42 protein-coding genes and 1 tRNA gene are annotated in these 57,318 nt (G+C 54.8%); 27 read left to right on the forward strand and 16 right to left on the reverse strand.

Translation table 11 applies throughout. The annotated features are described in order from the left end of the window. Nucleotides 1-139: 139 nt before the first annotated feature. Nucleotides 140-1,078, reverse strand: coding sequence for a LysR family transcriptional regulator (locus tag VPK24_RS01690; protein ID WP_393010144.1), 939 nt, complete (start codon nucleotides 1,076-1,078; stop codon nucleotides 140-142). A gap of 372 nt (nucleotides 1,079-1,450) precedes the next feature. On the opposite strand from VPK24_RS01690, the gene VPK24_RS01695 reads away from it, so the two are divergent. Then, nucleotides 1,451-1,732, forward strand: coding sequence for a hypothetical protein (locus tag VPK24_RS01695; RefSeq protein ID WP_393010146.1), 282 nt, complete (start codon nucleotides 1,451-1,453; stop codon nucleotides 1,730-1,732). A 189-nt stretch (nucleotides 1,733-1,921) separates the two neighbouring features. Further along, complete coding sequence (locus tag VPK24_RS01700; RefSeq protein WP_393010148.1) at nucleotides 1,922-4,570, forward strand: CHAT domain-containing protein; 2,649 nt, start codon at nucleotides 1,922-1,924, stop codon at nucleotides 4,568-4,570. A 294-nt stretch (nucleotides 4,571-4,864) separates the two neighbouring features. Here VPK24_RS01700 and VPK24_RS01705 read toward each other — a convergent pair whose 3' ends face one another. Together VPK24_RS01705 and gap are read right to left on the reverse strand one after the other, a co-directional pair. After that, nucleotides 4,865-5,485 (reverse strand): hypothetical protein, encoded by a 621-nt coding sequence (locus tag VPK24_RS01705; protein ID WP_393010150.1) that lies wholly within the window; start codon nucleotides 5,483-5,485, stop codon nucleotides 4,865-4,867. Between the two features lie 200 nt (nucleotides 5,486-5,685). Next, the gene (gene gap / locus VPK24_RS01710; protein WP_393010152.1) at nucleotides 5,686-6,705 is read right to left on the reverse strand and encodes a type I glyceraldehyde-3-phosphate dehydrogenase; all 1,020 of its coding nucleotides are present in this window, start codon (nucleotides 6,703-6,705) and stop codon (nucleotides 5,686-5,688) included. Nucleotides 6,706-8,036: 1,331 nt separating this feature from the next. On the opposite strand from gap, the gene VPK24_RS01715 reads away from it, so the two are divergent. The 3 genes from VPK24_RS01715 (at nucleotide 8,037) to VPK24_RS01725 (ending at nucleotide 13,196) form a co-directional block, all read left to right on the forward strand. Beyond that, the gene (locus VPK24_RS01715; RefSeq protein ID WP_393010154.1) at nucleotides 8,037-9,326 is read left to right on the forward strand and encodes a polysaccharide biosynthesis/export family protein; all 1,290 of its coding nucleotides are present in this window, start codon (nucleotides 8,037-8,039) and stop codon (nucleotides 9,324-9,326) included. A 49-nt stretch (nucleotides 9,327-9,375) separates the two neighbouring features. Then, nucleotides 9,376-10,785, forward strand: coding sequence for a GumC family protein (locus VPK24_RS01720; RefSeq protein ID WP_393010156.1), 1,410 nt, complete (start codon nucleotides 9,376-9,378; stop codon nucleotides 10,783-10,785). Between the two features lie 635 nt (nucleotides 10,786-11,420). Then, the gene (locus VPK24_RS01725; RefSeq protein WP_393010158.1) at nucleotides 11,421-13,196 is read left to right on the forward strand and encodes an ABC transporter ATP-binding protein; all 1,776 of its coding nucleotides are present in this window, start codon (nucleotides 11,421-11,423) and stop codon (nucleotides 13,194-13,196) included. A 205-nt stretch (nucleotides 13,197-13,401) separates the two neighbouring features. On the opposite strand, the gene VPK24_RS01730 is transcribed toward VPK24_RS01725, so the two are convergent. After that, on the reverse strand, nucleotides 13,402-14,508 hold the full coding sequence (locus tag VPK24_RS01730) for a tetratricopeptide repeat protein (RefSeq protein WP_393010160.1): 1,107 nt from the start codon (nucleotides 14,506-14,508) through the stop codon (nucleotides 13,402-13,404). Between the two features lie 1,035 nt (nucleotides 14,509-15,543). Here VPK24_RS01730 and prfB point away from each other — a divergent pair. Further along, a protein-coding gene (gene prfB / locus VPK24_RS01735; protein ID WP_393010162.1) for a peptide chain release factor 2 occupies nucleotides 15,544-16,669 on the forward strand; the annotation gives its coding sequence in 2 pieces (ribosomal slippage) (nucleotides 15,544-15,618 and nucleotides 15,620-16,669; 1,125 coding nt in all). Nucleotides 16,670-16,742: 73 nt separating this feature from the next. On the opposite strand, the gene VPK24_RS01740 is transcribed toward prfB, so the two are convergent. From VPK24_RS01740 to VPK24_RS01750, 3 genes are all read right to left on the reverse strand, one after another. Continuing rightward, nucleotides 16,743-17,657 (reverse strand): branched-chain amino acid transaminase, encoded by a 915-nt coding sequence (locus VPK24_RS01740; protein ID WP_393010217.1) that lies wholly within the window; start codon nucleotides 17,655-17,657, stop codon nucleotides 16,743-16,745. A 205-nt stretch (nucleotides 17,658-17,862) separates the two neighbouring features. After that, nucleotides 17,863-18,954 carry a redox-regulated ATPase YchF gene (gene ychF, locus VPK24_RS01745; protein WP_393010164.1) on the reverse strand — a complete coding sequence of 364 codons (1,092 nt, stop codon included), beginning with the start codon at nucleotides 18,952-18,954 and terminating at the stop codon, nucleotides 17,863-17,865. A gap of 81 nt (nucleotides 18,955-19,035) precedes the next feature. After that, nucleotides 19,036-20,451 (reverse strand): hypothetical protein, encoded by a 1,416-nt coding sequence (locus VPK24_RS01750; protein WP_393010166.1) that lies wholly within the window; start codon nucleotides 20,449-20,451, stop codon nucleotides 19,036-19,038. Nucleotides 20,452-20,654: 203 nt separating this feature from the next. Here VPK24_RS01750 and cobA point away from each other — a divergent pair, with 203 nt between their 5' ends. Next, a complete protein-coding gene (gene cobA, locus VPK24_RS01755; protein ID WP_393010168.1) occupies nucleotides 20,655-22,337 on the forward strand; it encodes a uroporphyrinogen-III C-methyltransferase in 1,683 nt (560 codons plus the stop codon). 143 nt (nucleotides 22,338-22,480) lie between these two features. On the opposite strand, the gene VPK24_RS01760 is transcribed toward cobA, so the two are convergent. Next, nucleotides 22,481-23,635, reverse strand: coding sequence for a hypothetical protein (locus VPK24_RS01760; RefSeq protein WP_393010170.1), 1,155 nt, complete (start codon nucleotides 23,633-23,635; stop codon nucleotides 22,481-22,483). Between the two features lie 459 nt (nucleotides 23,636-24,094). On the opposite strand from VPK24_RS01760, the gene VPK24_RS01765 reads away from it, so the two are divergent. Then, nucleotides 24,095-24,478: a histidine kinase gene (locus VPK24_RS01765; protein WP_393010172.1), complete on the forward strand. Its 384-nt coding sequence runs from the start codon at nucleotides 24,095-24,097 to the stop codon at nucleotides 24,476-24,478. 234 nt (nucleotides 24,479-24,712) lie between these two features. Beyond that, nucleotides 24,713-25,072, forward strand: a complete 360-nt coding sequence (folB, locus tag VPK24_RS01770; RefSeq protein WP_099534150.1) for a dihydroneopterin aldolase — start codon at nucleotides 24,713-24,715, stop codon at nucleotides 25,070-25,072. A gap of 101 nt (nucleotides 25,073-25,173) precedes the next feature. On the opposite strand, the gene VPK24_RS01775 is transcribed toward folB, so the two are convergent. Then, entirely contained in the window at nucleotides 25,174-25,896 is a 723-nt protein-coding gene (locus tag VPK24_RS01775; protein ID WP_393010174.1) for a DUF4079 domain-containing protein, read from the reverse strand. A 667-nt stretch (nucleotides 25,897-26,563) separates the two neighbouring features. On the opposite strand from VPK24_RS01775, the gene VPK24_RS01780 reads away from it, so the two are divergent. The 12 genes from VPK24_RS01780 (at nucleotide 26,564) to VPK24_RS01835 (ending at nucleotide 42,759) form a co-directional block, all read left to right on the forward strand. After that, nucleotides 26,564-28,963, forward strand: coding sequence for a glycosyltransferase family 2 protein (locus VPK24_RS01780; RefSeq protein WP_393010176.1), 2,400 nt, complete (start codon nucleotides 26,564-26,566; stop codon nucleotides 28,961-28,963). Between the two features lie 187 nt (nucleotides 28,964-29,150). Then, nucleotides 29,151-29,762 (forward strand): pentapeptide repeat-containing protein, encoded by a 612-nt coding sequence (locus tag VPK24_RS01785; protein WP_393010178.1) that lies wholly within the window; start codon nucleotides 29,151-29,153, stop codon nucleotides 29,760-29,762. Between the two features lie 393 nt (nucleotides 29,763-30,155). Beyond that, nucleotides 30,156-31,544: a hypothetical protein gene (locus VPK24_RS01790; RefSeq protein WP_393010180.1), complete on the forward strand. Its 1,389-nt coding sequence runs from the start codon at nucleotides 30,156-30,158 to the stop codon at nucleotides 31,542-31,544. A 150-nt stretch (nucleotides 31,545-31,694) separates the two neighbouring features. Beyond that, nucleotides 31,695-34,403 carry a DEAD/DEAH box helicase gene (locus tag VPK24_RS01795; protein WP_393010182.1) on the forward strand — a complete coding sequence of 903 codons (2,709 nt, stop codon included), beginning with the start codon at nucleotides 31,695-31,697 and terminating at the stop codon, nucleotides 34,401-34,403. A 24-nt stretch (nucleotides 34,404-34,427) separates the two neighbouring features. Beyond that, complete coding sequence (locus VPK24_RS01800) at nucleotides 34,428-35,789, forward strand: MDR family MFS transporter (RefSeq protein ID WP_393010184.1); 1,362 nt, start codon at nucleotides 34,428-34,430, stop codon at nucleotides 35,787-35,789. Between the two features lie 384 nt (nucleotides 35,790-36,173). Next, nucleotides 36,174-36,515 carry a DUF760 domain-containing protein gene (locus VPK24_RS01805; RefSeq protein WP_099534128.1) on the forward strand — a complete coding sequence of 114 codons (342 nt, stop codon included), beginning with the start codon at nucleotides 36,174-36,176 and terminating at the stop codon, nucleotides 36,513-36,515. Between the two features lie 104 nt (nucleotides 36,516-36,619). Next, nucleotides 36,620-37,291 carry an RNA polymerase subunit sigma-70 gene (locus VPK24_RS01810; RefSeq protein ID WP_099534129.1) on the forward strand — a complete coding sequence of 224 codons (672 nt, stop codon included), beginning with the start codon at nucleotides 36,620-36,622 and terminating at the stop codon, nucleotides 37,289-37,291. Between the two features lie 374 nt (nucleotides 37,292-37,665). Beyond that, complete coding sequence (locus VPK24_RS01815; RefSeq protein WP_393010187.1) at nucleotides 37,666-39,426, forward strand: ABC transporter ATP-binding protein; 1,761 nt, start codon at nucleotides 37,666-37,668, stop codon at nucleotides 39,424-39,426. A gap of 56 nt (nucleotides 39,427-39,482) precedes the next feature. After that, the gene (locus tag VPK24_RS01820) at nucleotides 39,483-40,409 is read left to right on the forward strand and encodes a glycerate kinase (protein ID WP_393010189.1); all 927 of its coding nucleotides are present in this window, start codon (nucleotides 39,483-39,485) and stop codon (nucleotides 40,407-40,409) included. A 59-nt stretch (nucleotides 40,410-40,468) separates the two neighbouring features. After that, nucleotides 40,469-41,308 carry a 3'(2'),5'-bisphosphate nucleotidase CysQ family protein gene (locus tag VPK24_RS01825; protein WP_393010191.1) on the forward strand — a complete coding sequence of 280 codons (840 nt, stop codon included), beginning with the start codon at nucleotides 40,469-40,471 and terminating at the stop codon, nucleotides 41,306-41,308. A gap of 483 nt (nucleotides 41,309-41,791) precedes the next feature. Beyond that, nucleotides 41,792-42,451, forward strand: coding sequence for a Crp/Fnr family transcriptional regulator (locus tag VPK24_RS01830; protein ID WP_393010193.1), 660 nt, complete (start codon nucleotides 41,792-41,794; stop codon nucleotides 42,449-42,451). Between the two features lie 137 nt (nucleotides 42,452-42,588). After that, entirely contained in the window at nucleotides 42,589-42,759 is a 171-nt protein-coding gene (locus VPK24_RS01835) for a DUF2256 domain-containing protein (RefSeq protein WP_393010195.1), read from the forward strand. Between the two features lie 131 nt (nucleotides 42,760-42,890). On the opposite strand, the gene VPK24_RS01840 is transcribed toward VPK24_RS01835, so the two are convergent. After that, nucleotides 42,891-43,856 (reverse strand): glutaminase, encoded by a 966-nt coding sequence (locus VPK24_RS01840; protein ID WP_393010197.1) that lies wholly within the window; start codon nucleotides 43,854-43,856, stop codon nucleotides 42,891-42,893. A 220-nt stretch (nucleotides 43,857-44,076) separates the two neighbouring features. Between VPK24_RS01840 and VPK24_RS01845 the strand changes: the two genes are divergently transcribed. Continuing rightward, on the forward strand, nucleotides 44,077-45,261 hold the full coding sequence (locus VPK24_RS01845) for a transaldolase (RefSeq protein WP_393010199.1): 1,185 nt from the start codon (nucleotides 44,077-44,079) through the stop codon (nucleotides 45,259-45,261). A gap of 84 nt (nucleotides 45,262-45,345) precedes the next feature. On the opposite strand, the gene VPK24_RS01850 is transcribed toward VPK24_RS01845, so the two are convergent. Both VPK24_RS01850 and VPK24_RS01855 read right to left on the reverse strand, forming a co-directional pair. After that, nucleotides 45,346-46,656, reverse strand: a complete 1,311-nt coding sequence (locus VPK24_RS01850; protein WP_393010201.1) for a hemolysin family protein — start codon at nucleotides 46,654-46,656, stop codon at nucleotides 45,346-45,348. Nucleotides 46,657-46,879: 223 nt separating this feature from the next. Continuing rightward, a complete protein-coding gene (locus tag VPK24_RS01855) occupies nucleotides 46,880-47,551 on the reverse strand; it encodes a hypothetical protein (protein ID WP_099534138.1) in 672 nt (223 codons plus the stop codon). Nucleotides 47,552-47,761: 210 nt separating this feature from the next. Here VPK24_RS01855 and VPK24_RS01860 point away from each other — a divergent pair. After that, nucleotides 47,762-47,834, forward strand: a tRNA-Ile gene (locus VPK24_RS01860). A 359-nt stretch (nucleotides 47,835-48,193) separates the two neighbouring features. Continuing rightward, nucleotides 48,194-50,008 carry a M3 family oligoendopeptidase gene (locus tag VPK24_RS01865; RefSeq protein ID WP_393010203.1) on the forward strand — a complete coding sequence of 605 codons (1,815 nt, stop codon included), beginning with the start codon at nucleotides 48,194-48,196 and terminating at the stop codon, nucleotides 50,006-50,008. A 47-nt stretch (nucleotides 50,009-50,055) separates the two neighbouring features. Here VPK24_RS01865 and VPK24_RS01870 read toward each other — a convergent pair whose 3' ends face one another. From VPK24_RS01870 to acs, 4 genes are all read right to left on the reverse strand, one after another. Further along, nucleotides 50,056-51,330, reverse strand: coding sequence for an AmpG family muropeptide MFS transporter (locus tag VPK24_RS01870; protein WP_393010205.1), 1,275 nt, complete (start codon nucleotides 51,328-51,330; stop codon nucleotides 50,056-50,058). A 252-nt stretch (nucleotides 51,331-51,582) separates the two neighbouring features. Beyond that, a complete protein-coding gene (locus VPK24_RS01875) occupies nucleotides 51,583-52,077 on the reverse strand; it encodes a type II toxin-antitoxin system VapC family toxin (protein WP_393010219.1) in 495 nt (164 codons plus the stop codon). Nucleotides 52,078-52,159: 82 nt separating this feature from the next. Further along, nucleotides 52,160-52,759 (reverse strand): hypothetical protein, encoded by a 600-nt coding sequence (locus VPK24_RS01880; RefSeq protein ID WP_393010207.1) that lies wholly within the window; start codon nucleotides 52,757-52,759, stop codon nucleotides 52,160-52,162. An 84-nt stretch (nucleotides 52,760-52,843) separates the two neighbouring features. Continuing rightward, entirely contained in the window at nucleotides 52,844-54,814 is a 1,971-nt protein-coding gene (gene acs / locus VPK24_RS01885; protein WP_393010209.1) for an acetate--CoA ligase, read from the reverse strand. A gap of 18 nt (nucleotides 54,815-54,832) precedes the next feature. Here acs and VPK24_RS01890 point away from each other — a divergent pair, with 18 nt between their 5' ends. Genes VPK24_RS01890 through VPK24_RS01900 form a run of 3 tightly spaced genes read left to right on the forward strand, consistent with a single transcriptional unit; the run spans nucleotide 54,833 to nucleotide 57,115 of the window. Beyond that, on the forward strand, nucleotides 54,833-56,227 hold the full coding sequence (locus VPK24_RS01890; RefSeq protein ID WP_393010211.1) for a hypothetical protein: 1,395 nt from the start codon (nucleotides 54,833-54,835) through the stop codon (nucleotides 56,225-56,227). 7 nt (nucleotides 56,228-56,234) lie between these two features. Continuing rightward, nucleotides 56,235-56,675, forward strand: coding sequence for a DUF29 family protein (locus tag VPK24_RS01895; protein ID WP_393010213.1), 441 nt, complete (start codon nucleotides 56,235-56,237; stop codon nucleotides 56,673-56,675). Between the two features lie 5 nt (nucleotides 56,676-56,680). Further along, nucleotides 56,681-57,115, forward strand: coding sequence for a DUF29 family protein (locus VPK24_RS01900; RefSeq protein ID WP_393010215.1), 435 nt, complete (start codon nucleotides 56,681-56,683; stop codon nucleotides 57,113-57,115). Nucleotides 57,116-57,318: the final 203 nt, after the last annotated feature.

Below are 57,318 nucleotides of genomic sequence, written 5' to 3' on the forward strand. Positions count from 1 at the left end.
GAACGACTAAAGCCACAGGCACGGCGGAACTGTGATGGGGGTAGCGAGGCGAGGCTTTCGTAGAGCATCTCCCGAGGGTGGTGACAGCGACTTTCTACACCGCTATTCTATTCGTGCAAGAGGTCTAATGGAACACCGATTAGGCAGACCGTCCCGATCGCTTGAGATTGGGCCAGGGCTGTTCTGGTCGGGGTTGGCCCGGCAGCGTTAAATGGGCGATCGTTTCCTTCAGCGCATCACGCACCGCAAACACGGGCGGCAAGTGCAGCGCATTGGCCAAGATGGCCAGGCCGATGTGTCGGTGAAAGGGCACGGGCAGCCGATAGGCCCGCACCTGGGCTGGGATCGGCTCGGCGGCTAGCCGGGCCATGACCGTTGCGCCCAATCCTTGGGCCACCATGCTCAGGATGGTGGAATCTTCCCGAACTTCGTAGCTGGGTTCTACGTTCAGGCCCAGCTTGGCGAAGCGATCGAGCACAATTTGCGCACACAAAAATCGCCGGGGCGGCAAAATCAGCGGGCGAGAAAATAAATCTTCCCAGGCAATCACTTCCGTGGCGTATTGATCGCTACTGGGGACGATCGCCCAATATTCATCCATCATCACGTTCCAGGTTTCAAACTCACTGCCCGCGGGCAACAGGACAAAACCGATATCTGCCCGGCCGGCGCGGAGTTCATCCTCAATGTCCTGACTGGTGTTGTATTCATCAATGGCGATCGCGATGCCGGGGTAGCGGTGGCGCAAATGCTCGATCGCCTTAGGTAACAGGTGGGTGGCCACGCTGCGAAAACAGGCCACGCGCACATGGCCCGAATCGAGGCCGCGGGCACTTTTGGCCTGGCGCTCAATGTCGTTGAGCAGTTCCAAAATTTTGCGGGCACTGTCGGCAATTTCGCGCCCAGTGTCGGTGAGGGTTGCACCGTGGCGGCCGCGATTCAGCAAAATGGCCCCCAGTTCGTCTTCGAGGGTGGCGATCGCGTGGCTAACGGCGGATTGGGAAATGTCGAGATCCAGGGCGGCTTGGCTGAAATTTCCCCGATCGGCGATCGCCACCAGGGTTCGTAGTTGAGACAACTTGAGTCTTGCAGCAATTTCGCCCATAGCTGAGTCGATGTTGAATCGACTGGAAAGCGATCTAAAGATTCAGCAGATTCAGCAAATTATTCAGCAAATTCAGCAGATTAAATTCGACAGGCCAAATCTGGCCAATTGAGAAAAGCGCCGTCAGCAACCGGAGCCGAATTGCTCTCGCCGAATTGTTCTCCATGCTATACCGGCACTTTGGAGGATCAACCAAGACATCCATCGATTTTATTCATACCTCCCATGCAAGCCATCGGTCGATCGAACCGCTGACCCTTGATAGGGTGAAGGCACAGCAAATCTCCTGGCTACCGCCTTCCACAACGATGGCCAGGAGATTTGTCTCTTCAGGAGAACCGAGTCATGCACTTTACCTCTGCAACCCGATCGCCCCTGCGGTGTTTGGCGGGCTGCTGTGCTGAAAACACTATCCTAGGCAATTTTGGGCAACGGCTGGCCCATTGGGCCCATCGAGCAGTGGTGTGGCTCAACACTCCCGATCAGATTCGAGTTTGGTCGCGGATATTGCCAACCGGCGAAGAAATTTTTTACGGTTGGGATCCACGCACGGGCGATCGATTCTCTAGCCCTGCTGAGCGGGAACTCCGGAGCTGGCTAGAAGAGCACCATCACTATCGATTTTGAATGACTGTCTATCAAACCAGTCAAGAACTAGTCAAGAGCTAGTCAAAAACCAATTAAAAACCAATCAAACCAATCAAAATCACGCTCAAAGCACCGTTAAAAGACCCGGGAAGAGACCGGGAATTCTGGATTGGTCGGTGATAGTGGAGAAAGGAAATTGATCCACAACAGCGAGCGTGATTGATGGGCATGGGGCAAGGTAACGAGCGGGCGTGGGGGCAATGGGGCCGATCGCCCCGATGGTTGGGTTGGGTGGGTTGTGGGTTGGTGTTGGGAACAGTTTCCTTCGCAGCGTTCCCTGCGATCGCCCAAGGGCCAGCCCCAACCCCCCTGGCCGCCCCGGCCGGCGCTCCGGAGTTTGAACAAGCACGCCAGGCCTACGAAGCGGGCCGGTTTACGGAGGCGATCGACCATTGGCAGCGGGCGGCCCAACAGGCGGCCCAACGGGACGATCGCGCGGCCCAAGGAGCCGCCTGGCATGGCATCAGCCTGGCTTGGGGGCAATTGGGCGATCGAGCAGCAGCCCTGAAAGCAGTGCAACAGAGTTTGGGCCTGTTGGCAGCGTTGCGCGGCGAGGGAGCCGTGCGGTTGCGGGCGGCGGCCTTGAATCAGCAAGCCCGGTTGGAGCTGACGGCAGGGCAGGCGGCCCGGGCAATTCAACTTTTGGAGCAAGCGGAATCCCTGTATCGCTCAGTGGGCGATCGGGATGGGCAATTGGGAGCCAGCCTGAATCGGGCCCAGGCCCTGCAAGCTCTGGGACTCTACGGGCGTGCTCTGATGGTGATTGAAGGGCAAATTGGCACTGCCCCGGAGGCCCCCCGCGAACCCACACGCTTGCAAGGGTTGGGCCTGCTGTCGGCTGGGGAGGCCTTGCGATCGCTGGGGCAATTGGCCCGAGCGGAAACTTGGTTGAGTCAAGCGGCAACGGTGTTGGAACAGTCGGGAACCCTGGCTGATCGCAGCACCGCCGCCCTGGCCCTGGCCCGCACCCGGGCCCTGTTGGCTCGCCAAGGGTTAGATCGCAATGATCCCCAATGGATGACGCTTCGACAACAGGCCATGGTGGCCTTCGATCGAGCAAGGGTGGCGGCAGCGGCAGCCGGGAGCGATCGTGATCGGCTGTGGGGTCAGTTGGAGCGCTGGGAGATGGTATTTCTGGGGCTGGAAACGGGCAGCTCACCCGGAGAAACCGTCAGCAAGGCTCAACTGCAAGCGTTGGCCACCCAGGTGGCACAGCTCCCGATCGGGCGCGATCGGATTGCGGCCCAAATGCGCCTGGCTCGCTGGGGGTCAACCGTGAATGAACCGGCTTTGGCCCTGGCAGGGTTGCAACAGGCGGCCCAATCGGCCCAAGCCTTGGGCGATCACCGTTTGACGGCGGCGGTTTGGGGTCAGTTGGGCGAAACCTATCGGCAACGGGGGGAAACTGCCCTGGCGGCGCGTTGGCTGGAGCAATCCCTGGCACTGGTGGAAGGGTTGGCGGCTCCGGAGGTGACCTATCGCACGGCCCGTTCCCTCGGGCAGTTGCGGGCCCAAGGGAGCGATCGCGCCGGTTCTCTGGCGGCCTATCGCCTGGCCATCCAAGCGATCGGGCAATTGCGCAATGATCTGGCCGGGATGGATTCCGTGGTGCAGTTTTCCTTCCGCGATCGGGTGGAGCCGGTTTATCGGGAGTTTGTGGATCAGTTGTTGCGGGGCAACCCTAGCCAGGAAGACTTGCAATCGGCCCGATCTGCGATCGAGGCTTTGCAGTTGGTGGAATTGGAAAACTTCTTTCGCCAAGCTTGTTTGGATGCCAAACCGGAACCGCTCGATCGGGCCATTGACGGGCGATTGGACACGGCCGCCGTGGAGGCCATTGTTTTAAACGATCGCGTGGCCACCCTCACCAAATTACCGGGCCAACCGTTGCGCTATGCTGTGGTTCCTGTGCCCCGAGCTACCGTTCTCCAAACCCTGCAACGGGTGCAACAGGCCGTCCAAGACCCAACCATTCCCAACCGGGAGCGCTTGCGCCTGTCTAAGCAGGTTTATGACTGGCTAGTGGCTCCGATTGCCCCAGAATTAGCCCAATCGGGAGTCAAAACCCTGGTGTTTGTGCTAGATGGGCCCTTGGCGAATATCCCGATCGCCGCCCTCCATGACGGAGAGCAATATCTCTTGGAGCGCTACAACACCACCAGAGCCTTGGGCTTGCAGCTTTTTGCCCCCAAAGCCCTGAACCCGCGATCGCTCAACGTCTTGGCGGCGGGTGTTTCGGAAGTGGCCCCCAGTTTCCAGGCGGAAAAATTGGGAGCCTTGCCCTTTGTGGCCGATGAGCTAGATATTTTGGCCCAGGAGTTACCGGCGGCCGTCCTGCGCGATCAGGCCCTGACGGAGCAGGCCCTGCGCCAAGCCTTGCAACAAAACAACGCCCCGATCGTCCATGTGGCAACCCATGCCCAGTTCAGTTCCCGAGCCGATCGCACCTTTCTGCTGGCTTGGGATCGTCGCATTGAGTTAGCGGATTTTGACCAACTGTTGCGCCGACCGGTCAGCCGCCCCCCGATCGAACTCTTGGTGTTGAGTGCCTGCGAAACAGCCCGAGGGGACGATCGCGCCACCCTAGGTCTCACGGGCATTGCCATTCAAGCCGGCACTCGCAGCGTGTTAGGAACGCTGTGGCAGGTTAGCGACGAATCCACCGCTTTGCTGATGGGAGACTTTTACCAAAGCCTGCGCACCGGAGCCACCAAAGCCGAATCCCTGCGCCAGGCCCAGCTTGCCTTGCTCGAAAACCCCAACTTTCGCCATCCCTTCTTTTGGGCCCCCTATATCCTGGTGGGCAATTGGCTGTGAAACTTGAAGTCAAAGCTGAGTTTCCGAGACGGGATCAAAAAGAGCCGCTACGATCGGGAGCAGGTCACGGTTTGGCCCCAAAAACTTCCAAAGCCCCAAAGACTTTCAAGCCATTCCGGAATGGTTCGGTTTTTGAAGGGTTGTTTTGAAGGGTTGTGTTGAAGGATCGTCGCGATCGAGGACTGAAACGAGGATTAAGACTATGAATTGGCATGATCTAGGCACGTTGGTATTGCTGCTGAGTCCCGGGCTGTTGCTGTCGGCCATTGTGATGGGCATTTTTGCGGCCGGCGGCTAGGGCATGGGGCGACCCCCGGGCGGCACAGCATGAACCAACTCGCTGCCCGATTGGGGCCAGTCGCGCCGGTAGCGTGCGCCGGCCGGATCGCCCCAACCCAACTGCAACACCACCTCACAGGGCAACGCTTGGCCGCGCGGATCCAAACTGACCCACTCAGCGCGATCGATCAAGCGCTGCTCATCATTGGGGGTGAGGGTGCAAAAGTCTCGCCCCCCGGCCACGCTCAGGTGGCGATCGAACCCCACCGTGACCGATCGCCAAAATTTGATCGCGTCATCCTTAAAGCGCTGAAGGGTATGGATATCCTCCGGCAGCGCAACTAACTGATCATGTAATTCGGGATAGTCCAGCCGATGGGGGCCCAGGGCAATCGATCGCCACACCAAGCCCGACACCCCCTGTTCACGCTGGTAGGCATGAATTTGGGCCCGGAAGTTTTGATAAGCCGTAAATTTCTGAATTCCTTTGGGGTCAATCAGGCGATCGAGCGGCGCAATTCCTGATACTTTCGCCGTCAAATGTAAGCGTTGACCTTGCATACAGGCCCGCTGTTCTTCCGCCAAAATTTGTAATAACTCATCGGTGCTGTAGGGCTTTTCCATTTGTTCCTCCACAGTGCCTTCAGAGTGTTTTAGGATGCCATTTCATAGCAGCATAGCAAGTTCAAATGATGGATCAAATTAACCTCCCTGCCGCTGCAAAATTGCGAAGACAAGGGGCTTAAGCCCCTTGCTTGCTGCATTAATCAACTAGCCGCTCACGAGCCAAGGATTAGCCAATTTTGCATTAGCTAATTTTGATAGCTAATTCTGCATTAGCTAATTTTGGCAGCCATCGCCACGATCGAATCAACCATCCGCATCGAGTAGCCCCACTCGTTGTCATACCAAGACACAATCTTGAAGAAATTCGAGTTCAGCTCAATGCCCGCCGTTGCGTCAAAGATGCTCGAATGGGCATCGCTCGTGAAGTCCGTGGAAACCACCGGATCTTCCGTGTAGCCCAAAACTCCCTTCAGCTCTCCTTCAGCAGCGGCCTTCATGGCGGCGCAAATGGCTTGGTAGCTGGTGGCTTGCTCAGTGCGGAAGGTCAAATCCACCACCGACACATCGGCCGTGGGCACGCGGAACGCCATGCCAGTCAAGCGCCCCTTCAGGGCCGGCAGAGCCAGGGTCACGGCCTTGGCGGCTCCGGTAGAGGCGGGGATGATGTTTTGCATGGCGCTGCGGCCGCCGCGCAAATCCTTGCGGCTGGGGCCGTCCACGGTGGGCTGGGTGGCGGTGGCGGCATGGACGGTGGTCATCAACCCTTCAGCAAGACCGAAGTTGTCATGAATCACCTTGGCGATCGGGGCCAAACAGTTGGTGGTGCAACTGGCGTTGGACACGATGAAATCCTTGGCCGGGTCAAAGTTGCTGTGGTTCACGCCCACCACCAGGGTCGGCACGCGATCGGGATCTTTCGTGGGTGCGGAGATGATTACCCGCTTTGCCCCAGCAGCCAGGTGCTTGCTGGCTCCCGCATGGTCAATGAAAATTCCGGTGGCTTCCACCACAAAGTCCACATTGTGGTCACCCCAGGGCAACTCCTCCGGGTTGCGACAAGCAAAACAGGGAATCAGTTTGCCGTTCACCACCAGGCCGCCTTCGGCCGCTTCCACCGTGCCCTTGAACCGGCCGTGGGTGGAGTCATATTTCAGCAAGTATGCGAGGCTCTCGGGGGGGAACAGATCGTTAATTGCGCAAACTTCAATGTCGGGATTGGCGATCGCACCGCGAAACACCAATCGGCCAATGCGTCCGAAACCGTTAATGGCAACCTTAATCGGGGCCATGATCAAAACTCTCCTGCTTGCGAAGTCATGAATCAAACGGGCTTGAACCCACAGGGTCAGCCCCGGCAGTTATTTTGACCCAAGGGGTGAGGGAATCAATCCCAACGCGGATCAATCTCCCACGACCCTAAACCGGATTCAGGCAAGGGGTGATGGTTCTTGGCTTTTTTTCAAGACTCTTTTCCAAGCTTGGTCAATCCGAGAGGGGGAGTGAACAGCCCAGACGGATACCTAATCGGCCTGATCAATCGACGAAGACAGGAGGCGCAAGCCCCTTGCCCCCAGGATCTGTAGGTAATTTGCGATTGCCTTAAGATACCGCTCAGACATTTTCTAAAACTGTGGTGAATAGAACTGTGGTGAGGCTGTGGCGGATTTAGGCCGAACTTCATCACGATCAATGCGATCAGTTCTGCGATCAGTTCTGTGATCGGTGTTATCTGTGATCGGTGTTAATCGATTTCCTCGATCGCCTTTGGGTCAGAGGAGCACCATGGGTACATTCTCAAGAAGGGTGTCTGGAAAGAGTTGATCTGTGGTGTTCACTCGATGGTGTTTACTCGATGGTGTTTGCTGAGTAGTTGGCCAAGCATCTACCCAAGCATTGACCCAAGTGGTTGGCAAAAATTGGCCGAAGATTAACTGAAGATTGACCGAATTAAAACAGGTTTGTCAGCATCAGGAACTAACCAAAAAATGCAAAAAGGCTGAAAATTTAGCCAATTTCGAGCAGAAGATTTTATGGAAGAGTGGTTTTGGGCAGACTCTGCAAGATTACGGGGAATCTCGTGAAAATTGCTACTAAACCCTGACCATCACTGGTGCAATCTAAAGGGGTATCTTGTCCACCATCGATCGAGCCGTTGTCGAGGGATCCCGATCGCACCCCCCCTCGGTTTCCCTTGCAGCAACCCTGAAACCCTTGAATTTTTGGGGATTGATTGCGGTTGATCCCGATCGCTCCGTGAAGAATAACCGGATTCTGCGATGGGCGAGTTTCCATGCAGCCGATCCCCAGGGTGAGTAATGGATGAGTTAACCTGAGCACCATCCTCGCTATCGGTCAGATTATGATGGTCGCGATGGTAGTTGATTCCCTGGAAACGATCACTTCTTGGGCAAATCTTGGGCAAATCTTGGGAAATTCCTCAAAATGCCCCAATTCCCGATCGTGACTGGGATTGGGGCGCAGGCCGCCCACCAAGACCCCTCAACCAGTGCGATCGCTCCATTGACGCAACTCATTCAAGAATCGGGTGCATTGCAGCGCAGTTACCGTTCTATGGTCACTTAAACCCTTGCCCGCGCATTTGCTCAATCCTCTGCTGTCTATGTCAGCCCTGCTTCAAAGTCCTCGGCCGTCGAGTCGAATAACTGCACTGCTTGTTAGTCTGTTGGGTGGTTACTGTTGGGGATCGATCGCCCTGCCCGTGGCGGCCCAATCCCTTGGCCCTTTTGATGAACCGGCCCTCAGTGCGCCCGACGGCCCCTCCAGCGTTGCAGCACCCGATTCCACCCTCAATCCATCGGCTAACTCCACCTCCGGCAATTCCACGCCAGACTCTGCGCCGAATTCTGCCACCCTTCAGCCCTTGCCTCGGTTGCCTTTGGCTCCCACGTCCACTGCAACTGGTTCCGTGCTCGATCCAACGCTTCAGCCCCCGATCGATGGGTATCAACTGGATACGGGCGATCGGCTACAGGTGGAAATTTTTGATGTGCCCGAATTCAGCAACCGCATTTACCTAGTGCTGGTCGATGGCACGATTTCCGTGCCCTGGATTGGTTCTGTGCGGGCCCGAGGCTTAACTCCTCAGCAATTGGCCAATGCCCTCAGCCAGGCCTATCGCCCCTTCGTGAAGACTCCGATCATCACCGTCAATGTTTTAACGCCCCGCCCGGTTCGGATTGGTGTTTCTGGGGAGGTGAATCGGCCCGGCTCCTACGCGATCGAGGTCAGCAATCGGGACGTGGTGCCCAACCAGTTACCCCTTCAATGGCCAGACGTGACCCGGGCGATCGTGGCGGCCGGTGGCATCACCCCCCTCGCAGACATTCGCAACATCCGCCTCCGGCGCTCAGATCCCAGCGGTACCCCCCAAGACCAAACCCTCAACCTTTGGCAACTGCTGGAAAGTGGCGACCTCAGCCAAAATATCTTGCTGCGGGATGGAGACATGCTGATGATTCCAAAGGCCAGCACCTTTTCTTCCGAGGAAGTTTCGCGCGTGGCCCGGGCCAGCTTTGCCCCCGAAACGATCGGGGTGAACGTGGTTGGCGAAGTGAAAGCTCCTGGCCTGATTAAGCTGCCACCCAACGCCACCCTCAATCAGGCCGTCTTGGCGGCCGGCGGATTCCTGCGCCCCCGCGCCATCTCCAGCCAAGTTGACCTGATTCGGATTAATCCCGATGGGTCAGCCACCGCCCGCCGCATTGCCCTTGACCTGCAAGCCGGCCTGAATGAGGAAACCAATCCCCTGTTGCTGAACAACGACATCGTGGTGATTAACACCAATGGCGTGACCCGAATTACGGACTTCCTGCGGGTGTTGCTGTCGCCTGTGGATAATCTCTCGAACCTGCGTCGCCTGTTGGCCCCCAGCGTTCCCGATTTTCAGTAATTCAATAAACTGCCTAGCCCTCGGCCTTCGATTTCATTACCTGAACCCTATGCAGTCCCAGACATCCCGCGAGGCGATCGACTTCAATCCCCTAGGGCTTATCCTTAAGGCTTGTCAACGGGCCTGGCTACCGGCTGCTTGTGTTTTTATTTTGGGCATGGGTGGTTCTGTGTTGGCGGCTCGGCGCGTGAAGCCTGTGTATGAGGCCGGAGCCAAGATTCTCTTCAGAATTGACTCCACTCAAGAGCTGACGGGACTTGCACGGGACGAGTCGGATAATCCTTTGCGATCGCTGTTGGTTGACCAGAGTCCCATCAGTAATCAGATGGAAATTTTGCTCTCAGAGCCATTACTAGAACGCACCATCAAAAAGCTGGATTTGCGAGACAAAAAAGGCGAACCCTTAGGGCCAGGGGAGCTGAAAACAGCGCTGGAAGTCAAGATTATTGGCGCAACAGATGTTGTCAGCATTACTTACGTCAATGAGTCTCCAGAATTGGCGGCAGCGGTTGTGAATTCCGTAATTGAGGTCTATCGCAATAACAACGTGACGATCGCCCGAGAAGACACTGTTCAGGCTCGCATTTTTCTGTCCCGCGAGTTGCCACAGGTGGAAAAGCAACTGCGAAATTTGGAACTGAGACTTCAGCGATTTAAAGAACAAAATCAGGTGATTAATTTAGAGGAGGAAGCGCGAACTTCGGTGCTGGCTCTGCGGTTGCTCGACGAGCAAATTACCAACACGGAAGCCGCAGCAATGGAAGCGGCTGCCAAAACCACAGTCTTGCGCCGTCAACTCAATCTTTCTCCTCAAGAAGCTGTGGTGGTGGCGGCCGTGAGCCAGTCCCCCAGTGTTCAGAAAGTTCTGCTGGATTTGCAAGACACCCAAAAAGAACTCGCAGAACAGCGATCGCGCTTCACAGACAGCAGCCCCACCGTTTCTCGGTTAATGGAACGGGAGCGACAGTTACAAGACATTTTGCAAAAGCGAATTCAAGAAACTTTGGGCGATCGGCAAGTGGTTCCGCCCAGCTTCTTACAGGCTGGGGAATTGCGGGTGACTTTAATTCAGCAATACCTCAACTCCGAAACGGAGCGAGTGAGCGCAGTCAATAAACTCAAGTCCTTTGAAGACAGCCGATCGACATATCTCCGACGGAGCCGCAGCTTGCCCAAAATTGAACAAGAGCAGCGTTATTTGGAACGCAAGCTAAAGGCTGCCCAGGGAACTTATGAAACCCTACTTTCCAATTTGCAAACGCTCTTGGTCAAGGAAGAACAGCGCAACAACAGCACCAGAATTTTGGAGCCAGCGACTGTGCCTCGTAAGCCATCTTCTGGTGGCAAGGTCAAGGTTTTAGCCCTAGGGTTATTTGGCAGCACCTTAATGGCTTCTGCAATTATCATCATTGCGGAAGTTTGGAGTTCTCGATCGCGCTCTGAAAAAAAGATGAGCTAGCCGATGGGTACTGAATAGCTGTTGAGCATATCGATCGGCACCCGAATTAGTTTCTAGAAAATAACCTGATCTATCAATAACTCAGTGTATAGAATGCAATAACTCAGTGTATAGAATGGTCTGACAATAACTCAGTGTATAGAATGGTCTGAAATAAACTGGTTAACGAAATAGCTTCGTTAATAGACCTCTTGCATCAATCGTAATTCTTATCCTAAATCCCTTGCTAAGATTGCTGATTGACTGACAAAATACTCAGGTACCTGGTTCTTCAGTAGGTTGGATTTCATCAAGCTCAATTCAACTCGATCGTCATGAACCTTATTGTTGTTGAGTTTCATCCCTCAATCCAACCTGCAAGATGATTGTTGATCAGCCGATCTTGACAAAAGGGATTAAGGATGAAGACTTTTAACTAATTTGTGAAAAAGGTCTAATCAACTGATTGTATTGATGATTTTGTAAACTAACTCTCTGTGAGTGATAGTCATTAAAAAATGATCAAGATAGGATACAAAATATTTTGAACTTTACTTTGAACTTTACTTTGAACTAATTGCCATGCTGATATCCATCAAGAATGACTATACTAAACAGCGGCGACATTGATTACTGTTTTTACGTTGCCCCTTCCCATGACTCAGGCTTTGCATCCCCTTCGTCGCTTATTTCTTTACTTGCCGCAATATCGCCGCCAGCTTTGGCAAGCGACAGCCTACTCAGTTCTGAATAAAGTTTTTGACCTGGCACCACCAGCTTTGCTGGGTTTAGCTGTTGATACATTGGTGCAGCGGCAGGATTCTTGGTTGGCTTCCTGGGGACTTCGGGGAATCACAGAGCAATTTTTGGCGCTGGCAGTTTTAACTTGGCTAATTTGGATTTTGGAGTCTGTCTTTGAATATGCCTACAAGCGAGTTTGGCGCAATTTAGCCCAATCTATTCAGCATGATTTGCGGCTGGAGGTATATGACCATTTGCAATCTTTGGAGTTAGCCTATTTTGAAGAGCGCAGTACAGGAGAATTACTCTCAATTCTGAATGATGATGTCAATCAGTTGGAGCGATTTTTAGACACGGGTGCAAACGATGTTTTGCAGGTGACCACGACAGTTTTGATCATTGGGGGTAGCTTTTTTGCAGTCGCTCCTCAGGTGGCCTGGCTGTCGATGTTACCCATGCCATTTATTTTGTGGGGATCGATCGCCTTTCAGAAAAATTTGGCCCCTCGATATTCCGAAATGCGAGAAACCGTGGGCTTGCTGAGTGCCCGATTGGCTAATAATTTGGGTGGCATTTTAACCATCAAAAGTTTCACGGCGGAGCGCTATGAACACGATCGGGTGATGATCGATAGCAATGCCTACCGTCGTTCTAACCGACGGGCGATCGCCTATAGCGCTGCCTTTGTGCCTTTGATTCGGATGGTGATCCTTTGTGGGTTCACGGCCACTTTGGTGGTGGGTGGTTTGGAAGCGGCGGCGGGGCGCATGTCGATCGGGGTTTACAGCACCTCAATTTTCATTATTCAGCGACTTTTGTGGCCCCTCACCACTTTGGGCCAAACCCTGGATAACTATCAGCGAGCTATGGCTTCTATTCGGCGAATTTTTAATTTGTTGGATACGCCCATTGATGCCCATTCAGGAACCAAAACCTTTGCCCCTTCGGAGATTCGCGGCGAAATTGTGCTCGATCGCGTGACCTTTGCCTATCGAGGTCGATCGCCCGTGGTGCAAAATCTCTCCCTCACGATCCCCGCTGGTCAAACGATTGCAATTGTGGGGGCTACTGGTTCTGGCAAAAGCACCTTGGTGAAGCTGCTGTTGCGTCTTTATGAAATTAATGATGGCGCTATTTTGCTTGATGGGATTGATACCCGTGAAATCGACCTAGAAAGCTTGCGCGGAGCCATTGGTTTGGTGAGTCAAGATGTTTTTCTGTTCCATGGAACTGTGGCTGAAAACATCGCCTATGGTACATTTCACGCCACCCCGGATGAAATTCTAGCGGCGGCCAAAATTGCAGAAGCTGATGATTTCATTCAGCAACTTCCCCAGGGCTACGAAACCATTGTGGGCGAGCGGGGTCAGAAGCTGTCGGGTGGGCAGCGGCAACGGATCGCGATCGCCCGAGCGGTTCTGAAAAATCCCCCCATCCTCATTTTGGATGAAGCTACGTCGGCCGTGGACAACGAAACCGAAGCGGCGATTCAACGATCGCTCGATAAAATCACCCAAAATCGCACCACGATCGCGATCGCCCATCGCCTCTCAACCATCCGCAACGCGGACTGTATCTATGTGATGGATCAGGGGCAATTGGTGGAATCGGGCCGCCATGAAAACCTGCTCGATCGCAACGGAATCTATGCTGAACTGTGGCGATTGCAAACCGGCGATCAGGCGGCTTAGGGGCTGTCGCCATTTCCATTGCCGTAGGGGTTGGGAGACCCAACCCTAACCCGGGCGATCGCTACTCGCTACAACCCTATCCACCCCTGGGAACACCCAAGGATCACGGGAATGGGCGAGGAGACCCCGCCCCTACGGCTGATTGGTTTGAAGAACGAGGTCATCAGGGTTTTAGGCGATTGATTTCGGGAAACGACGATCGACCCTAGCTCTTCGCCTCATCACTCAGCATCCCGATCGTGGTTTCCACCGCACTGCTATCCACCTCCGAATCATCGGGCGAGTGACCCACCAGCGCTTCCCGCTGCCGAGCATACTCATTGGCTTTGGCATAATTCCCCAACGAGTAATAGGCCACTCGCAAACTCGCTAGCGCCTGTAACTCCACATCCAAGTCAGGAATCAGGCGCGAAACGGTCAACCGTTGCTGGTAATACTCGATCGCCGTGCCATAGTCAGCCTGGGCATCGTAGGCCACGCCCAGCGCTCCTAGGGTTTGCTCTTCACCTCGCAAATCCTTGAGGGCCCGCGTCACCGTTAGCCGCTGCTTGCAGTAATTAATGGCCTGCTGCATATTGCCCAGATGCCGACAGGCACTCGCCAAGCTGCGTAAAACCTGGTTCGCCGTTGCATAGTCATCATTGGCGTAGGACAGCCGCAGCAGTTGGTCATAATATTCCACCGCGCTGCTGTAGTCGCCACAGGCATAGTAACTATTGCCCAAATTCTTGAGCACTTGCCGCTCAGCTTCCCGATCGCCCACCTGTCGCACTGCATCCAGGCTTTGGCGCTGATAAACGATCGCGTTGGGATAGTCCCCGGCGGCTTTGTAGGTCAACCCTAAATTATTCAGGATGGCAATTTGGCTATCTAGCTCCCCCATATCTCGGGCGATTGCTAAGGCCTCCTGTTGATAAACAATGGCGCGATCGAACTGGCCCAAGTGACGGCAAGCATTGCCCCAATGGGCTAAGGCGTGGGTCTGGCCTTGCCAATTGCCATGGGCGCGGGTGGTGGCCAGCCAGCGACGCGCACAGTCCAGGGCTTGCTCATACTGATGGCGGGCGTAGTAGCCCAAGAACAGGCCGTTATAGGCCCGTTCCTCGCGATGGTGATCCTTCACCGAGATCGCCAAGGTTAACAACGCCTCAAATAACTGTTCTGCCTGATTGAACTGCCGTTCTCGATAGGCCTCAAAACCGTCATGGAGCAGCTTTGCCATTTTGGTTTCCGCTTCTCGCAAATCGGCATTGGTCGTGATTGTTTCATCCGAATCCATATCGTCCCCAGAGTCTCCGGCAGGATTCGACATAGGCGATGTCGAGAAATGACGGTTAGCAAACCAACCACGATCTTGGATTTGCACTTTCATATCTCTCAAGTTCCCGATCGCCTCGTTAGGAATAACCGCTCGGTCGTTACCCTTGAACCATTAATCAGCCCACCCATTAAGCCATATCAGGAGCAAGTTTGACCAATACCCACTGATGACTCCTAAACGGTTTCATTATACGTTGGGTCAGAAAAGTGCGTTTGCAAGCTCCTAGGAGCGATCGCGCACCAACCAAACTGAATTGCAACTTTGAACCCGTCACTGTCTCCTGAGAGGATGTCTGAAAAGCCAGAATTGATACGCTTCTTGCCCTGCCGATTAACGAAACCAGAGGTTTAAGCCCCTTACCCTCGTCTTAAATCGGGATTCGGCAAGCCCCCAAGGGCACTTTTCAGACATCCTCTAAGATTTGGCGATCAAATCTGCCACCTTTTTGAAGCATGGAACTCAAAAAGATCGCCATTCAGAAACAAACCCATTTGGGCAGATAGCTTATCAGAAACACCCGAACGCCCCACAGGGGATGAAACCCATCAGTGGGCGATCGCTCGGTGGTTATAGAGTCCCTGCAATCGGTCGGGGAGCAGCATCGATTTAGGGGATCATCTCCTCTGAAGCTGCCACGACCCAGTATTATTGTGCCCACAGCTCGCCCAGAACTTACAGGGCCGGCTGGATTGTCACTGCAACCCAACCCAGACCGGTCGATCGCAATTCGATTGCAATTCCACTTCCGCATCAGCAAAAGCGGGCAGGCAGAATGCCACAGGATTGCTATAGTCTTTAGGCTGTGCCTTTGCCAACTGTTTGCGAATCGTGCTGATTACAGCGGTCTACAAAGACGTGCAAAGCAGAATGCGCAAAGCAGGACATGCAAAGGCGAACAAAGGGCGAACAAAGACTGATGAAAACGCACAAACCTGTACGAAAATGTACAGAAATGATCAACGCAAATCTCAGCGCTTAGCCCGTTTCATTACCTTGTTTCATCGCCTTAATTGCTAATTTGACCCTATGCTTGATGCCTCAGACCTGAAACGCCAAATTGATTTGCTGTGCGATCGCCTGAGCAACGCTCAGGACTGTCTTTGACCAAGCTGCTTTGAACGCCAAAGTGGCCGACTTGGAAAACCTAGCCGCCCAGCCAGATTTTTGGGACGACCAAAGCCAGGCCCAGCAAGTTTTGCAAGATTTAAATGATGCCAAAGGAGATCTACAACAGATCGATCGCTGGCAAAACACCCTCAATGACAGCCGCGCCGCCCTGGAGCTACTGGAATTAGAACCCGATGATGGTCTCCTCCAGGAAGCTTTCACCTCCTTAAATCAATTGGCGGCGGAACTGGATGCCTGGGAACTTCAACGCTTATTATCTGGCCCCTACGACAGCAAAGGAGCCGTTTTAAGCATTAACGCTGGGGCCGGGGGAACCGATGCCCAGGACTGGGCCGAGCAGTTGATGCGGATGTATACTCGCTGGGCAGAAAAACAACAATATAAAGTGGCGATCAGCGAGCTTTCTGAAGGCGATGAAGCGGGAATTAAATCCGTCACCTTAGAAATTCAAGGTCGCTATGCCTATGGCTATTTGCGATCGGAAAAGGGTACCCATCGCCTCGTGCGAATTTCGCCGTTTAATGCCAACGGCAAGCGCCAAACCAGCTTTGCGGGCGTGGAAGTGATGCCGATTTTGGATCACTCCATTCAACTGGAGATCCCAGACAAAGATTTAGAAATTACCACCTCGCGGGCCGGCGGCAAAGGTGGCCAGAACGTGAACAAAGTGGAAACGGCCGTGCGGATTACCCACTTACCCACGGGGTTGGCCGTGCGCTGCACCGAGGAGCGATCGCAACTGCAAAACAAAGAAAAAGCGATGGTTCTGTTGAAGGCCAAACTGTTGGTGATTGCCCAAGAACAGCGGGCCAAGGAAATCGCGGACATTCGCGGCGACATGGTGGAAGCGGCCTGGGGAACCCAGATCCGTAACTATGTGTTTCACCCTTACCAATTGGTGAAAGACCTGCGCACGGAATTAGAAACCACCGATATTCAGTCGGTGATGAATGGTGATTTGGGGCAATTTATCGAAAGCTATTTGCGCCAAGAAAGCCAAGCCGCCGATGCCGTTGGTTTGTAGTCGAGATTTCAGGTAGGGGCGTACGGCCGTACGCCCTTACGAGATTGACCAATTCTGTCGAGATTGTAGGAAATTACAGCGCGATTTTGTGAACCCAATCAGCGTAGGCCGGCTCGCGATTTTCGACGATCGCCGTGAGGGTGTCTCGCAACAGATTCGTGACGGGGCGATCGCTCCCGAGGGTGTAGTTTTCGATCTTGCTCACCGGGGCAATTTTGGCCGCTGTGCCGCTGAGGAACACTTCATCCGCAATGAACAATTCGGTTTTATCCACCGGGCGAGTTTCGATCGGAATTCCCTGATCGCGGGCGATCGTCAAAATGCTGTCGCGGGTGATCCCTTCCAGGATGTCTTGCTCAAAACCGGGCGTGATCAATGTGCCATTGCGCACCAAAAACACGTTCATCCCCGAGGCTTCGCTCACCTTGCCCTGGGAGTTCATCATGATTGCTTCATCAAAACCCGACTCCACCGCTTCGGTTTTGGCTAGCGATGAGGTGATGTAAGCGCCCGCAATTTTGCCGCGCAATGGCAAGCTGCGATCTTCTTGGCGCACCCAGGAGCTAATCCGGCAAGCGACCCCTTCTTGGGATAGGTAATCACCCATTTCCAATCCGTAGATAAAGAAGCTCTTTTCGACGCTGTGCAAACGGGGCGCAATCCCTAGGTCAGAGGTGTAAACGAAGGGGCGGATATAAAACGACTTGGTGGGTTTGTTTTGGCGGACAAATTCTTCGATCGCCCAAAGAATTTTGTCGGCGGGCAGGTCGTAATGCAGGAATTTGGCGCTTTGGCTGAGGCGCTTGCTGTGGCGATCGAGCCGGAACAGCAAAATCGTGCTCGGATTCGTCGGGTCAGGAATCCCGCGCAACCCGCCAAAGGCCCCCGTGCCGTAGTGCAGCGCGTGGGTTGCGATCGACAGGTTGGCATTCTCGAAGGGGATAAATTCGCCTTTGTAATAGGCGATCGGCATGAAGTTTTGGTGCATGGCAGGTTGCGGCGGAATCGAAATCAACAAAAACCAGGCGATCGAACAGGCAAGCAGTGATGAACGGATTCGTCGAGGGCAAGGGGCCTAGGGGCTGTCATCAAATCCCCGAAACCCTGATTCTTGCGTTACGGGATCGTGGGGAGCAAGGGGCTTAAGCCCCTTGTCTGGATCGATGCAATTCACATCGATGCAATTCACAGGGCTAGACGTTAAATCTAAACAGCATAACATCGCCCTCTTGCACCACATATTCTTTGCCTTCACTGCGCACGAGGCCCTTTTCCTTGGCCGCAGAAAGAGACCCGGCCGCCACCAAATCCGCGTAGGCCACGGTTTCGGCCCGGATGAAGCCCCGCTCAAAGTCCGAGTGAATGACCCCGGCCGCTTGGGGGGCGGTCATGCCTGCATGGATCGTCCAGGCGCGGGTTTCCTTTTCGCCAGAGGTGAAGTAGGTGCGCAGACCCAATAGGTCGTAGGTGGCGCGGATTAGGGACTTCAGCCCCCCTTCAGTCACACCCAATGAGTCGAGAAAGTCCGTCCGTTCCTCATCGGATAGTTCAATCAATTCCGCTTCCACTTGGGCGGAAATAATCACCGTTTGGGCGTTTTCGGTCTTGGCTAGTTCCCGCACCTGCTCCACCCATGAGTTGCCGGTGGCCAGGTCATCTTCCGAAACGTTGGTAGCGTAGATCATCCGCTTGCGGGTCAGCAGGCCCAAGGTGGCGATCAGGGGTTCTTCTTCTTCAGTCAGGCTGACTTGGCGGGCGGGGCGACCATCTTCGAGAACGGCCAGGATCTTTTCGAGCACGACCAGTTCCGCTTGGGCCTCTTTGTTGGCGCGGGCTTGCTTGCGGACGCGATCGGCTCGGCGCTCCACCTGGGCCAAGTCCGAGAGGATCAACTCCAGATTGATGATTTCAATGTCGCGGATCGGGTCGATCGAGCCGGACACGTGGATGATGTCGTCATTCTCAAAACAGCGCACCACATGGACGATCGCATCCACTTCCCGAATGTTGGCCAAAAACTGGTTCCCCAGCCCTTCGCCCTTGCTGGCTCCCTTCACCAGGCCGGCAATGTCCACAAATTCCACGCGCGTGGGGACGATTTGCTTGGACTTGGCCAAATCACTCAGCACTTGCAACCGCTCATCGGGCACGGAGACCACGCCGACGTTGGGTTCAATGGTGCAGAAGGGAAAGTTGGCGGCTTCCGCTTTGGCGTTGGCAACCAGGGCATTAAACAGGGTGGACTTGCCCACGTTGGGCAGTCCGACGATTCCGGCTCGGAGCATGGGTCGATCGGGCGAGGTGGCTGGGACTGAATTGCAGTCTACTAGCTTATCGGAAATGGGGGCGGCCGGCTGGCCGTGGCCCTAACGCGGGACGGTGGCAATTTGGGCTAACCAGCGATCGATCCGTTGATCCCACTCCACGGACTGGCCCGGCTGGGTGCGATACCAGGCGATCGCCGCCGGACGACCTTGCCGCGCCGCCAGGGTGGTGGCTTTCCAAAACATCACAGAGGCTTGGTTTGGGGCAAATTGCAGCACCAAGTTAACCTGTCGCTCCAGTTTTTCCCCTTCGGCGGAACGCAACCACCGCACCACCGTTGCCTGATCCCCCAGGGAAGCTTGTGCAAAGCGATCGAGTGCCCGTTGCCAACGGCTATCGCCTAGGTCGGCCAAAATCTGGCTGGGAATATCTTTTTGGGGCGAGTCGGCTCGCACCCGGGCCAGATCCGCGTGGTAGCGTAGGGCATCGTATTGGGCCTGGACCCGATCGTCCCAAACCAGCGATCGATTCACCAGTCGATCGCGCAGGGGCTGCAATTTGGTTAAGGCCGGCGACCAAAGCTCCAGCTTGGCCAGCTTCAGGGCCTCTTGGTATTGGGCCAAGTCGGTTAAATCGGTCGATCGCAGCAACGGTTCCGTCAGCACGATCGGTTCCAAGGAAACGGGATCCGGCGCAAACCCGGAGGGGATCGCTCGGTAAATTGCCAAGTCCGGTGCATCGGTGGCCGATTGATCCACGATTAATTCCGGTTCCCGATTGCCGGTGATCGATTCCCAAACGGGCGATCGATCCTTGGGGCTGCTCCACTGGCCTTGGACGCTCAAGTGGCCCGGTCGCCCCAAACGGCTAATGTTCAAATGCACAATCACGCCGTAGCGCAGTTGCTGGTTCGATCGGGGCAATTGTCCGCTCACCGTTAACCAACCGCCGCCCGCTGGGCCGCCCTTCAGGCCTTGCACCGCCATTAGCGGCAAGGGATCCGTGGAACCGCTGGTGGCCACACCGGCCTTGACCAAGGGAGCCAACACCAAGGATTCCGGCGGCCCCTCCAAATCGAGCGTCGTGGTGAGCCGATAGGCCAAGGGGCGATCGCCCTGGGGTTCCGGGTTTGGGGCCTGGTAGGCCCGCAACTGGACGATCGGCCAACATTGGGGCCCCGCCGTGCAGTTGGGTTGCTGTTGCCGCACGGTGGCCACCAACCATTGACGACCCAGCGGCACAATTTCCCCCATCCGTTGGTTGCCCTTGGTCAATTCCGCCCGCAGTTGGGCCACGGTTTTCAGGTCGCGGGGCGTGATGCCTCCGGTGGCGGGCAACCATTGATCCAACCAAGCAGCGGCCTCGGGATCAACAATTGAGCGAACTCCCACCGCAAAACCCGTAGTCACCAGGGCGATCGCCCCGCCCAGGGTCAACAGCGCCGCCACAGACAGGGATAGGGAAGCCGCCCGTTTCCAGGGTGCAGCGGGCGAAACTGTGTGGCGAACTTTGGCCATAACCAAGACCGGGGATGCAGCAGGTTGAATCAATCTAACCGATCGATTCACTCCATCGATCGCTCAAAAGGTATCTCAACCCGGATCGGTGGGGCGATCGGTTGGGCCAATTGGCGAGAGGCAGTGGTGCGGCCCTGGGGGTCGGCGGCTTCGGGCCGCAGATATGCGAAGTTGGAAATAACCGTTGCGTATAGGAGCCAACCATGGCCACAGCCTCGCCCAACCCGATCGACCCGTCCGTTATGAACCCGCCCGTAGCCTTGGTGGGAGCCGGGCCGGGCCATGGAGCCTATCTCACCCTGCGAGCGGCTCAGGTGCTGCGCCAAGCGGAGGTTTTGGTGCATGATGCCCTAGTCGATCGGGCGCTGCTGGGCTGGCTTCCCGCCACCTGTGAGCAAATCGACGTGGGCAAACGGGGCGGCCAGCCCTCCCCCAGTCAACCGGAGATCGATCGCTTGCTGGTGGAGCAGTGGCGATCAGGAAAGCGGGTCGTGCGTCTCAAGGCGGGCGATCCCTTTGTATTTGGGCGTGCCAGCAGCGAAATCCAAGCCCTGCAAGCGGCGGGAGCAACCTTTGAAATGATTCCCGGCCTTTCCAGTGCCCTGGCGGGGCCGCTGCTGGCGGGCATTCCCCTCACCGATGCGGTGCTGAGTCGTTGCTTTGCCGTGGCCAGTGCCCATGAACCCGATGAGTTGCACTGGGAAGCCCTGGCCCAACTGGAAACCCTCGTGTTTTTGATGGCGGGCCGATCGCTCCCGGAAATTACCCGCCAACTGATTCGCCATGGTCGATCGTCCGTCACTCCCGTGGCCGTCATTCGCGCCGCCGCCACTCCCCAACAACAGGTCTGGACGGGCACACTGGAATCGATCGCCCTGCAAACGGAGCGCGTTTCCCTCTCGCCGGCCGTGGTGGTGGTGGGAGAAGTGGTGCGACTGCGGGATTTTCTGGCTCCTTGGGGCCAAGGGTTTGTGCTGCCCCAACTGCCTGAGCTGCTTGAGTTGGGGCCAGCCAAGGCGATTGCTCCTGTGGATCATCCTCCCTTGGTTCAACCGTCAATCGCCCAACCCTCGATGATCCAACCCTCGATCGCCCAACCCTTAGCGGGCAAAACCGTGCTCGTGACCCGATCTCTCAATCAGGCAGGCAGTTTCACCGGCCGGCTTCAGGCCGCCGGGGCCCAAGTGCTGGAAGTGCCCGCCCTGGAAATTGGCCCACCCAGCACCTGGGAACCGCTCGATCGGGCCATTGCCGATCTCCAGCGTTGTCATTGGCTAATTTTGACCTCCACCAACGGTGTCGAGGCATTTTTTAGCCGCCTCCAGTCCGCTGGCAAAGACAGCCGCGCCCTGGCCCATTGCAAAGTGGCCGTGGTGGGTCAAAAAACCGCCCAATGTCTTCAGCAGTTCGGCATCGTGCCGGATTTCATCCCCCCGGATTTCATCGCCGATGCGCTGGTGAGCCACTTCCCCGAATCCCTGCGCGATCGCACCGTGCTGTTTCCGCGCGTGGAAACCGGCGGGCGCGATGTGCTGGTCAAAGAACTCAGCGACCAAGGAGCCATTCTCTGGGAAGTGCCAGCCTACGAGTCCCGTTGTCCGGCGGCCCTCACCCCCGAAGCGATCGCCCTGCTGCGGGCCAAGCGGGTGGATGCCATCACCTTTGCCAGCTCCAAAACCGTTAAAAATTTCTTAATCCTGCTGCAACGAGCAGGCTTTGAAATTGATCAGGTGGCGAGGGCTTGCTTAGCCTCGATCGGGCCGCAAACGTCCCAAACTTGCCGTGATTTGTTCGATCGCGTCGATGCGGAAGCGCGGGAATATACCCTCGATGGATTGGCGGAAGCGTTGGAAACTTGGGCGATCGCGCAACAATCGACCCCCTAGCGCAAGCTCAAGCCGCCCAAATCCCCAAACCCAAGATTTACAGGCCCAAAATCAATTCCCCCCACCCAAATGACCCAGGGAGGATCTTTAGGCAGGGGGAATTTTCTGCACGGATTCTGAATCGAATTAATCAACCCCCGATGCTACTGCGGTGCTGCTTGGGCATTGGCCCGCGCGATCGCCGCGTTTTGGGCATATTGCGGGGCCCGGTTTTGGGCAACTGAAGCATTTGGGCTGTCGGCCGGCACCTTCTGCATTAGGGACGAAGCCGCCTGCCACTCTGCCGCCACCGTTGTCCATTCCGCCTTGGTCTTAGCCGTTTGGGCTAACTTTGCCGCACTGGTGGCCTTGCGCACCGCTTCCGCAAAATCCGGATTCGGTTGATTGGCTGCGGGTGAAGCGGCCGGAGCGGGGCTGGCCGCTGGAGCCTCAGCGACGGGGCTGGCCGGAGCGGGGCTGGCGGGAACCGCTGCCGGAGCTTCAGCGGTGGGGGACTCGGCCACCGGGGCCGGACTGGCCGGTGCAGGACTAGCAGCGGGCGCTTCCGCCGGGGCCGGGCTGGCGGCGGGGGCCTCCGCTGCTGGAGCCGGACTGGCCGCTGGGGCCTCAGTACCATCGGCCGTAATCGCCGGTTCCGCTGACTCTGGGGTGACGGGTGGCAAATAAACTTGCACTTCCGGTGGCAAACTGGCCACCACCTCGTTGAGATGCCCCTTGGTGTAGAGGTAATACAACCCGCCCCCAATGGCAATCAACCCCAGCAGTAGGCCAATCAGACCGCCGCTACCGCCCTTTTTGGCAGGCTTGGTCGGTTCCGAACTGTCTTCCGACTCCAAGGACTCATCATCATCCATGGGCAGTGAATCATCTTCCATGCCGTACTGCGCGCCATAGCCGCTGCCGTAGCTGTCGTCATCCGATAGCGCATCCATATCCACGGGGGGCGTATTGGGTGCTTCGATTTGCGACATGCTCAGCGCATCGAGGCCGTAGGGTTCGTCGTCGTCGAGGGAAATTGAATCAGTCCAATCGGTTAGCAAGCTGCCCGGTTGCCGCCATTCCACGGCGATCGAGCGGAGACCCTTCACCCCCAACTGGAGCATCCCCTTACGGATGAAGGCCAGCAGTGCTTCGCGGTTGACAGGCTGGGAGCCTTCCAACACCACACGCAGCACATCGCCACCACTTTCGGCTTGGACGTTGATGCCTTTGGGTTCCAGCGATCGCCGCATCAAGGCAGCAATCGCCTCCGGGTCGCCTTGTTTGGCGCGTTCCAGTTGCGGGTTCGTCGTTGCCATCGAAAAAATCTAACGAGGTTAACTCTGCGTTCGCGCGACTTCAGCACCCCACGGACGATTGTGCCAACGGCCAGGGTGGCCCGACGAAAATCGGCGGCCGGTTGGACTGCATCGCACCGTTGCACCCTGTACGGTGGCTGGGGGCTGGGGCGAGGAACCCATTGGCTTCCAAGTCTAGGGGATTGTGGCGGCGGTCATGGTGTTACCGCAACGCTTAGTTATCTCCTAACCGGGTTGCCGGGCCCTTTCCTGAACGGTTTAGCCCAAAGGCCAAATTCAGGAAAGGAGGCTAGGGGCCTTCTTCGGTCATAAGCTTCAGCCAACATCCATGGGGCGATCGGGGCTGGGGCGGTCTCGCAGACTATCCTACTCAAAATTTTTCGAGATGAAGACAGTTTTGATGGTTTGATGGATGTGTCGCAAGCATTTGGGTCTTTTCACCAGTCTTTGGGCGCGGTTATGGGTACGGCGTGTCACATTCTTGTTGAGGGCAATTCCGCAGTTGTCTATTCCAGTCGGAATGGTCAGCCTAAAAAGGTTTTGCCGGTTTTGGAGCCATTTCTAGACAAGTTTTGGCAGGAACGGGAAATTTCAGGCGAGTCGATCGACACTCCCGGTTGCCTGTTGGCACAAATCGTAGTGCGGTTTGGGTTTGAAAGCGCCGAAGATGATTTTTCCAACTTGCGGGTGGGACCGTTATTTGATGCCACGGTGCAATATCTTTACCAAGTGATGGGCGATCGCTCGGTGACAGTGTGGGTGCCGACGGATGCCTACCGAGCGGATCCCGGCTTGGGGTTATCGGCTTGTCAGCGGTTGGAACCCAGCACTCTCAGCACTTAGGTTTCCGCCACTCAACTCAGTGACTCAACGCATTGCTACTGCGCAGGTTTTAGACGCAGTTTTAGGCAGGGGGCAGAAGTCTGGCCCCCTCATGCCCCTGCAGTGCAAATAGCAGTGCAAATAGCAGTGCAAATATCGGAGTGTCGGGGCTTGGAAGCTGCTGAAGAGGCTGCTCAATGGCCGTATCATTGCCGCTTAATTGAAATGATAGGGAGAGCAAATTTGGCTCAGAGTTTGGATCGAATCTATATCTCGCAAGTGCGATGCTACGGCTACACGGGACTTTTGCCAGAGGAAAAAGTTCTGGGGCAATGGTTTGAAGTGGATGCGACGCTGGATATTGACTTGGCTCCATCGGGCCAGAGCGATCGCATTGAAGATACATTGGACTACCGCGCGGCGATCGAGCATATTCGCCAAACCGTTTCCCAATCCAAGGTGGACTTGATTGAACGGGTGGCCCAAAACATTGCTGATGGGCTGTTGACCCTGAAGGGGGTGGAACGGGTGGTGGTGCGGGTAACGAAGCCAGCCGCACCGATTCCAGAATTTGCAGGCACAATTGCGGTGGAAATTACCCGATCGCGCGGCTGATCCCTTGCGGCTGATCCCTTGCGGTTGATTCGGTTGCAGTCGATTTGGTTGTAGCCGATATCTGACCTTTGCTCGATCGCTTGGACGATCACCCTTACAAACTATGGAGCTGGCGGGACAGGTGCTTGGCAGGTTTGAGTTTCGGCATTGCAACCACCATACACAAAGCTCTTCTGCCAACTGAGGGGTAACTCCAGCAAATCCCTTGCGCCGGTAAATCCCAGCCCCAAGAACAATAATAGGGCAACCACATTGGCCACAATATGGGCTTTGCGCCAGGCTTTGTTGCGGTAAATTTCCGGCAAAATTGCCAAGGCAAAAATCATTAGCAAACCAGCCAGGGTTCCGTAGTAAAAATGGGAAACCCACCATTCATGATCGCGGCGATAGATTCCTTCTTGGGCTGCAATGACGGTTAGTCCCATGCCGGACAGAGTGGCAAACGTGGCTCGCCACTGTTTGCTGCTGGAGCGATATAAACAAATTAATGAGCCGATCGTTACGCCAAAAAATGCTAATTGGGTTGCAAGGAGTCCCCCCTTTTGGCTCCAATTAGCCGCATCAAAAAGGTTGGCTTTATCTACAAATAAGATGTAGGCAAATGCAACCAAAATAATGCCAACAATGGATCCCGTCAGCCAACGCCCAATCTCCACATGTTCGAGTCCAACGCTGGGCGGGATCTTTGATTTTTGACCGGCGGCGGTGGCAAGCCGACGTTGGCGAATTTGCCAAGCGGCCCGCGACACGATGCCAATCATTGGGAAGACAAGGACAACGGCTAGCCCTGGATGCAAAATCCCCAAAATGTCTACGGCTGTCATTGGTTTCTCTAGGTATTCCGGCTGATTAAAGGCGGCTCAAGCACGATCGAGGAAGTTGGATTTTGGGCGGCTTTGAGACGGACTTGGGGCGGCTGATCCAAGCGCTAGTTCCAGCGCCGATCTGGGGCCTACCGCCATTTTTTGGAGTCAGGCGGCAATGATGGGTTGGCCATGCCCCAATGGTTGTAACAAGGAGCTGAGTCCCCTTGCTTCCCATGATTTCGTTACGGTGGAATCAGGGTTTCAGGCGATCTGATGACAATCCCTAAGCCCCGCAAACTCTGATCAAAATTCTGATCAGACTATAGCTTGATCGCCCCGATGCCGCTGGTGAATTGGGGCGATCGCCGTCTCAACTCTGCTGAAGCTTGCGATCACCTTTACTCATAGTGCCCATCAGCGTCCATTATTTTGTAAAGATATTTTTACGAAGAATTGTTACTCTGACAAAGGGAGTGATAGACGACGCATCTTGCTCGATCGGGGGTCACTGCCGAATCACTCTGGAGTCCATAGGCTGGAATGGCTGAGCAATGGTGGACTTTGGGGTGAGGACGGCGGAGGAAACCGGGTGACCGGCGATCGAGCTAGATCCGATCGAGTCCTGACGGTGGCATGACATAGCGAAACGGAATGGCGTTTTGACGGTTGTAACGATTCTGAACCTATGACTCTTTCTTGGTTACGTCGTACCTCGCCGGCCCGGGCACATGGTTCAAAACCACGGCGATTGACGGGGCGTTGGCTGGGCATTTTGGCCGGGGCGATCGGGCTAATGTTGGTGTTGGCGGAGTCCCTGGCTCGTTGCACCGGCCTGACGGAATTTGCCCAGTCGTCTTTGATGTTGCCCCTTTGGGGGTTGGAACTGTTGGGACAAACACCCGACCAGCCCGAGTATCGCAGTTGGTTAGTGGCGATGGTGGTGGGGTTAGTGGCAACGGTGGCCCTGGTACCTCGCTGGCGACGAATGCCCAGTCAACGATCGCGCGCCTTGGTGGTGGCGATCGTGGGTGCTTTGACCCTGCGCTATATCGTGTGGCGGGTCACCATGACGCTGAATTTCAGCACGGTGGCCGATGGCTTGGCCAGTGGCTTGCTGTTGATTTGTGAAATTGCCCTTTGGGTGAATAGTGGTTTGGATTTGGCGCTGATGTTGCGATCGGGCGATCGCCGGGCCGAAGCGGCCCGGGCTGCCGCGTTGGTCGCCACGGGCTATCAACCCACCGTGGATATCTGGATCCCTACCTATGGCGAGCCGGTGGACGTGTTGCGCCGCACGGTCATTGGCTGCCAAGCGCTGAACTACGGCCCCAAGCAAATCTATTTATTAGATGATGGCCGACGGCCTGAGGTGCGTGACTTGGCCCAAACCCTGGGCTGTCATTACCTGACGCGGGCAAATAACACCCATGCCAAGGCCGGTAATTTAAACCATGCCTTGGGTTGCACCCAGGGAGAATTAATCGTTTGTTTTGATGCGGACTTTGTGCCCACTCGTAACTTTTTGCAGCGAACGGTTGGGTTTTTCCATGATCCCTCGGTGGGTTTGGTGCAAACTCGCCAGCATTTCTTTAACCCAGACCCGATCGTTTATAACTTGGGGCTGGGCGATCGCTTCACCACGAATCGTGACGTGTTCAGCCGCTATATCCAATCGGTGCGGGACGGTGTGGGCGCAAGCATTTGCTATGGCTCGTCCTTTGTGGTGCGCCGCAGTGCCCTGGAGCAGGTGGGCGGCTTTGTCACCAGCAGTCTTTGTGAAGACTACTTCACGGGGATTGCCTTGATGTCCAGTGGTTACCAAATTCGCTACTTGAATGAGGCCTTGAGTGCGGGGCTGTCGCCTGAGAGCATGTCGGCTTACATTGCCCAACAACAGCGCTGGGCGGCGGGAACCATGCAGGGCTTTTTTATTCCAGAAAATCCGCTGACCATTCGGGGGCTGACGTTGGTGCAGCGGTTGCACTATGCCCAAGGTTGGTTTTACTGGGGCTTGTCGCTCATTCGGCTGTTGTTTTTGGTGGCTCCGTTGCCGATCGCCCTGCTGGGCATTTCGCCAATGCAGGCGGATGTGATGGAGTGGTTGCTGTGGTTTTTGCCGCTTTACGTGGCCCATTTGGCCACCTGCAATTGGTTGAACCGGCGATCGTGTTCGGCCACCTTGGGCGATGTCTATGCGATTGTGAATTGCTTCCCGATCGCCCTCACGGTGTTGCACACGCTTTGGCGGCCCTTTGGCCGCGCCTTTCGGGTCACTCCCAAGGGCATTGCCCGCGATCGGGCGGTGTTTAACCCCATGCCGGGGCTGCCGCTGCTTGGCATTTGGGGATTGACGGCCATGGCTTGGGGCTGGTCTTTGGCGCAGGTGTTGGGGTGGTTGCCCTTGCCAGCGGGTCAAAGCGGTAGTGAGCTGAATTTGGCTTGGTTGACCTATAACTTGCTGTTGGTGGGAGCGGCGGTGTTGGCTTCCGTGGATGCTCCGAAGCCGAATCGGCATGAGTGGTTCCGGCGCGATCGCCCGGGGTTGCTGCAACTGGCCGATCGCCCCTGGCCCATGGGAGTGACGCTGCGGCTGGCTTCCGAATCGGGAGCAATTGTGGCCCTCACTCGATCACCCCAACCCACTCCGAAATCGGGGATTGGGGCCCGTTGGGCGACGGTGCGCCGGATCCTGTTGGGAGAAGCGCAACCATCGCCAGCGACCAAGGGAGCTGCGATGCTCGCGGACTTCCCGCCTCTAAGTTCCACCCCCGAGAACCCGGAGCAGGGGCAATTACACCTCATTGATCGCGCCTTTGGTCAGCCCTTGGTTTTGCCGGTGCGAGTGCTCCAGCAGCCCGATCGCGATCCCCAAACCGGGGAAGCGCTTTTGGAAGTGGCCTGGGAACCCCTGACCCCGACCCAACAGCGGCAACTGGTGGAATGGCTCTATTGCCAGCCGGGCCAGTGGCAGTCTCGGGAATCGCCCGGGGAGTTGGCTTCCTTGGGGTTACTGTTGCGATCGAGCCTGTGGGCTTACCGACGACAACGCGATCGTCGGGCCCGTGAGGCGATCGTGCTGCCCTAGGGTTAATCAACGGTAATGATTCTCAAAATTTCCCCAAGAATCACTCCCCAAGAATTTTTTCCCTAAAATCCTTCTTCGACAATTACCACCGAAAAAATCACCACCGACGGATCGGCTCGAAAAGGCTCATGGCAAAATGTCTATAGCCTCAAGCCGTTTCTCAAGCTGTCTTTCGGGGATCGCCGTCATGATCGTTTTTTCCCATCATTCTTCCCAACGCTCACGATCAGCTCGATCGATCCTGTCCTGCGGTTTTCTGTCTTTGGGGTTTTTGCCCTGCGGTTTCGTGTTTTCCCGGCTGCGGGCCGCCGTGGGGGCGATTGTCCTCACGGCCCTGCTAGCGGTGAGTGGGCTGGGGATCGCTGCTCCCGCTTGGGCTGCCAGCTCTGCCGCCATTCGGGCCATTGACGATGCGGAAGTGAGCAACCGCAACTTTGCTGGCCAAAACCTGGAGCGGGCTGAATTTGCCAGCGAAAACCTGGAGCAAGCCGACTTCCACGGGGCCAATTTGCGAGGAGCCGTTTTCAATGGCAGCAATCTCAGCGGCGCAAACCTGCAAGGCGTGGATTTCAGCAACGGAATTGGCTACCTGAGCAATTTCAACGGCGCGGATTTAACCGATGCGGTACTGTCCGATGCGATGTTGCTGCGATCGACCTTCAAAGGGGCCAAGGTACAGGGAGCCGATTTTACCTACGCAGCGCTCGATCGTCTACAAGCGGCCCAACTCTGTGAATATGCGGCCGGCATCAATCCCCAAACCGGCGCAGATACCCGAGAATCGCTAGAATGCCCTTAGGGCAAATATCATTGGTTCTCCCCGCCAATTTCCCCCAGCGCTGGCCCCGAAGCGTCATAATCTGGCCGATCGACCTCATGGTTACTCGTGTCAAAAATCACGCCTAGACCCTATCCCATGCGCTATAAATGCCATTAACAAATGTCGCTTGATGCCATGGGCCAGATGCCATGGACTAGATGCCATGGACTGGTGTTTAGCTCATCGGACAAAGCCAGGCCGCTGGGCGGGGAGCCAAACAGCTCAAAAGTGATGATTCCGACCGCCTCGCTCAGAATGTCGGTTAAGATTCGGAAGATTCAACCTCAACCAACCTAGACATTGAGATTCCCAACCGCCAACGGTGGGGAGGCTGTCTAATCACCATCAGGCAAACCTATCGGGGGCAACGCGATGAGCCGAGAACGCGATCGAGAAGAATGCCTTGAGAAGCTTGTGTGGGCGACTCAGGCATCGGGGCTGTCGATTGATCGGGCCCCGCTCGATAAGATTGCCGCCACGATCGTGCAAACCATGACCGGCCCGTGGCGCTATTTCCACACGCCGGAGCACATCTTTGAAGTGGGGGGCCATGAAGACCCGATCGAGGTGCTCTCGGCCCTGTTCCATGACTTGGTTTATGTCCAGGTCGATCGCAGCGTTAACTTCAACCTCAGCTACTTCATCACCCCCTTTGTGCGCGAAGAGGGAGAAGCTTTAATTATTCGCGATCAATCTGAACTGTTGGAAAAAGACCAAACCTTTGCGTTGGTCACTGATATTTTTGGCTTTGAACCGGGGCAAACCCTCTCTCCCTATGCCGGGATGAATGAGTATCTCAGCGCCCTGGCCGCCGGCAAAATTTTAGAAGACTATGCCCCCGCTGCCCTGATTGCCCAAATCACCGCCTGCATTGAGGGAACGATTCCGTTTCGGCCCAAAAATGCCGAGGGGTTGAGCAACTGCGATATTTTGTATCAGCGCCTGAACTTGGTGAATGAAAAATATGATTTGGGGCTAGATGAGGCGTTAATTGAAAAAACCGTCAAGCGATCGGTGCGCTTGGCCAATCGGGATGTGGGCAGCTTTGCCAACCCCAGCGCCGCTCGGTTTTTGGACAACACCTGGAGCCTGCTGCCGGAAACCAACCACAATCTGAAGTTTTCCACCTCTTACACGGTCTATCAATACCGAGTTGCCCTCCAAAAAATGGAAGGCTTCATGAATTCTCTGCAACCGGAGCGCATTTTTCATCAGTTCCGCGATGAGCCAGATGATGCCACCTTTAATGCGCTGGTGGAACAGGCCCGCAGCAACTTGGAAATTGGTCGCCTTTATCTGGGCACAAAGCTATTTACGATCGCCTTTCTAGAGGCTCTGTCCATGCGCTTTGGCAAGGATATTCCCCTGTCAATGTTGATGGGTGAAATGCCGAGCGAAGGGTTTAACGTTTCCTCCTTGGCGGACTTTTTGCCCGCGCTGGACCATGTTTATTATCCCCGCAACACCATTGAAGAGGAGGTGTTGACCCTGGTGGAAGTGGGCCGGTTGCAGGATTTTGACTATGACATCAAAAACTCGCCCCTCACGACCTACATGGTGAAGGCCATGGGCTATGACGAAATGTCACGACTGCGCGATCGGGGCAAGGCCTTCTTTGCCGGTGAACTATCCGCCGAAGCCTTCATTGCGGAATGTCCCCAAAAGATCGTGGCGGACGTGACGGAGGGACTGGGCAAGCTTTTTGACAGCCGCAAGTCTGCCCTCAGTGGTCACAAGTTAGTGGCCGAAGTGCCTGCCTAGGAATGACCATTGAGCCGGTTGGGGGATGGGGGCGTGGTGGCACGGGTTTTCCAATTCGCTCTACTATTGAAGACGGTTCTAGCCTGTGCATCACCCATCCAACAGGTTAGGGTCGATCGCCCCTTCACCCCGTTTGAGTAACTGCCGCGCGTGACTGTTTCCCCCATTTCGCCCCAGGCCGGCTCAGTTTCGATCGCTCAAGGGCCGCCTCCTGCTGATGTTTTTGCCTTTGACCTCGATCGCTTTCAATTGGAAGCGATCGAGGCGTTGAATGCCAACAAGTCCGTGGTGGTTTGTGCCCCCACCGGTTCCGGCAAAACCCTGGTGGGTGAATATGCGATCTATCGCGCCCTCAGCCAAGGCAAACGGGTGTTTTACACCACGCCTCTCAAGGCCCTTTCCAATCAGAAATTCCGCGACTTTAAAGAGCAATTTGGCGAAGATCAAGCGGGGTTATTGACCGGGGATGTGTCCATTAACCGCGATGCCCCCGTGGTGGTGATGACCACGGAGATTTTTCGCAACATGCTCTATGGCACCCCGATCGGGCAAATCGGCACTTCCATGACCGATGTGCAAACGGTGGTGCTCGATGAATGCCACTACATGAACGACTCCCAGCGGGGAACCGTTTGGGAAGAGTCGATCATCTATTGCCCCTTTGAAATTCAATTGGTGGCCCTGTCGGCCACCGTGGCCAACAGCCAACAGCTCACGGATTGGCTGAATTATGTCCATGGGCCCACAGAGTTAATTTATTCCGACTTCCGCCCAGTGCCCTTGCGGTTCAGTTTTGGCAACTACAAAGGGCTGTTTCCGCTGCTGGATGACGAAGGCAAACGGCTGCACCCTCAGTTCAAGTCAGAGCGCCGGAACCGTCGCAAGCCCCGTGACCAGGTGAAGCGGGATCTGCGGGCCGAAACGCCGGATATTCCCTTTGTGTTGGCCCAACTCCAGCAGCGGGACATGCTCCCGGCCATTTATTTCATCTTCAGCCGCCGAGGGTGCGATCGTGCCGTGGCCAATGCGGCCGGCCTCTCCTTGGTGTCCGATCGCGAAGCCGCGCTGCTGAAAACCCGCATCGATAGTTTCTTGGTCAAAAATCCCGGCGCGGCCCGCGATGGCCAACTGGCCGCCCTCTATCGGGGGATTGCTGCTCACCATGCGGGAATTTTGCCCGCCTGGAAAAGCCTTGTTGAAGAGCTGTTCCAGGACGGCCTGATTAAGGTGGTGTTTGCCACGGAAACCCTGGCCGCCGGCATCAACATGCCCGCCCGCACCACGGTAATTTCCAGCCTGTCTAAGCGAACCGATCGGGGACATCGCCTGTTGAACGCCTCCGAGTTTTTGCAAATGGCTGGCCGAGCCGGTCGCCGGGGCAAAGACATTCAAGGCTATGTGGTGACCCTGCAAACGCCCTTTGAAGGAGCCAAGGAAGCGGCCCACCTGGCCACCTCTCAACCGGATCCCCTCGTTAGCCAGTTCACCCCCACCTATGGCATGGTGCTGAACCTGCTGCAAACCCACTCCCTAGAGGAAGCACGCAGCCTGGTGGAACGCAGCTTTGGCCAATATCTCTCCACCATTCATCTCATTCCCTACCAAGAGGAGGTGGAGGAACTGGCGACCGAGCTGGAGCAACTGCAAGCCCAAACGGCCGAGGTGGACTTGGCCCAAGTGGCTCAATACGAAAAGCTCAACCAGCGACTCAAGGCTGAAGAACGGTTGCTGCGAACCTTGCAAGAACAAGCGGAAGTGGTGCGCGGGAAAGACTTGGCTCCCGCTTTGCAATTTGCCGTGGCGGGGACTGTCCTGGCTCTTAAGGGGCCGTCAATTCCGGTGAAGGAACCTTTGCCAGCGGTGTTGGTGCTGAAGGTGGCTGGCTCCGGTCGATTCCCTTATCTGGTTTGTTTGGGGATTGACAATGCTTGGCATGTGGTGAAAACCGAGGATGTGGCGGGCCTTTACGGTGAATTTCCGCGCATTTCAGCGGTCGATCGCCTGGAGCCCCCGGTGGCTTTGCCCCTGCGACCCGGCCAGCACCTGGCCGGCGACGAAGAAACCCTGGCCATCATCCATCGAATCCCTGTGCTGCCTGATCCGGAGGATGCGCCGGAAGTGATTGAGCAGCGAGAACGGGTGGAAGCGGTGGCGGCCCAATTGGAAGAACATCCCGTTTCCCAATGGACTAATCGCAAGTACCTGTTCAAGGCGTTGCACAACTTGGATGCGTTGGCGGCCACCCTGGCGGAAAAACGCGGCCAGTTGGGGCGCATGTCTGAGCGCTATTGGCAGGAGTTCGTGAATTTGATTGAAATCCTGCAATATTTCGAGTGTTTGGACGAAAACCACAAACCCACGGAATTGGGCCAGGCGATCGCCACATTGCGCGGAGAAAATGAACTGTGGCTAGGGTTGGCCCTGATGTCTGGCGAGTTCGATCGCCTGGAGCCGCCCCAACTAGCCGCTGCCTGTGCCGCCCTGCTGATTGAAGAACCCCGCCCGGACACTTGGACGGACGCACTCCCCACGGATGGCGTGTTGGCCACCCTGGAAGATCTGAGCGATCAGCGGCGGGAACTGTTCAAGATTCAGCGGCGCTATCGGGTGATGCTGCCGATTTTGCTGGAAGACGAGCTGATCGGTTTGGTGGAGCAGTGGGCCTTGGGGGCGGAATGGTCGGACTTGTCGGCCCGCACCAGCTTGGATGATGGGGATGTGGTGCGGATGGTGCGCCGAACGCTGGATTTGCTCTCCCAGGTGATTCATGTGCCCTATTTGGCGGGAGACTTGAAGGATCGGGCCAGCGAGGCGCGGGCCCTGCTCGATCGCTTCCCGGTTTCGGAAACGGTCGATTAAATCCTTGCGGGGTGGGGGCTATTCATGGCCGCGTTGCGTCACACCAAAAAACGACTGAAACAGTGGCTGTTTCCCAAAGGCCGATCGCTCCGTTCCACAGTCCAATCCACGATTCAAGCCGCAGTTCAATCCGCAGTTCAATCCACAACTCAATCCACTGGCCAACAATGGTTACCCCCCTTGTCCGGCGTGGTTTGGATTTTGACCCTGGGGCGTGTTTTGCTGCACCTGGGCACTGGCTTGGTCATGTTCTACGGAGCAATCTACTTTGTGGAACAGGTGGGCCTGTCGGCCACTGCCGTGGGCACGGCGCTGGGGTTGGGTCAGTTGTCGGGGGTGCTGGGCCGGGTGGCTAGCGGTTCTTGGTCTGATTCGCCCCGGGTGGGCCGGCGCAATGTGTTGCTGTTGTCGGCGGTGGCCTCGGCCCTGGGGGATGGGGTGTTGGGGTTTGCGGCGGGGTTTCCGTTGCTGATTGTGGGCAATCTGCTGATGGGCTTGGGCGTGGGGCTATATTGGCCGGCCATGGAAGCGTTGGTGGCGGACTTTACCCCGGAAGAACATCGGCGGGAAGCCTTTGCGGTCACGCGGCTGGCGGATGTGGTGGGGTTGGGCTTGGGCACGGCGATCGGGGGATTGCTGGTGGGCCAAACGGGTCTCTATCGGTTGCTGTTTTTGGGCGATGCCCTGTCTTTTGTGCTGTTTGCGGTGGCGGTGGTGGCCCTGGTTCCCGATCGCCGGCCCGCAGTCCAAACGGCGATCGGCCATTGGGCCGGCTGGCGCAAAACCCTGAGCGATCGACTCCTCGGCCTGTTTGTGATTGCTAATATTTTGTTCACCACCTATTTGGCCCAGGTGGAAGCCACCTTGCCCCTTTATCTCAAACGGATCGTGGGCTTGGCTCCCGCGCAAATTGGCGTGCTGTTCTCGGGGCATATTATTTTGGCCGCCGTGACCCAACTGCCCATGTCCCGGCTGCTGCGCCCCTATGGCCATGCCCGATCGCTGGCGATCGCCGCTGGGCTGTTTGGGGCGGGCTTTGTCGCCGTTTGGTGGATTCAGCCCGGAGCCTGGGCCTTGGCCGGGGCGATCGGGGCCTTGGCCCTGTTGTCCCTGGCTATGGTCGCCTATACGCCCTCTGGCTCGGCCCTGGTGGTGGATTTAGCTCCGGAATCCCTGCGCGGCACTTACCTTTCGATTAATTCCCTCTGTTGGGCTGTGGGCTATGCGGTGGGGCCGCCGTTGGGTGGGTTGGCCCTGGATGCCACCCCAGCGATCGCCCGGGGATTCTGGATTTGGCCCGTGTTGAGTGTGGGACTGGTGTTGGGCTTGCTGCACTGGCTCGATCGCCTGCTCGATCGACACCTGAACCGGGCATCCTCAACTTAGGATCAGTGGGGAAAGGGTTCGGCCGAAAATCGCCGCTCATCAACTTCCGTTGCAGACTTGAGCAAAAATGTCACAATAGGGCCAGATTGTTGAGCAATGTTCGTTAATTTCTGTTAGTGCTTCTATTTGTGCTTCCGTTGGTGCTATCCCACTCGATCGGGAATGCGTGCAAATTCATTCACCGTCCCCTCAACTGCCCTTTGCACCCTTCCAGTCCCGTTCTGGGTAATTCTTGACTCACCAACCGTTGCAATGTGTGGCAGATCGTTGTTGCATAAGGTTGCAGGTGAACTCAACAACATCGTTAACACCAACCAGAACGCTAACCAGCATTTCTGTAGGATTCTCCAAGAGTCCGATCGTCCTTCCGACTGAATCGACGCTATGGTTTTTAACCCCGAAACGGCTGACTGGTTTGATGACGCATCGAATGACGATCGCGTCAATCCGCTGCTGCAATACCTCCAGCGTCAATCGCCGGAAGTGTTGGCCCGCGTGGCCCGGGCGGTGACCCCTGACGTGAAGCAAATTGTTTCCCAAAATGTTCAAGGCTTAGTTGGCTCCTTGCCCGGTGAACATTTCAGCATCCAAATCGTGACCGATCGAGAAAACCTGGCCGGATTGTTGGCCTCGGCCATGATGACGGGCTATTTTTTACGGCAAATGGAACAGCGAATGCAGATGGAAGATGCCCTGCATGATGTGGCTTCCTTGGGGGATGATTAGCCCCTGAAGGTAGGCTGATGGTTTCGGCCAGCCCCTAATCCTGGCGAGAGGATGAAGCTTCTTGGCCGAATTTTGCCACCGCAACGGATATTGCTTGATTGCCCATGGATGCACCCAGTTTTCATGAATGTCGCCATCCGATCGTTCAATCACTCAATCAATACAGTGATTCAGAATTATTGGACCTATTTAAACGCTATCCTGACTCCGGCCGCTATTTTGTAGCCTTGTTTTGTCGCTATAGCCCGATCGTCTATTCCCTAGTACAACATTCTGCTCCGTCTGATGCCCAGGCGGATTATTTATTTGCCCAAATTTGGTTCCGAATTTTTCGTGAATTACCAACTTTAGATTTGGAGCGGGCCCGGGCAACTCGCATCGATCGCGCCGATGAATTTACCTTGCAAAACTGGCTCATTAACATGACCGCTTTGATGGTGAATCAGGCAGAATTGCCCCCCGTAGAATCCATTCACTATTCCTTGACGGCCGCCCCGCCCCCCCTTTGGTGCTACCTGCAATCGGCGCTCGATCGGCAAGATCCCACGGCGCGTTTGATGGTGTTGATGGCCCAAACCCTGCATTGGAGCGAGCCACGGATCGCCGCCTATTTGCAAGCGGAGGGGGAATCCTTGTCGCCGGCCGCTGTTCGGGCCAAGTTGCGCCAAAGTTACCGCGCCTTGGAATCAGCCTTGCCGCCAGATATTCGGGCGATTTATTTGGGTGAATCCTTTGATGGGCCCGGCGCTGGAGAAGCAGAAACTGCCTTAAATTAAGACTCTGAACCAACGCCGCTCAACTCAAGACTAAAGCGCAGGATTCTGAAAACCTAAGAGGGTGTCTAAAAAGCATCTTGTGGCACGGGTCAAGTACCGATAGTTGTGGGGGCAAGGGGCTTAAGCCCCTTGTTTGTGTCGATCGCTAGGGTTTACTGAGTAGCAATTTTGGCTTTTCAAACGGCCTCTAAGGCTCAAGACTCAAAATCTAAGGTTCAAAATCTAAGGCTCAAGATTCAAGGCTCAAAATTCAAGAATCAAGGCCCCAAAAGAACCAAACCCCCGAGGTGAAAACCTGGGGGGCAATTGGCGGGCGAAGCTGATCTGTTCAACAAACTCCTCCAAAGAACTCCTATATCAGGATGGTCTAATTTATGGCTGGCTCCAATCGATCGAACCTGAAAATTCTAGGCAGTTATTTACGACCCTATTGGAAAAAAACCTCGATTGGGATTGGCACATTACTCTTGGTGAATGTGTTGGGGGTTTATATTCCCCTGCTGATTCGGAATGGAATTGATGAGTTGCAAGCGAGCTTCTCGTTCAATCGCGTCTTTGCCTTTGCCGTGACCGTGATGGTTTTGGCCTCGGTGATGTGGGTGATTCGGATGGTGTCGCGGGTGCTGGTGTTTGGGGTGGGTCGTCAGGTGGAATTTGACCTGAAACAACGCATTTTTCAACATCTATTGACCCTGGAGCCGGCCTATTTTGCGGTGAACACGGCCGGAGATCTCATTAACCGCACCACCAGCGATGTGGACAACATTCGCCGGTTAATGGGGTTCGCCGTTTTAAGCTTGGCGAATACCCTATTTGCCTATGCGTTAACCCTGCCCATTATGCTCAGCATCAACGTGCGGTTAACGCTGTTGGCTCTGTTGGTTTATCCTTTGATGTTGGTGTTGGTGCAGTTGTTTGCCAATCAGTTGCGAACCCAACAGTTGGAAGTGCAAGAGCGGCTCTCGGAAATGAGCGACCTCATTCAAGAGGATATGAGCGGCATTTCTCCGATCAAAATCTATGCCCAAGAGGAGAATGAGCGGCAAGCTTTTCGGCGGGTTAATGATCAGTTGCTGCGGGTGAATTTGAGCTTTGCCAAAACCCGCAGTGTGCTGTTTCCATTGCTGGGCGGGTTGGCGAGTGTCAGCTTGCTGGTGCTGTTGTGGTTTGGTTCCGACGCGATCGCCCAAGGGGAACTGTCGATCGGGAATTTTGTGGCGCTGCTGATTTATGTGGAGCGATTGGTTTTCCCCACGGCGCTTTTGGGTTTCACGATCAGCACCTATCAACGGGGCGAAGTCAGCATCAATCGTGTGGAAGCGATTTTGCAAACGGAACCGAAGATTATCGACAACCGCGAATCGATCGCCCTGCCGCTGGAGCAAGTGGTGGGCCATCTCAAAGCCACCCACCTCAGCTATGGCTATCCGGGGAGCGATCGGCTGGCCTTGAACGATCTAAACTTCGAGATTAAACCCGGGGAAATGGTGGCGATCGTGGGCCCTGTGGGTTGCGGCAAGTCCACGTTGGCCAATGCCCTGCCGCGCTTGCTGGATCTGAAGCCGGGGCAACTGTGGCTGGATGGAATTGACATTACCCAACTGCGAATTCAAGACCTGCGCGGGGCGATCGCCTATGTGCCCCAAGATAGTTTTCTGTTCAGCACCTCGATCGCCAACAACATTCGCTACGGCAATCCCGCGATCGACCTGGGGGCCGTGGAAGCCGCCGCCGACACCAGCCAAATTCGCAACGAAATCCTCACCTTCCCCCAGCAATACGAAACGGTCGTGGGCGAACGGGGCATCACCCTTTCCGGCGGCCAACGCCAGCGCACCGCCCTGGCCCGCGCTCTGTTGATCAGTTCCCCAATTTTGATTTTGGATGATGCCCTGTCGAGCGTGGATAACAAAACCGCCACGGAAATTTTGCGCAATCTGACGGACGGAACCGCCAAGAAAACCGTGATTTTTATTTCCCATCAAATGTCCGCCGCCGCCACTGCCGATCGAATTTTGGTGATGGATCAAGGCTCCATTGTGGATATGGGAACCCACGATGAATTGCTCTCACGCCCGGGGCTATATCGTGACCTTTGGAATCAACACACCCTAGAAACAATGTTGGTTGCTTAGGGGCTGTTATCAACTGGTTGCTTGCGGGAAAATTGCTCCTAAAAACTTTGGAATTCATGCCGAATTTTGAAGCATTTTGTGTTGCCTTGGGCCAGCGATCGCGCTTGGCCTTTTTGCTTAGTCACCCCAGCAATCGGGCCATGATTGAGCAAGCTTGGTGGCCTTTGGCCTTGGAGTTAGGGCAATTACGCGCCCAGAGCGATCGCCCGATCGTGTTGGGAATTTTGGGTGTGCAAGGCGCAGGCAAAACCACCCTTTGTGAAGCGATGGTGGTGGCTTTGGAACTGTTGGGGTGGCGAACCCTCAGTTGGTCGATCGATGACCTCTACAAAACCTATGCCGATCGGCAACGGTTGCAAACACAGGATCCTCGGCTTATTTGGCGGGGGCCGCCGGGAACCCATGATGTTGATCTGGGGCTGGAAACGTTGCAGGCCTTGCGATCGCCCCAATCTTCCACCATAGCCATTCCGCGATTCGATAAATCCTGCCATGGGGGACAGGGCGATCGCGTGGCGGCGGAGATAATTCAGCCGGTCGATATTGTGTTGTTTGAAGGGTGGTTTGTGGGAGTGAAGCCGATTGATTTCACAACCTTTGTTGATTGGCCAGCACCCATCTTTTCGGAGGACGATCGCGCCTTTGCCCAGGATTGTAATCAACGATTACGGGACTATTTACCCCTTTGGGAAGGGTGCGATCGGCTTTTGATTTTGAAACCCACTGACTACTACTTTTCAAAACAGTGGCGACAACAGGCCGAGCGCGATCGAATTGCCGCCGGAGGGCAGGGACTGAGTGAGGCGGAAATTTCCGATTTTGTGGATTACTTTTGGAAAGCTTTGCACCCGAAGCTATTTGTTGATCCGTTGCTAGCTGCCGGGGCTGCCGATTGGGTGTTTGAATTTGGAATTGATCGACAGTTAACCCGAGTTACCCGATCGCCCGGAAGCTACCTGAATTTTGGTCACCCAATAGCCTAATCCCCCAATAGCCTAATCAACTGATACCATCAAGGCTCCCATCCTGCATTTGAGCTACCATGCGACCCCTTGAGGATTTGTGCGCGATCGCCCGTCAAGCCGCCTGGGCCGCCAGCGACGTGCTGCGGGCCTATTACCGAGGCGATCAGTTGGCGATTGAAGACCAGGGCGACGGGCCTGTCACGGCCGCTGACCTGGCCGCTAATCAAACCATCCTCAGTCATTTGCAGCAGGAATTGGGGAGCGCCGAATTTGGCTACCTCAGCGAAGAAACCTATAAATCAGAAGGCATTCCAGCCGATCGGGATTGGATTTGGATCATCGATCCCCTGGATGGAACCAAGGACTTTATTCAAAAAACTGGCGAATATGCCATTCACCTGGCGCTGGTTTACCAAGGACGGCCGGAACTGGCGATCGTGGCTTGTCCAGAGGCGGAACAGTTGTATGCGGCCGTGAAAGGGTCGGGAACGGTAGCGTTCGATCGCGCTGGCCAAACCCGATCGCCCCGGGTGTCGGCCTGTGCCCAACTGTCGGAGCTGACCGTGGTGGTCAGTCGATCGCACCGAGACCAGCGGTTTAACCAATTGCTGGCCGCCCTGCCCTGCCAAAATCAGCACGCCGTGGGCAGCGTTGGTGGCAAAATTGCCGCGATCGTGGAGCAAAAAGCAGATTTGTACCTCTCTCTTTCGGGCAAATCGGCCCCCAAGGATTGGGACATGGCGGCCCCGGAATTGATCTTGACGGAAGCGGGCGGCCAGTTCACCCACTTTGATGGCCAACCCCTGCGCTATGCCACGGGCGACCTGAACCAGTGGGGCGGCCGCATTGCCAGCAATGGCCCCAACCATCGGGAACTCTGCCAAATCCTGCAAACGGAACTGGCCCGCCTGCTTTGAGAGAATGTCTGAAAAGCCAAAATTGCCACTCTGTAAGCTCCAGCGATCAATGCAGACAAGGGGCTTAAGCCCCTTGCTCCCACAGCAATTGATGCTTGGCCCATACTGAAAGATGTTGCTTAGACATCCTCGGAGAGGGGGGATCATGCCTAAGCGCTGCGGCACAATCTTCATGGATCGTTAACATTCCCTTGGCAAGGGGTTAAACGGTCGCCGTTAGCCTGAGTTGGTGTGGGGCACTACAGTTTTGATCCAGTTATTGCGGAGGCTATTGACAAGCTGAGACCTCCAGCCTCGCAATCACTAGGGTTTTGCCGATGATTTGGCTGTTGCTTATTGAAAATTACTGTCAATTGATCAAAAACTGATACGATCTCAATTGGCAGTCATCGAGCACAGATCATTCAAGTCCCAACTCCCAAGACTCAGCACCCGCAATTTGCGTCCTGGGATCGCACTCCATCGCCCTCTGCTTCCCCTCCCATGCCAAAAATGATGCGATCGACCCTGGCCAGTAGCACCGACTTGGAACTGCGCCGGTTGCTCGAAGCCCAATACCGCAGCCAAAACCTCGAATCTTTTCGCACCAACCAAACCATTCCCCTCCAGCCCGATCGCCTCTGGGTTGTCTATCGCGGGGCCGTGGCCCTCGAAACCCTGCTGCCGGACGGCTCTGAAGCAATTTTGGGCTTTGCGAGCACGGGGACATTTTTTGGACAGGTTCTGAGCGCGGTGAATCCTTACCGGGCCTCAGCCTTGGCTCCCACGGATCTGTTGCCCCTCTCGATCGACCAGGTGCAACAGTCCCCGATTTTGGCCCGCAACCTGCTGTTCCATGCCCTGCGCCGTTTGGATCAGGCCAGCGATTTGAAATCCTTGCTCACCCTGAAGCGCGCCGATGAGCGTCTTTGGCAATTGCTGCAACTGCTCGATCGGGAATTTGGGCAGCCCCTTGGCTCAGCGCGTCGTTTGAACTTGCGCCTCACCCATCGGCAATTGGCCAGCGCCGCCCAAACCACCCGGGTCACCGTGACTCGGCTGTTGCAACTGTTCCAAGCCCAAGGCCGAATCGAGATTGATGCCGATCGACACCTTTGGTTTCCCGCCGGAGGCAAGAATTCGCCTGATGCCCGAGGCCTTTGATACTAGAAGCCTTTGATGCCCGAGGCCTTTGATGCCAGAGGCCTTTGGGCACATGCCAAGAATCCAGGGTGAAAATTCGTTAGAATGCTTGCGCCAATTGACTATTGAATTGTGCGCCCCATCCGCCTGAAGATTCCATGCCCAAACAACGCAAGAAAGCCGACTTTCCCACCAAAGTTTGTGTCGTTTGTGGCCTGTCCTTTACCTGGCGCAAAAAATGGGCAGACTGCTGGGACGAAGTGAAATACTGCTCCGATCGCTGTCGTCGCCGCAAAAATCAAGCCGATCGCCCCGAGCCTGCCTCCTGATCTGTGGCCCAATCAATAACCTTGCCAATCAATAACCCTCCAATAACCTTTCAACGGAATTTGAAGTGATTATTTGAAGTGATTGATTGGATTCAGACCCTTCGGTTCAGGGTGAATCAAAACCAGGTGAATCAAAACCAGCGAATAGCCCCTTCCACAAAGTCCAACCCCAAAATCGAATGGCCTTGGGGATTCAGCAGAGGGCTGTAACAGGCGATCGATCCTTGGCCGGGCTGGATTGACCAAACCACGCCACTCACGCCGGACTTGGTGGGCCAGCCCACGCGCGCCATCCAGGTTTCCGAATCTTGGTAGAGACCCCCCACGGTGATCGCTGCTAGGGTTTGCTGCACCAATTCAGCCCATTGGGACGGCGGGTTGGCAAACCAACAGCCCAAAGCCGCCAACTCAGGCATCGTGATCCCCAGGCAACAAAGCCGGTTGTAAATCTCCAGGGCAATTTCCGGCTCCGCCACCCGGCCAGAATCCACCAAAGCTTGCACCAAAGCGCGATTGCGGCCGTTGGGTAGGCTTTGCACCGAAGCCAGCACCGTTTCATTCACGGGCATTAAGCAATTTGTTTCCCGATATAACCAAGCTTGGAACCGCCGCACCCGATCGCGCGCGGTGGTTCCAGGCAGGGCCCCCGCCAGGGCCAGGGCCCCACTGTTGAGCATGGGGTTGCGGGGATGGCCCGCATCTTCCAGCAGTTGATCCAAGTCGTTGTAGGCCTTGGCGGATGGTTGACAGCCCACCAAGCTGCTCACAACCTCGGGGCCCAGAAGCGCAAGGGCATAAAACAACAGCAGGGGTTTCATCACGCTCATCAACACCACCCGCCGCCCCGGGGGCGATCGATCCCAACTGCGGCCATCCACGGCCTGCACGGCGGCCGCAAACTCTTGCGGATTGGCCTTGGCCAAAGCGGGCACGTAGTCTGGCAAGTAGCCACTAATGCCCGATCGGGTTCCTTGTCGAGCCAGATCATCCAATAACAACCGAGATGTTGCGATTAGTCCAGTCATGTCGCCTGCATCGCCTTGGGCCGGCATACAGGAAGCAGCCACCAGCCCTGCTAATACTCTAGAGAAGGCCAAGGAGCCTGATAAGCAATTGTGATCAAGTGATGAGGTTTCTTATCAATCGCTGATTGAACACTTACCGGCAACTCCTGCCCTCTTTGAACTTTTCTGTGATTTTGTTGAAGTTCTCATCGGGAGCGTCACCATTCCCGGTGGGATCGGCCACACTGGAAGCACATTTCCCGGCCCAACCGAGAGGGCGGGACACTCGCAACGCTCTCAGCGAGAAGTGATCATGGCTCAGACCTTGCTTGAACAATTACGCACAATGACGATCGTGGTGGCCGATACCGGCGACATTCAGGCGATCGAACGACTCAAGCCCCGCGATGCCACAACGAACCCTTCATTGATCACCGCTGCGGCCCAAATGCCGCAATACCAGGAAATTGTGGATCAAACCCTGCTGGAGGCCCGCACCGAAAAGGGCAAACAAGCCAGCGCGGAGGAGGTAGCTTCCTTGGCCTTTGAGCGCTTGGCGGTGGCCTTTGGTAAAAAGATTTTGCAAATTATTCCCGGTCGGGTCTCCACGGAGGTTGATGCGCGCCTGTCCTATGACACGGAAGCGACGATCGCCAAGGGCCGCTATCTGATTTCGGAGTACGAAAAAGCCGGTGTTTCACGCGATCGAATTCTGATCAAAATTGCCGCCACTTGGGAAGGCATTCGCGCCGCCGAAGTGTTGGAAAAAGAAGGCATTCACTGTAATCTCACCCTGTTGTTTGGATTGCACCAGGCGATCGCTTGTGCAGAGGCGGGCGTGACCCTCATTTCGCCCTTCGTGGGTCGAATTTTGGATTGGTACAAGAAAAAGACCGGTCGCGATTCGTTTCCAGCCCCAGAAGATCCCGGCGTGTTGTCCGTAACGCGGATTTACAACTACTACAAAACCTTCGGCCATCAAACGGAGGTGATGGGGGCGAGTTTCCGCAACATGGGCGAAATTGTGGAACTGGCCGGTTGTGATTTGCTGACCATTTCGCCGGCCCTCCTGGACGAGCTGGAAAGCAATCAGGGCGAGCTGGTGCGCAAGCTGAGTCCTGACTTGGCCGATGCAGAGCCGATCGAGAAAATCGAGATGAATCGCGAAGTTTTCGATCAAATGCACCAAGACGATCCAATGGCTTCCGAAAAGCTCACGGAGGGGATTGAAGGCTTCTCGAAAGCGCTGGAATCTCTGGAGTTGCTGTTAAAAAATCGCCTGGCTCAACTGGAAGGCCAAGAAGCCCTCAGCCATGCGGCCGATGACATTTTTCATGTCTACGATTTGGATGGGGATGGCTTCATTACCCGTGAAGAATGGGCTGGGAGCGATGCGGTTTTTGATGCCCTAGATTCCAACCGAGATGGCAAAATCACCCCCGCTGAAATGGCGGCCGGCCTTGGGGCAGCCTATCACCACCACTTGGTAGGTGTTTAGGGCCTGATTTGGGTCACGGCTTCAAGATTCTCCAGTGGGGAATCTGAGGAACTGACGAAGGATTTTTAAGGATCTAGTCAGGATCTAGTGAAGGCGGCGAATGCGGATCCGATCGATTCGGGCCCCATTGGCCGCTTCAATTTCAAATTCCAAACCGTTGTAACGGAAGCTTTCGCCCACTTGGGGAATTCGTTGCAGGTGGCAGAGCACAAACCCGGCCAAGGTTTGGTAATCGTCGGCTTCGGGCAGGGTTAGCCCCAGACGGCCATTCACCTCGTCGATCGTGATTTGGGCGGGCACGCAGGCGGTTTGTTCGTCGATCGCCTCGATCGAGCTGTCGTCGGCGGCCAGGGGCCCCACAATTTCCTCCGCCACATCGGTGAGCGTGACCAAACCCGCCGTGTTGCCAAATTCATCGACCACGATCGCCATGGGCTGTCCCGATCGCCGGAGCGATCGCAGCAAGTCCGCCGTATTGGCAAATTCCGGCACAAAACAGGCGGGCTGAATCCAAGCGCTCAGGGGCGTGTCCAGGCTCAATTCCCCAGCGGCCAGGGGCGTGGCTAAATCTTTAAACCGCACCATCCCCACAATGTCATCGATCGAGTCACCCATCACCGGGTAACGCAGGTGGCCTGTTTGACCCACGGCCGCTAGCAAGTCTGTCACAGAATCCGACTGCTCCAGCACCACCATTTGGGTGCGAGGAATCATCACATCCCGGGCCGTCACGGCTCGAAAGGTCAGAACATTTTGCAGCAGGCGGCGTTCATCGGCTTCTAAGTCCGGGGACTCTATGGAATTCCCAACAATTTGTTGCAACTCCGAAAGGGCGATCGGGCTGGCCCAATGGCGATCGCTGGGCCGTAACCCCAGGGCCTGCAACACCCACCGCGTGGAGCGCTCCAAAAACCAAACGATCGGCTGCAAAAATCGCCCGATCGTGACGCTGGGCGGCCCCAACACCAAGGCCACCTGCTCCGCATGGCGCAGGGCGATCGATTTGGGGCCCAATTCCCCAAACACGATTTGCAGATAGGCCACCAACAGGAACGCAGTTCCCACGGCCACCGCTTGTACCAAAGGGCGATCGGCCGCAGCGGGCCAGTAGTGAATTGCGCCGCTGATCAAGGGTGCGGCCAAAACCGACTGACCCAACCAACCCAGGGTGAGGGCCGCCAGGGTGATCCCCAACTGGGTTGTGGACAGCAACCGATCGACATGTTGTTGCAAATACTGGACGCTGCGAGCCGCTGGATCCCCACCCGCAACGAGTTGATCAATGCGCGATCGCCGCACAGCCACCATAGAAAACTCTGCCGCCACAAAGAACGCATTCAGCGTGATGGGCAACAGCAGCACCCACAAGCTCAACGTCCAGCCTTGACTATCCACCGCTACTAGATTCCGTTTAATTGAGTTTGATTGAGTTTGCTTGATCCTGGTTAAGTTTGCTGGATTTTGTTGAATTTTGCTTGGTTCTATTCAAAAACAAACAACTCAACCATCTTGCTCACGGGGCTTCCTTAGAGCTGTCAACCTGCTCTTGGCAATGTGCTCTTGGCAATGTGCTCTTGGAATCAATAGCCGATGGGGCTGTGACCAAAGGCGATCGCCCCTAACGCACGGGAATGCCCTGAATTTGAAGCTGTAATTGCTGATCGGGATAATCGGTCAGGGACAGTTGCAACGACTTCACCCCATCCAGCAACACCGTCGGCACGATCGCCTTGCCCCGAACGGTGGCTCCGTCGGCCGGTAGCTCACTGGGCAAATCTTCCACGATCGCGCTCAGGGGATCGCCCCGATCGTCCGCCATTTCCAAAAAGCTATAGAGAAACTGCACCGCCCGATCGCCCTGATTGCGCAGCGTCAACTCCAGCACCAACGAATCGCCCACCCGGCTGGCTCCCACCACCGTCAGGGTCACGCCTTCCGCCTTGGCCGAAATGGGCAGCTTGGCCACCGCCGTTTGTGACAAAGGCTTGGCCTGAGGTTGGGTTTGGGTCAAGGCCGGATCCACCGGCTTTGGCGGCGCATTGCCCACGGGAGCCGTTTGGGTGATGGCCTTGGTTTTGGCCAGCAACTGTTGCTCATTCAGCAGTTTCAGGGGAGCCGGTTCCGGTCGCTTGCCGCCTCGCCCTGAGGAGTCCGCCGTGGGACGAAAGTCCGGTTGCACAATGCCCTTCAGCGCCTCTCGTCCGAGGTTATAGCCCCAAGAGGTGCTGGCGATGCCCGTGCCCGCCATCAACAACAACAACAGAATGGTCAAGCCAGCGCTGGGATTCACGGCAGTTGATGAAGATTACTTGAGAGAGGTTGAGGGATCCAGAGCACATGGCACCTGGCTGATCACTCAAACTATTCAAACTCTATCCAAGAATATTGCCCAAACTAGCGGCCAATGGCAAAATCAATGATGAGTTTAAACTCACACAGCTCTCAGAGAGCGATAGACCACCCCATAATCTATTGCCGAGCATTGGTTTTGCGCCATTTTCCAGGGTTGGCCGAGCGGTTTAGGCAGCGAACTCATAATTCGCCTCAGACAGGTTCAACTCCTGTACCCTGGATTGTTTTACGATCGAACCGACTTGATCAAGCCAAATCAATCGAGCTGGCTCACTCGAACCGGCCTGATTGAGCCCGCTTGATTGAACCCGCTTGATTGGATCAAATGAATTGAACCGGCTTGATTGAGCGCGATCGAAATGAATCGCATCGCATTTCATGAACGTCGTGGACGTGGCCGATCGAGCCTAGGGGCTTGTCGTCAAATCGCTTGGAATCCTAATTCCATCGCTCGTTGACAGATCGGGTGGGACAAGGGGCCTAGGGCGTGTCGTCAAATCGCCTGAAACCCTGTGATGGAATTGAATGCGAATGTCTGAAATTGCTGCGTGAACCCAAGGTTGAGGCGAAGGTTAGAGCTATGGTAGCCAGTGCGATTGGGACGGCCCAAACCACCGATAAGAACGACCCATTAACCTGGAATTTAGCCGATCTATACGCGGGATTTGATGATCCCCGCTATGAGGCTGATTTGCACTGGGTGAGCGATCGAGCAGAGAATTTTCGGATCACCTACCGCGATCGCGTGGCCCTGCTGACGGCCCAGGAGTTGGCCCAGGCTTTGGAAGAGTTAGAGGGCATCTACCAAGTGGTGGGCTATCTTTGGAGCTTTCCCTCGCTCACCTTTGCGGCCAACACCCGAGACACCACCGCCCAAGGGGAGGTCGATCGGATCCAAACGGCCTTGACCACCGTGAATAACGAGCTGGTCTTTTTTGATCTAGAACTTCAGGCCATGGGTGCCGACCACTTGGCGGAGTTGCGACAGGCCCCGGAACTGCGGCTTTATGCCCATTACCTGGAATCCGTGGGGCGATTTGCGCCGTTTCGGTTGCCGGAAGTGGTGGAACAAACGCGTAATCGGGACAGCTTGACCGGGCGGCAGGCCTTTATTCAGTTGCGATCGATCCACTTGGGCGAACAGACATACACCCCCGTCACCATGGCCGATGGCAAAGCTGCCACCACGGAAGCCGAACTTTCGGCTCTGTTGTTCCAGGGTGATCGCACTGTGCGCGAACAGGCCTATCACTCGGTGCGAGCTGTCAGCCAACAGCACAACACCCTCTATGCCTACATCCTGAGCACGATCGCCCAGGATCACGCGATCGAAAACCAAATGCGCGGCTATCGATCGACCCTGGAAAAACAGTTAATTAGCGATGAAGTACCCGAAGGGGTGTTTTGGGCCGTGATGAATGGCACACGCGATCGCACCGAAATTTGGCAAGACTATTACCGAATCAAAGCAAAAGCCACCGGAGCCGCCATTCGCACCTGTGATGTTTATGCCCCCTGGAGCACCGAGCCGATCGCCCCGCTACCGTTCTCAGAAGGCATTCAAACCCTGCTGGCGGCCCTGGAGCAATTCGACACAACCTATGCCCGCCGGGCCGAAGAGTTTTTCCTAAACCGTTGGGTTGATGCTGCCGTGCGGCCAGGCAAACGAGGCGGCGCATTTTGCAACTATACCCACGGCAAACATAGCTATTTGTTTTTGTCCTACACCGACGATTACAGCTCTCTATTTACCTTGGCCCATGAGATGGGTCATGGCTTGCACTTTGCCTGGATTAACGACCATCAACGCTATTTCAACAGCAATCCGCCTTTGGTGTTGGCGGAAGTAGCTTCCACCTTTAATGAACTACTGCTGTTGGATTATTTGCTCGATCGCCATTCTGATCCCAATATGCAGCGCAGTTTAATTACGCGCCAACTAGAAGATCAACTGAGTTTGCTTTTCCGACAAACCACCATCAGCCGCTTGGAATTGGCCCTGCACGATCGAGCCACAAAGGGGCGATTTGATGCTGAATTTTTGAATGAAGTTTGGGATAGTCTCTACCGAGATTTGTGTGGTGATGCGGTTGAAATTTTGCCGGAGCACCAATACGACTGGGCCCGAATTGGTCACATTTTCTTCAAGCCCTTTTACTGCTATCAATACGCCGCTTCGGACATCGTGAGCCTGGCTTGCTATCAACAATATCGCCAGCGAGGCCGAGATTTTGTACCCGGCTATTTACAACTGCTGGCCAGTGGAGGCAGCGAAAACCAAATGGCTGCCCTTAAGCATTATGTGGGTGTGGATTTGGAAGACCCGGCGACCATTTCCCAAGCGCTAGATTATGTGGCGAATTTGGTCGATCGCCTGGCCAGCACCGTACCCTAGCAGAAGGCTGCTCAATCATTCAGGCTGAAGTTGACCGGGGTTGCATTCTATTGGTTAAGCTCCGATGGTGAATTCGATTGATGCCAAGGAGCAAACCAGGGCAACAATGCCAATCCCGGCAGCGCCGCCCCGATCGTGAGCAAAAAGAAGCCGGGCCAACCCAACTGTTGGGCTAAAACACCGGAAGGAGCCGAAAACAAATCACGACTAACAGCCATCAAACTGGACAGCAAAGCATATTGGGTGGCGGAAAAACGAGCATTACAAAGACTCATCAAAAAAGCCGTAAATCCTGCTGTTGCTAATCCACCGCAAAAATTTTCCACATTAATCGCTAACACCATGGCGGTAGCATTTTTCCCCACCCAAGCCAAAATTAAATAGGCAACATTGCTCAGGGCTTGTAATCCTCCAAAGACCCAGAGCGATCGCCCAATGCCAATTTGACTGAGAATTGCACCGCCCGTTAAGGAGCCGACAATGGTGGCAATCAAGCCCATCACCCCTTGAATAGCGCCCACTTCTGTTTGGCTAAAGCCCGTTTGCAACAAAAAGGGCAGGGCCATATTGTTCACCATCGAATCGCCCAAGCGATAGAGCACAATGAAGGCCAAAATGGCCAGGCCCCGTTGCCAATGGTAGCGATCGAGGAAATCCTTAAAAGGTAGCCAAACGGCCTCCGACAGGCTGGCGGGTGGTTGTTGGGGGGCTGTGGGTTCTGGGGCCAGCCAACTCAACAGAATGCAGCCCGCCATCAAGACCGCCATCATGCTGTAGGTGACCGGCCAGGTGAAGCGATCGGCCAGCACCAGCGCTGCTCCGCCCGCAATGAGCAAGGCCCCGCGATAGCCCAACACGAAGATGGCCGCTCCGGCTCCCATTTCCCGAGGAGTCAACACATCTGTGCGATAGGCATCGGCGGCAATGTCCTGGGTGGCGCTGAGCAGGGCCACCAACACCGCTGCGATCGCCACCCCCTGTAGCCCCTGCTGGGGATTTTGCACCCCCAACGCCAACAGGGCCAGGGCGATCGCCCCTTGGCTGAGGGCCAACCAACCCCGCCGTCGCCCAAAAAACGGTGGCACAAATCGATCGAGCAAGGGGGCCCACAAAAACTTGAGGGAGTAGGGTAATCCCACCAGGCTAAAAGCCCCGATCGCGCTCAGGTTCACCTGCTCCATCGTCATCCAAGCCTGGAGGGTACGGCTGGTTAACAGCAAGGGCAATCCCGAGCTAAACCCCAAGAGCAGTAGAGCCGCCATCTTGGGCTGTTGAAACAACCGGGCGATCGAGGCTAGGGGTGACGGAAGAGGAACTTTCACGGGTGTTGGGCAACCGGCATAGAGAAACATTGGGTTGAGTTTACTGCTGTTAACCAACCGAGAGCGATCAGGCGGGAGTGGTGCAACAGTGGTGTGAATACCAGAGACTCATCCCTTTCGCTTTCCATCAAATCTGATTCAGCGTGAAGATCAGGATCCTTTTCCTAAATCACAGGTAGCTTCAGACGATCTCAGTTCATCGCAGCTAGACAATTCAGGATTTTTCTGAGTGCTCAAGTATGGTGCGATCGCTCATGATTCCATTCCTGGGAATAGGATTTCTTGGAACGATCGAGCATCAATACCATAGCGTGTTAGGTGCTTGCGATTTTCAGTGACCAAAACCACATTGACCCAGGGTGAAAAGAGCGATCGAACCTGGGCTGCCAAAATGGGATCGCCGCCTAAATCGCGATCGTCTTCTGTTTTTTGGCCCCGGCGACGCGCATCGGCCCAAAGCGTCGCTGCGAGATTTAAATCGGTCATTGTAATGGGTAAGTATCGAACCGATTGCAAAAAACGGTTTAAGCGTTCAACTTCCTTGTAACTCGAATCTTTGAGACGCTGTAACTCTAATGATCGCCTCATTTCATAATCAACAATTCCTGGAAGAAAAACCTCAGTATCAGATATCAGTATTGTCCGAAACCAGGCTTTTAATTCAGTGAATTTCGTAGAATCAGGGTTTAGTAATTGACCCAGAATATTCGTATCAAGAGCAAGCTTGTTAATGATTTTTATCTTTATTTAATTGATGGCGTGTCATTGAATCAATGATATAAAAAATAATGGGTTGGTATAAAGAAATAGCATTGGTCAAGAATCATCATTATAAGTTCGCCATTACTTCATCCCAGGTACGATCCAACTCATGATCAGGATTGGCATTCCACTCATCGAGTAGATTTAAGAGTCTCTTATTTCGCTCTTTGATTTGCTGAAGATGATCTGAATGAAGTGATTCAGTCTCAGGTGATAAGCTGGGATCCAATTTGAGTTCAATGTTGAATCTGGCAGGGTCTGAAATTTTGCATGGAGACTGTACTGGTAATTCAGGGTCAGAGGTTACTAAATTCTGATCCTGATCTACAGAACCATGTTGATTTTTTAGACAAAGTTCCAGTTCATGAATTGCAAAGCTTTGCAACATAGCTGTAGCCTGAAGATGACATTTTTTTTGCGATAACTCAATCAGGAAATTCACAAAATTCTCATCAATGATGATAAATTTTTCGGATAAATCAGTTTGCTTGTTAATTGCGATAAAAGATTTCAGATCCGGTGGGAGCTGGTGATTCTCAAGTTCTAGAAACTGTAAAATAGTGCGTGAAGGAAATGCATAGCCAGTTTGTGAAAATTGATAGGCTGGAAGTACGGTTTCTCCCACTGTAATAGTGCCGTCAGAAAGCATCGTTGGATGAGTTGACATAGTGCCTGTCCGATGAATGCTGTTGAGTTTAGTTGGTGTGCTGGGCAGGAAAGAGAATGATCCACCCTGCCCATAGTTTAGCAATTACGATCCTTCGCGGAGTTTGTCGAGGACGGAGCGATCTTCGAGGGTGGAAGTGTCCCCAGAAACCTCTTGACCCGAGGCGAGTGATCGCAACAGGCGGCGCATGATTTTGCCCGATCGGGTCTTCGGCAGTGCATCCGTAAAGCGAATTTCACCGGGCCGGGCGATCGCCCCGATTTCCTTCACCACGTGCTGTTTCAGTTCCTTAATCAGCTCCTCGCTGGCCGTCGCTGTTCCTTCCAGGGTGATGAACGCCACAATGTCTTCGCCCTTCAGATCGTCCGGTTTGCCCACCACGGCCGCTTCCGCCACCGCCGGGTGCGACACCAGCGCCGACTCCACTTCCATCGTCCCCAGTCGGTGACCCGACACGTTCACCACGTCATCGACGCGGCCCATGATCCAGTAGTAGCCATCGGAGTCGCGGCGCGCGCCATCCCCCGCAAAGTAGAAATGCTGGCCATCTCTGGGCGCAATGTGCTCCCAATAGGTGCTGCGGAATCGGTGGTCATCGCCAAACACCGTCCGCATCATGCTTGGCCAGGGATGCTTCACGACCAGATAGCCGCCCTCGTTGTCGCCTACCGGGTTGCCATCGAGATCCACCACATCTGCCAAAATGCCGGGGAAGGGCTTGGAGGCGGAACCGGGCTTGGTCGGAATCGCACCCGGCAGCGGCGTGATCATGAATCCGCCGGTTTCCGTTTGCCACCAGGTATCGACGATCGGGCAGCGCTCGCTGCCAATCACCCGGTAGTACCACATCCAGGCTTCCGGGTTAATCGGTTCGCCCACGGTTCCCAACAGCCGTAGGGAACTGAGGTTACGGGCCTTGGGCAGGTGCTCACCCATTTTGATGAAGGCGCGGATCGCGGTAGGGGCAGTGTAGAAAATCGTCACGCCGTATTTTTCAATCACATCCCAGAAGCAGCCGGGATTGGACGATCGGGGCGCACCCTCATACATCAAGGTGGTGGCTCCGTTGGATAGGGGGCCATAGACGATGTAGCTGTGGCCCGTAATCCAGCCCACATCGGCGGTACACCAATAGACATCGGTGTCTTTGATGTCGAACGTCCATTTAAACGTCATGTGGGTGTAGAGGTTATAGCCCGCTGTGGTGTGGACGACTCCCTTGGGTTTGCCGGTGCTGCCGGAGGTGTAGAGCACAAACAGCAAGTCTTCGCTGTCCATCGGCTCGGCGGGGCAATCGGCGCTGGCGTTTTGTTGCAGGTCGTGCCACCAATGGTCGCGGCCCGGCTCCATGTGAACGTCTTGGCCCGTGCGCTTCACGACCAGCACGTTTTCAACGCTGGGGGCGGCGTTGTTGTCGAGGGCGCGATCGACCTGCACTTTCAGGGGCACGGCGGTATCTTTGCGGAAGCCCCCATCGGCGGTGATCACCAGTTTGGCCTTGGCATCGTTGAGGCGATCGCGCAGGGCTTCGGCACTGAACCCACCAAACACGACGCTATGGGCCGCGCCAATTCGAGCACAGGCCAACATGGCGATCGCCGCTTCCGGGATCATCGGCATGTAGATGCCAATGATGTCGCCTTTTTGCGCGCCGAGGGATTTCAGAACGTTGGCAAACTGGCAAACTTCCCGATGCAGTTGGGCATAGGTGAGGGTGCGCGAGTCGCCGGGTTCGCCTTCCCAAATCAGAGCGGCTTTGTTTTTCCGCCAGGTGGTTAAGTGGCGATCGAGACAGTTATGGGAAATGTTGATTTTCCCGCCGTCAAACCATTTGGCAACGGGGGGCTGCCAATCGAGAGCGGTGTCCCATTTTTGGAACCAGTCGAGTTCTTTTTCGGCCAGTTCTGCCCAAAAAGCAGTGGGGTCGGCAGCGGCGCGATCGTACAGGGCTTGATAGTCGTCCAGGCTTTTAATTTCGGCATTGGCTGCCAAATCCGCAGGCGGCGCAAAGGTGCGATTTTCTTGAAGGATCGATTCGATCGTCGGTTGTGACATGACAGAAGCGAATTTAGTATGATAAGAACGACGCAATACAAAAATTACACTCAAATGTTGTTAAATTATTCAAATTTTCTCAAGAACCCTGAATCTTTAGAGCTATTTAACAACATTGGCTATCTTGACGGGCACGAAGGTAGATTAACTCTTACGCTTAAATTGTTTCCTCGCCCACAGCTTTCTTGGGAGTTTCAAGTTGCAAGGCTTGCAGAGGAATCTTCTGCGATTAGTTTATTTGAATATACGAACAATCCGCCAATTCGGCTGTGTTCATGGGATCTTCCTAATCCATCTTTAATGATTACTGAAATTGGAAAATCATTAAATTTTAATATAAGCACTTCGAGTCTCAAAGGATCGGCAAGAGTTGTTATTGAAGGCAGGCAGGATCAAGAATTTCATCATATTGAAACATTTTTATTAAACACTGAATTTCTTAGGGTTCTGTCTCTTGATAAAGAATTAACGGGAGATCTTACACAGGATCTATGCTTTGTGATCACGCCCTATGAAGATCGGCTTGATTGGATGCGGCCCAAATTGCTCAATCTTGGTTGTCGGATCACAGCCAAGTTTGAAATCTCGCAGCGAATTAATGATTCCTCAAAGCTAAGAAGCTTTACAGGTGAAAAAGGAAAGGAAATGCTATCTAATATTTGTTCAATGCTTTCCTTTGCAAATGCCGGTTACATTGCCCCTTGTATTTTTCAGCTTTCTGCCTTTGCTGAGGATAAAACAGAGTCGAGGAAGTCATGGAAAACTCCCAAAAATATCTATACTGAAATCAGGACTGACTCTTTGCAAACGCCGATTGAGAATTTAGGAGTCTCATGGTTACATAATTGTCATGCCAGTGACTTAGAGCTATTTTTAGGTTGTTTTAGCACATTCCAAAAAACTCAAGAAGATGCAGAATGGCGTGAAAAATGGAATTTGATTTTGGAGTGGTATTTTCAATCTTTGCCCATCGTAACAGGGCGATCATCTGCACGAACCATTATGGTGTGTTTTAATTCTCTTGGTTGTTTAGTTGAGATTCTAGCCTATTTGATATTAGTAGTAGATGAAATAAGTCAAACTCGACGAGAAGAAAATAGCAGACTGATGAATCCTGGAAGAAGTAGAGAGAGGATAAAAGTCCTTATGGATCGAATAGGTATTGAATTAAGTGATGATGAAATCAGAGAATTTGTTGACTTAAGAAATGATTCAACGCACCCAATTCAGAGAACATCATTTAGTCTGACAGAGCAAGTGAAGATTCTATGGCGAGGTATTCAATGGGCTGAAGAAGTAATACTTTGGCGACTTGGCTACAGTGGAAGATACCTAAATCGCCAAGAATTACTCGATAAGCCAAATGCCACTAATTATCGATACGATCTAAAACTAAGACTACCTAATTGGTAATGCAGAGATGGAAGAGATTTTGACATTACATGAGCTATTGCTGGCTGGCGATGTAGTTGGTGCATTGGCAATTGTTGAGGAACTTGAAGAGATGGGGCGTAGCGCAATTGTCGATCAGATCTATAGCTATGCGATCGTCCTTCTGATTCATCTCATTAAGCAAAAAGCAGAGCAGCGATCGACTCGTTCTTGGGAAGTTGCTATTCGGAATACCGTCCGCCACATTCAGCGAAAAAACAAACGCCGAAAATCTGGTGGTTATTATTTATCAATTGATGAATTACAAGAAATTCTCGATGAAGCCTATGCTAGCGCGATCGATCGAGCTGCGCTAGAAACTTTTGAGGGGCGCTATGAGGCTGAAGAGTTAGCGGCCATGGTCGATCGCGCTGCCATCTTGAAACAAGCATTAACTATGATTGACTCGCAAGCTCAAGCAGGAGCCTAAGCGTTATGGAAGAAATTTTGACGTTGCATGAGTTATTGCTAGCGGGCGATGTGAATCGGGCGCTGGCGATTGTGGAAGAGATGGAAGAAATGGGGCTAACCGCAATTCGCAATAAGATTCGCAGTTACAGCAAAATTTTATTGATCCATTTAATTAAACAAGCAGCCGAAAAGCGATCGACCCGTTCTTGGGAACTCTCGATCCAAAATTCTGTAGATGAAATCTTAAACACGAACCAGCGATCGGCCGGTAGCTACTACATCAAGCGGGATGAACTGACAGCAATCCTCGAAAAGGTTTATGGACTAGCCCTGAAAGCAGCAGCGATCGAGGCTTTTGGAGGGCACTATGAGGCCGAAGAGTTGGCCGCAATGGTCGATCGCCCCGAAATTTTGCAACAGGCATTGGAGATGATTGCTCCTGAGCAAGCTGACAATTAGAAAGATTGACAATTTATAGAAAATGTCAGCGCGGGTTAAGTGGGCAGCTCAATCCCCAGCGTAGCCAAATTGAGAGATACAGCCTTTGCCTATAACGAATGGCACGATATAATTATCAGTGTAGTGAAGTTATCGTCAGGAAAACTCATGAGTCTTTATTCGCTGGACTTGCGCCGAAAAATCGTAGAAGCTTACGAGAAGGG

Source organism: Limnothrix redekei LRLZ20PSL1, assembly GCF_043235035.1.
Classification (GTDB): Bacteria; Cyanobacteriota; Cyanobacteriia; order CACIAM-69d; family CACIAM-69d; genus CACIAM-69d.

What these genes read in the sequence shown, in the direction of transcription:
- VPK24_RS01695 (WP_393010146.1), top strand. Translation starts at nt 1,451, where the DNA reads ATGCACTTTACCTCTGCAACCCGATCGCCCCTGCGGTGTTTGGCGGGC.
- VPK24_RS01700 (WP_393010148.1), top strand. Translation starts at nt 1,922, where the DNA reads ATGGGGCAAGGTAACGAGCGGGCGTGGGGGCAATGGGGCCGATCGCCC.
- gap (WP_393010152.1), bottom strand. Translation starts at nt 6,705, where the DNA reads ATGGCCCCGATTAAGGTTGCCATTAACGGTTTCGGACGCATTGGCCGA.
- VPK24_RS01715 (WP_393010154.1), top strand. Translation starts at nt 8,037, where the DNA reads ATGTCAGCCCTGCTTCAAAGTCCTCGGCCGTCGAGTCGAATAACTGCA.
- VPK24_RS01720 (WP_393010156.1), top strand. Translation starts at nt 9,376, where the DNA reads ATGCAGTCCCAGACATCCCGCGAGGCGATCGACTTCAATCCCCTAGGG.
- VPK24_RS01725 (WP_393010158.1), top strand. Translation starts at nt 11,421, where the DNA reads ATGACTCAGGCTTTGCATCCCCTTCGTCGCTTATTTCTTTACTTGCCG.
- VPK24_RS01730 (WP_393010160.1), bottom strand. Translation starts at nt 14,508, where the DNA reads ATGTCGAATCCTGCCGGAGACTCTGGGGACGATATGGATTCGGATGAA.
- VPK24_RS01740 (WP_393010217.1), bottom strand. Translation starts at nt 17,657, where the DNA reads ATGCACCAAAACTTCATGCCGATCGCCTATTACAAAGGCGAATTTATC.
- ychF (WP_393010164.1), bottom strand. Translation starts at nt 18,954, where the DNA reads ATGCTCCGAGCCGGAATCGTCGGACTGCCCAACGTGGGCAAGTCCACC.
- VPK24_RS01750 (WP_393010166.1), bottom strand. Translation starts at nt 20,451, where the DNA reads ATGGCCAAAGTTCGCCACACAGTTTCGCCCGCTGCACCCTGGAAACGG.
- cobA (WP_393010168.1), top strand. Translation starts at nt 20,655, where the DNA reads ATGGCCACAGCCTCGCCCAACCCGATCGACCCGTCCGTTATGAACCCG.
- VPK24_RS01760 (WP_393010170.1), bottom strand. Translation starts at nt 23,635, where the DNA reads ATGGCAACGACGAACCCGCAACTGGAACGCGCCAAACAAGGCGACCCG.
- VPK24_RS01765 (WP_393010172.1), top strand. Translation starts at nt 24,095, where the DNA reads ATGGGTACGGCGTGTCACATTCTTGTTGAGGGCAATTCCGCAGTTGTC.
- VPK24_RS01775 (WP_393010174.1), bottom strand. Translation starts at nt 25,896, where the DNA reads ATGACAGCCGTAGACATTTTGGGGATTTTGCATCCAGGGCTAGCCGTT.
- VPK24_RS01780 (WP_393010176.1), top strand. Translation starts at nt 26,564, where the DNA reads ATGACTCTTTCTTGGTTACGTCGTACCTCGCCGGCCCGGGCACATGGT.
- VPK24_RS01785 (WP_393010178.1), top strand. Translation starts at nt 29,151, where the DNA reads ATGATCGTTTTTTCCCATCATTCTTCCCAACGCTCACGATCAGCTCGA.
- VPK24_RS01790 (WP_393010180.1), top strand. Translation starts at nt 30,156, where the DNA reads ATGAGCCGAGAACGCGATCGAGAAGAATGCCTTGAGAAGCTTGTGTGG.
- VPK24_RS01800 (WP_393010184.1), top strand. Translation starts at nt 34,428, where the DNA reads ATGGCCGCGTTGCGTCACACCAAAAAACGACTGAAACAGTGGCTGTTT.
- VPK24_RS01805 (WP_099534128.1), top strand. Translation starts at nt 36,174, where the DNA reads ATGGTTTTTAACCCCGAAACGGCTGACTGGTTTGATGACGCATCGAAT.
- VPK24_RS01810 (WP_099534129.1), top strand. Translation starts at nt 36,620, where the DNA reads ATGGATGCACCCAGTTTTCATGAATGTCGCCATCCGATCGTTCAATCA.
- VPK24_RS01815 (WP_393010187.1), top strand. Translation starts at nt 37,666, where the DNA reads ATGGCTGGCTCCAATCGATCGAACCTGAAAATTCTAGGCAGTTATTTA.
- VPK24_RS01820 (WP_393010189.1), top strand. Translation starts at nt 39,483, where the DNA reads ATGCCGAATTTTGAAGCATTTTGTGTTGCCTTGGGCCAGCGATCGCGC.
- VPK24_RS01825 (WP_393010191.1), top strand. Translation starts at nt 40,469, where the DNA reads ATGCGACCCCTTGAGGATTTGTGCGCGATCGCCCGTCAAGCCGCCTGG.
- VPK24_RS01830 (WP_393010193.1), top strand. Translation starts at nt 41,792, where the DNA reads ATGCCAAAAATGATGCGATCGACCCTGGCCAGTAGCACCGACTTGGAA.
- VPK24_RS01835 (WP_393010195.1), top strand. Translation starts at nt 42,589, where the DNA reads ATGCCCAAACAACGCAAGAAAGCCGACTTTCCCACCAAAGTTTGTGTC.
- VPK24_RS01845 (WP_393010199.1), top strand. Translation starts at nt 44,077, where the DNA reads ATGGCTCAGACCTTGCTTGAACAATTACGCACAATGACGATCGTGGTG.
- VPK24_RS01865 (WP_393010203.1), top strand. Translation starts at nt 48,194, where the DNA reads ATGGTAGCCAGTGCGATTGGGACGGCCCAAACCACCGATAAGAACGAC.
- VPK24_RS01880 (WP_393010207.1), bottom strand. Translation starts at nt 52,759, where the DNA reads ATGTCAACTCATCCAACGATGCTTTCTGACGGCACTATTACAGTGGGA.
- acs (WP_393010209.1), bottom strand. Translation starts at nt 54,814, where the DNA reads ATGTCACAACCGACGATCGAATCGATCCTTCAAGAAAATCGCACCTTT.
- VPK24_RS01890 (WP_393010211.1), top strand. Translation starts at nt 54,833, where the DNA reads ATGATAAGAACGACGCAATACAAAAATTACACTCAAATGTTGTTAAAT.
- VPK24_RS01895 (WP_393010213.1), top strand. Translation starts at nt 56,235, where the DNA reads ATGGAAGAGATTTTGACATTACATGAGCTATTGCTGGCTGGCGATGTA.
- VPK24_RS01900 (WP_393010215.1), top strand. Translation starts at nt 56,681, where the DNA reads ATGGAAGAAATTTTGACGTTGCATGAGTTATTGCTAGCGGGCGATGTG.